This window comes from Sphingobium sp. LF-16, from assembly GCF_003711185.1.
GTDB lineage: Bacteria > Pseudomonadota > Alphaproteobacteria > Sphingomonadales > Sphingomonadaceae > Sphingobium > Sphingobium yanoikuyae_A.
The window spans coordinates 3285868-3340144 of the sequence record NZ_CP029335.1 but is presented as its reverse complement, the minus strand read 5'-3'; the positions used below and the strand labels follow the sequence as shown (position 1 = coordinate 3340144).

The window sequence follows — 54277 nt, the reverse complement described above, 5'->3', positions numbered from 1 at the left end:
TTCTCGATGAAGCTCTGGCCGCCGAAACCGGGATTGACGCTCATCACCAGGATCAGGTCAATATCGTCGATCAGATAGTCCAGCATCTTGGCCGGGGTGCCGGGGTTCAGCACCACGCCGGCCTTCACGCCCAGCGACTTGATATGCTGCACGGTGCGGTGGATGTGTGGGCCGGCCTCGGGGTGGACGGTGATGATGTCGGCGCCGGCCTGGGCGAAGGCGTCGAGATACTGGTCCACCGGCGAGATCATCAGATGCACGTCGAACGGTTTTTTCGTGTGCGGGCGCAGCGCCTTCACCACGGCCGGACCGATGGTGATGTTGGGCACGAAATGGCCGTCCATCACGTCGATATGGATCCAGTCGCAACCGGCTTCGTCGATGGCGCGGACTTCCTCGCCCAGCCGTGCGAAATCGGCGGACAGGATGGACGGAGAGATGAGAATGGGATGGATCATTTGACCGCTCGCATTAGCCCTCCCTTGGGGCGAGGGCAACGCATGATTTGCGCGGTGCGGCGATGAGTCGCGTCAGGGGATGAAGAAGGTCGTGGGTTCCAGTCGGACCGGCGCGCCGACATCCTTCGGCAGCCATTGCTTGACCCCGTGCAGCGCCACCGTCTCGCCGTCCAGTAGCACCGGCGCGGCGATCAGCCGCATCGCGCAGTCGCTGCCGTCCGGGCGGCGAATGTCGACGTCCAGCGTGAAGCCGCGCTGGTGGCGGATGGCATAGGCGCGCAGCCGTTCCATCGCTTCGCGGCTGTCATGCGCATAGAGCGACACCGACAGTGGCCGGGGCACGATGCTGCCCGGCTCCAGCCCGAATATGTCATAGACGCCCTGGGTCCAGCTGATGCTGTTGTCGGCCAGATTGCAATGCCACAGGCCCAGCCCCCGGTCCGCCAGCGCCGCCTCATTCCCCGCAATATCCTGGTCCAGAACCACCGGCGCGAGATGCTCGCGCAGGTCGTAGAGTGGCCAGCTATGATGCAGGGGCAGGGGTTCGGTCGGACGCAAGACGGGCCTTTCCAGCGAAGGGCCTCACCTTAAGCCCCTCATGGTTAAGCCTTAGTTCCCGATGCGCACGATCCTTGCAACGAAAAAGCCGTCGGTGCCGCCCTGCTCCGCCAGCGTGTCGGGCAGGGTGCGCAGCCAGCCGTCGGCGCTGGGCGCCATGCCGTCGGGCAGTTCGCCTGCCTGCACTGGCCGGAGCTGAAAATCGGGGCGCACCGCCAGGAAGCGCGCCAGCTGCGCCTCGCCCTCGGCCTGTTCCAGCGAGCAGGTGGCGTAGATCAGCGTCCCGCCCGGCTTCACCCAGTCGGCGACACGGGCCAGCAGTTCGCCCTGCAGTTCGGCCAGTTCCGCGATCTGGCGCGGGCCGATGCGGTGCAGCACGTCGGGATGACGGCGATAGATGCCGGTGGCGGTGCAGGGCGCGTCGAGCAGCAGCGCATCGACCGGCGCCTCGGGTGCCCATTGGCGCAAATCCGCCTGCACGACATCGGCCGACAGGCCGGTGCGGGCCAGATTTTCGCTGAGCCGCTCCAGCCGCTTTTTCGACTGGTCGACCGCGGTCACGGTCCAGCCGGCGGCCGCCAGTTGCATCGTCTTGCCGCCCGGCGCTGCGCACAGGTCCAGCACGGTCCGGCCTTCGCCCGCACCGAGCAGTCGGGCCGGGCAGGAGGCGGCCAGATCCTGCACCCACCAGGCGCCCTCGGCAAAGCCGGGCAGGTCGGGCACGACCGCCCCCTCGGGCAGACGGACATGGCCGGGCGCAAAGCTGCTGCCGCCCAGCGCCTCGACCCATTTGCCGGTCTCGGCCGGATCGTGCAGGCTGACATCGACCGGCGGGCGCACGGCATAGGCATGGGCGGCGGCCAGCGGCATCGCCTCGCCCCATTGCCCGGTCCAGCGTTCGGCGACGTCGGCGGGCAGGGTGGGCGGCACGGGCAGGCTCGGCTCGGCGCGGGTCACCGTGCCGAACACGCCATGGACCAGTTTGCGCGGCCCGCCATCGACCAGCGGCAGTGCGGTGGCGATCGCCGCATGGGGCGCGGTGCCCAGCGCCAGCACCTGGATCAGCGCGATGCGCAGCACCATGCGCGCCTTGGCATCGTCGGGCAGGGGCTGCTTGGTGGCGCCGTCGATCAGCGCGTCGAGATCGGGCAAATGGCGCAGCGTCTCGGCGACGATGGCATGAACCAGTGCGCGGTCGGCCCGGTCGGCCAGCCCCTGGGTCGCGCCATGCAGCGCGATTTCCAGCGGATCGCCCCGACGCAAGACGGCGTCCAGCAGCTTCAGGGCCGCGCGGCGCGCGGGCAGGCCGGGGACATCATCGGCGCGCGGGGCACCGGAACGGGCGTTGGGACGACGGGACATCAGCGGCCCCTACGCGCTTTTGGCCCTGGGGTCATCTTCAAACGAAGCAGACGGCCGTGTAGATCGCTGCCGCAACCAGGGCGATGCTGGTGGCGACGCCGACCCACAGCGCCAACCAGTCCGACCGGCGCGGGCGCGGCACCATCCGCTTCGGTACGACCCGCAAGGAAGAGGGGATGCGTTTGCGACCCAGCGTAGCGATCGCGATCGTCCGCCGGCCGATCGCATGGAACAGGCGCGGCGTGTGGCGGGAAAAGATATAGTCGACGGCGATGTCGACGACCAGTCCGGCCGCCTCGCGCGCCACGAACCCGGCGGCGCGGAAGGCGATCTCGCCAATCTCGTCGACCGGCATCAGCGCCCGTGTGGATCAAGGGCGCTGCGCCGACGCTTGGGCGCTGCCACTGGCGACGCCACCGGAGAAAGGGCCGATGCGCGCGTCGAAGTTTGCGACGGCATAGTCATGGGCGGCGGGCCGTCCTTCTGCCCCATATCCTGCGCGATTTCCTCCAGCGCGGCGATACGCTTCTCGGTCGCCGGGTGGGTCGAGAACAACTCGCTCACATGCACCGGTACGATATAGAGCTGCGCAGCGGCGGGATTGCGCTCGGCCACCGGGTTGGGGATCAGCTCGGCCCGGCCGGAAATCTTGGCCAGGGCGGAGGCAAGTGCGCGCGGATTGCCGCTGATCTCCGCCCCTGCCTGGTCGGCGCCATATTCGCGGGTGCGGCTGATCGCCATCTGCACGATCATCGCGGCAAAGGGGGCGACGATCACCGCCAGCAAGGTCGCGATCATGTTGCTATGGCCATTCTCCTCATTGCCGCCGCGGAAGAAGAGGCCGAAATTGGCCAGCATCGAAATGGCACCGGCAATGGTCGCCACCATCGTCATGATGAGGGTATCGCGATTCTTCACATGGCCCAGTTCATGCGCCATCACGCCGGCCACCTCATCGCGGGTCAGCATGTTGAGCAGGCCGGTGGTCGCCGCGACGGCGGCATTTTCAGGATTGCGGCCGGTGGCAAAGGCGTTGGGCGCATCCTGGTCGATCACATAGACGCGCGGCATCGGCAGGCCGGCGCGCTGGCTCAGCGCCTGGACCAGGCCGTAAAATTCGGGCGCGCTCCGGGCATCCACCTCGCGCGCATTGTGCATGGACAGCACGATCTTGTCGGCATTCCAGAAGGTGAACAGGTTCATGCCCGCCGCCACCAGCAGGGCGATCACCGCGCCGCCGCTGCCGCCCAGCGTATAACCCAGCGCCATGAACAGCGCCGTCAGCGCCGACAACAGCATCACCGTGCGAAAACCACTCACTTGCACATCGCTCCTTTGCGGCCCAGATAGCGGGCCTTCTACTGAATATGGGGTTGCCGCGCGCGCTCCGCAATCGAAAGGCCCGACATGGGACATTTCAACGGCAAGCGCCCGGCGCATGTGAAGGCCCCCGAGCATCTCTCCAAGAGCCCGCCCGTGCCCCAGCCCGATCCGGTCGACCAGCAGCCGGTGCTGGACGAGGAACTCAGCCCGGTCCGCTATGGCGACTGGGAGCGCAAGGGCATCGCCATAGATTTCTGATTTGGCGACTTCCGATCGGCCACCGCTGAACGCAACTTGTTCGGCTTGCCGACGTTTCAGCACATATTCCGCTGGCCCGTGCCCGGCTAGCGGGCGAGCGCGACCCCATGCTCTGGCCTTTCCGGCCGGGTCTGCGCAGATTCAGGGGCATGAGGAGTATGCGGGGCGTGAGCGCGGAATTGGCGCAGGACGACAAGGTGACGAAGCCGGTTGCGGCCTATGCGCCGGAAGATGCGGCATTATTGTGCGGCATCGGACGATTGGTTTGTGCCTGGACGATGTTGGAGCACAGTCTGGAGGCGCGGCTGGCCGAATTGCGGGAAACCATGGGCGACGTGCGTACCGTGGGCGCCCGCACGCGGCCGACCATGACGAAGCTGATGACCGAGTTACGCACCACCGTCGCGATGCGGGATCGTCGCAATGCGGCCGCATTGACCGAGATTGCAGAGGTCGAACGCGATCTCCAGCGTATCGACCGGTTTCGCTCCTTGATCATCGGCGGCTTTCAGCAACCGGCGCCCGACGGCTTTCTCTGCCGCGACCTACGTAATAATGCTCAGCATGTCAGTCTGGAACATTTGGACGAAGAAATCGCTGCGCTTGAACAAGTGGCGCAGCGTCTGCTGAATATCTGACAGATAAAAGACAAGTAGTCGCACCACTTGACCTTTTCCTCCCGGTTCGCGATCCCCAGCGGACCGGTATCCATCGAGAACGGAGTCCCATGTCGAACAAGCCGATTCGCAAAGCCGTCTTTCCTGTCGCCGGACTTGGCACGCGCTTTCTGCCCGCCACCAAGTCGGTGCCCAAGGAATTGCTGCCCGTGGTCGACCGTCCGTTGATCCAATATGCCGTGGATGAAGCGCGCGAGGCCGGGATCGAGCAGATGATCTTCGTCACCGGACGCGGCAAGGGCGCGATCGAGGATTATTTCGACATCGCCTTCGAATGCGAGATCACCCAGCGCGAGCGCGGCAAGGATCTTTCGGCGCTCGAAGGGACGCGCCTAGCGCCCGGCGACGCGGTGTTCCTGCGCCAGCAGGAGCCGCTGGGCCTGGGCCACGCCATCTGGTGTGCCCGCGACATCGTCGGCGACGAGCCGTTCGCCATCATCCTGCCCGACGAGTTCATGAAGGGTGCGCCCGGCAATGGCTGCATGAAGCAGATGGTCGAGGCCTATGAAAAGGTCGATGGCAATCTGGTCTGCGCGCTCGAAATCCCGATGGACCAGACGCCCAGCTATGGCGTGATCGATCCGGGCGCGCGCGACGGTGCCCTGACCGAAGTGAAGGGTCTGGTGGAAAAGCCCAAGCTCGGCACCGCCCCCTCCAACCTCATCCTGCCCGGCCGCTATATCCTGCAGCCCGACGTCATGACGATCCTGGAAACCCAGGAAAAGGGCGCGGGCGGCGAGATCCAGCTGACCGATGCCATGGCCTCGCTGATCGGCAAGCAGCCCTTCCACGGTGTCACCTTCGACGGTCGCCGTTTCGACTGCGGCTCCAAGGCCGGCTATATCGAGGCGAACCTCGCCCTGGCGCTGGAGCGCGAGGATATCGGCGCCCATATTCGCGACTTCGCGAAGGCCGAACTGGCCAACTAAGTTTCGATCCGCAGGGGTGGCCGCTGGTCGCCCCTGTTGCCCGTCAGAGCAGGCGGACGGCCTGCGCCAGCAAAATCCCGATGCCCGACAGGGTGATGGCGCCACCGATTGCCAGCTGCAGCGGGTGGACTATCTGTCGGATTGGCACACCGATGGCAGCTTCAATTTTGCTCATGCAAATCATTATCGCATAATGCGAGCGGAGAGTCACATCCATCTCTCCACTCACACTGATGCAGCGGATCGATCATCATTCGTGATTAAAAGTAACGAATGATCGGAATGGCCGCTCTAAAATCAGTAACGCAATAATGGGCTCAAACTGTCAGCTTCGCTGTCAACTTTGCACGGCTGGCGACACATAACCGGCGTCGTGAACGAACGGCATCGCCGCATCGTTCACCAGCGCCGTCAGGATCGCGGCAAAGTCCGTCGCGCAGCGAAACCCCATCTGGCGCTGCGCCAATCCCGCGTCATAGACCCGGCCGATCGACGCTGGCAGTTGCCAGCCACGTCGGGCATATAGCTCTGCAGCTTCGGGAAAATGGCGCGCGATCACTGCCGCCGCATCGCGCTTCAGTTCCTTGGCTTCCGCCCGAACGAACGGCGTTGGCGCGGAAACCAGATAGGTTTCGCAACGCGCTGGCGGCGTCCGTTCCAGCGCAACCAGATGCGCCCGCGCCGCATCCTCGACCGTCAGCCGGCGATGGAGAAATTCATTGGCCTTCAGATTCAGCCCCGACAGGCTGGCGTCCGTGTCGTCATCCTCCGGGAAGAAGCGGGCGGTGCGCAGGATGGTACAGCCGATGCCGCACTCCAGTTGCTGCACCCGGCACAGCCCCTCGGCCGCCAGCTTGGTCACGCCATAGATGTTGCGCGGCTCCAACGGACCGCTCTGCTCGTCGAGCCACACTGCCGCATCGCCAGCTTCGTCGCGCACCGCCTGGCTGATCATCAGCGATGTGGTGGATGTCATGACGAAGCGGTCATGCCCCGCCGCGACCGCTGCTTCCAGCAGGTTGCGCGTGCCGGTGACATTGACGTCGATGAAGGCCTGGGCGGGGTAGCGGGCGATGTCCGGCTTGTGCAGCGCGCCGCCATGGATCACCGCCTCGATCCCGCGTTCGGCAAAGACGCGCTCGATCAGCGCCCGGTCGGCGACCGATCCGATGATGTCGGTGCCCCGGCCTGACGCGACGTCCAGGCCGGTCACTGCATGTCCCGCCGCGCGCAGCATCGGCGCCAAGAAACGGCCCAGCCAGCCCGACGATCCGGTCAGCAGGACATGCATGTCAGGTCAATCCCTGTGGAAAGGACCGATCAGAACGGGACTTCGTCGTCCAGGTCGTTGTCGAAGTTCGGGCCGCCCTGACCGCCGCCCGAGGCGCGTCCGCCGCCGAAGCCGCCACCCTGGTTGCCGCCGCCCGACGAGCGCCCGCCACCAAAGCCGCCGCCACTGTTGCCGCCGCCGAAATCGTCATAATCGCCGCCGCCAAAGCCGCCGCTGCTCGCGCCCCAATCGCTGACGCCCTGGTTGCCGCCGCCCGAGGAGCGCCCACCGCCATAGCCACCGCCCTGGCCGCCACCGCCGCCAGGCGCGCCGTCCAGCATGGTCAGCACCGCGCCGGGGCCCGACAGGGCGACCTCGGTGGTGTAGCGGTCATTGCCATTATTGTCCTGCCACTTGCGGGTGCGCAGCTGGCCCTCGATGTAGATCTTCGATCCCTTGCGCAGGAAGCGCTCGGCGACGCCCACCAGGCCTTCGGAATTGATGACGACGCTATGCCATTCGGTGCGCTCCTTGCGCTCCCCCGACATGCGGTCCTTCCAGCTTTCCGAGGTCGCGATCCGCAGGTTGCAGATCTTGCCGCCATTCTGGAAGCTCTTCACTTCCGGGTCGGCCCCCAGATTCCCAATGAGAATGACCTTGTTGACCGAGCCTGCCATGATTCCTCCGAAAGCACTAAAGGCGCCGTTATAGAAGCCTCGAAGAACAAAGCTAGGCCAAAGGCCAGCTTGGGATCATCCGAGTCCCATCGCGACCGCCGCCCAATATGTCACGCCCGCCGCGGCGTAGGCCAGCACGAACAGGTAACCAATCATGAACAATGGCCATTTCCAGCCATTGGTCTCGCGCCTTGTGACAGCGATGGTCGAAATGCACTGCGGCGCGAACACGAACCAGGCCAGGAAGGCGAGGGCTGTGGCCAGGCTCCAGCGGCCGGCCAGCCGGTCGCCCAGTCCCTGTTCCAGCGCCTCGGCATCATCCTCGGCATCGATCGCATAGACGGTGGCGATGGCGGAGACGGCGACTTCGCGCGCCGCCATGCTGGGCAGCAGGGCCAGCGAAATGTCGCGGTTGAAGCCGATCGGCTCGACCAGCACGTTGATGCCGCCCGCGATCCGCCCGGCGATCGAATATTCGCTCTGCTTCACGCCCTCGGGCGCATGAGGGAAGCTGGCCAGCACCCACAGCACGATATTGGTGGCCAGGATGATGGTGCCGGCGCGCTTCAGGAAGATGACGCCGCGCTGCCACAGGCCGATCAGGATATCCTGCGGCCGGGGCCACTGATATTTCGGCATTTCCATCAGGAACCCGCCGCTGCGGCCCTTGGCCACGGTCAGGCGCAGTGCCCAGGCGGCCAGCATGGCACCGACGATGCCGGCGACATAGAGCAGGAACAGCACCAGCCCCTGGAGGCCGATGCCCGGCCCCACGCTGCGCGCCGGAATGAAGGCGGCGATGATCAGGCCATAGACCGGCAGTCGCGCCGAACAGGTCATCAGCGGCGCGATCAGGATCGTGGTCAGCCGGTCCTTGGGGTCGCTGATCGTGCGCGTCGCCATGATTCCCGGCACGGCGCAGGCGAAGGAGGAGAGGAGGGGGATGAAGGCCCGGCCCGACAGGCCGACCTTGGCCATGATGCCGTCCATCAGGAAGGCGGCACGGGCCATATAGCCGGTCGCCTCCAGCATCAGGATGAAGAAGAAGAGGATCAGGATCTGCGGCAGGAACACGATCACCGCGCCGACGCCGCCGACCACGCCCTGCAGCAGGAAGTCGTGGATGATGCCAGGCGGCAAAGTGTTGGTCACCGCCTCACCCAGCGCCGTGACCCAGCCTTCCAGCATGTCGGCGGGCACCGATGCCCAGGAAAAGACCGCCTGGAACATCACGAACAACAGACCCAGCAGCAGGGCGAGGCCCAGGACCGGGTGCAACGCGACCCGGTCGACCGCCGCCGTCAGCCGGCGCGACGGGGTTTCGCGCACGATCGCAGCGCGGGCGATGCGCCGGGCCTCGCGGCGCACGGCGTCGAAATCGGGTTCACCGGCGGAGGCGCGCAACATGCCCGTCTGCGCGCCGAGCAGCGTTTCCAGCTCGGTCTTGAGATGATCCAGGCCGCGCTTGCGCACCGCCACGGTGGACACCACCGGCACGCCCAGTTCGCGCGCCAGCACATTGGCGTCCAGTTCCAGCCCGTCGCGGGTGGCCAGATCGACCATGTTGAGTGCGACGACGGTGGGCAGGCCCAGCGCGATCAGCTCCAGCGCAAAGCGCAGATGATTGTCGAGGTTTGACGCGTCGACCACGATCACCAGCGCGTCGGGCAGCTTCTCGCCAGCCTGCTTGCCCAGCACGAAGTCGCGCGTCACCTGTTCGTCGGGGCTGGCCGGCGACAGGCTGTAGGTGCCGGGCAGGTCGACCAGTTCGACTGGCCGCCCGTCGGCCAGTGACAGCCGGCCCGCCTTGCGCTCCACCGTGACGCCCGGATAATTGCCCAGCTTCTGCCGCGCGCCGGTCAGCGCGTTGAACAGGGCGCTCTTGCCCGCATTGGGATTGCCGACCAGCGCGACAAGGGGAAGGCCGCTCATGCCTGCGCCTCCTGCGGGCCGGTGCTGACCTCCACGGCGGCGGCATGGTTGCGGCGCATCGCCACCGTCATGCGCCCGATCTTCACCGCCAGCGGTCCACGACCCAGCAGGCCGCCATGATGCAGCGCCTCGACGCTGGCGCCTTCGCACAGGCCGAACTCGCGCAGGCGCTGTCCTTCCACGGACGACAGCGATTCCCAGTCGATGGTTTCAACAAAAGCGGGTTGGCGCAGGGGCAGATCGGTCAGGCGCAAGGAGGATGGACTCTTAACCAGAAATCAGATTTGCGACTGACTATCAATTACGTCTGGTGAAGGCCAGCCCGAACTTCACACCGCCGGGTAGCGCAGCCGGCCGATGAAGCGCGACAGGCTGAGATGCTCGCCATCGCCCACGCCCTTGAACCGGGCCTTCATCTTCTCGAAGCGCATGATCCCCTCGATCCGTCGCGTCAGGAATGCGCGGCTGTCGGCATGATCCTCGCTCTCGTCATTGACGAAGGTCAGCAGCGTCGCGGCATAGATGCTGCCGAGCGTCGCGCGCTTGCTATAATGGTTGAGGTCGGTGGCGGTGTCGCCCGCTGCCCGCCACATGATATCGGCGGCGTGCCAGCCCAGCTTGGCGGCGCGCACGGCATTGGTCGGCATCGCCAGAATCGCCTGCGCCCGGCGCAGCGCTTCGCGGTCGGGCGCCAACAGGGCCAGGCGGGTCTCGATCAGCGCGCTGATCTTCTTGCGGATCGACATGGCGGCCAGCTTTTCGGGGGGGGACGCCTCCAGCATCCGCGTGTCGATGCTGGCGAACCAGGCTTCGATCATGCCCATGGCGCCGCCGTCGAAGGCCAGCGCGGCAACATCGGCATCGATGCCCTTTTCCGCCGCCGCCATCGCCACCGCTTCGGGCCGCCAGCCGTCAAAGGCGGCGTGGCGCGGCAGGATCGGCGCCAGCAGCGCGCGGATTTCGTCCAGGGTCAGGTCTTGGTTCTGGTCGCTCATGGTCGTAACCTAGGCCCGTCGGGGCAGGCGCACAAGCACCAGTGCGACCGCCACGGCCACGCCGCCGACAATGTCGGTCGCGCTCAATGTTTCGCCGAACAGCAGCCACCCGGCCAGCGCGGCGACGGCAGGTTGCAGCAACAGGCTCAGCCCCAGCACCAGCGGTGAAAAGCAACCGAGCGCATAGGTGAGCAGCCCCTGGCCGACGATCTGGCTGGACAGGGCGAGGATGATGAGCGGCGTCCAGTCCTGCGGCATCACCGCTTCGCCCATCGCATTGGCGGCGAGCAGCAGCGGCAAGGCCCCGGCTGCGCTGACGACCGCCAGCACCGACCAGCTGTCCAGCCGCTTGCGCGCGCCCTGGATCAGCAGAAGATAGGTGGTGTAGAGCAGCCCGGCGAGCAGGCAGAACAGGTCTCCCTTCAGGTTTGCGGGGGACAGCTCATAGCTGCTGCCCATCAATATGGCCGCGCCGATCGCGGCCAGGATCAGCGCGCCGATCTGCAGCTTCGATACATGTTCGCGCAGCACGATGAGGCCCCAGAGCGGTAGCATCAGCGCGCTCATATTGCCGAACAGCGTCGCGTTGGCGACCTTGGTATGGCCGATGCCCAGATGCCAGGCGGCCAGATCGGCGGCAAAGCAGACGCCGGCCAGAATCACGATCGTCCACTGGCCGCGCGACAAGCGGCTCTTGCGCAGCTTCGGCAATGCCAGGATGAACAGGAAGGGCATGGCGATCGCCAGTCGCCAGAAGGCGGCGGCCACCGGCCCGACATCGGCCAGCCGCACCAGCACCGGTCCCAGCGCCAGAATGATATTGGCCAGGATCAGCGCCGGAAAAGCGAGTCTGGGCGTCGCGATATGCGCCATGGGGGTTGAAGCGGCCATGGCGGCTCCCTAGCTGGCTTTCTGCATCAAGTCCCGTTGCAAATTGCAACGTTCATGAGGGAGGTTTCATGACCACTATTTTCGATCCGATACAGCTCGGCGCCGATACCGCCGCCAACCGCGCCATCATGGCGCCGCTCACCCGTGGCCGCGCCACCCGCGATCATGTCCCGACCCCGATCATGGTCGATTATTATGCGCAGCGCGCCTCGGCCGGCCTCATCATCAGCGAGGCGACCGGCATTTCGCACCAGGGCCTGGGCTGGCCCTATGCGCCGGGCCTCTGGTCCGACGAACAGGTTGCGGCCTGGAAGCCGGTCACCCAGGCCGTGCATGACAAGGGCGGGCTGATCGTCGCCCAGCTCTGGCATATGGGCCGCGCCGTTCATTCGGCTGTCACCGGCGAGCAGCCGGTTTCCTCCAGTGCCACCGCGACGCCGGGCGATGCCCATACCTATGAAGGCAAGAAGCCCTATGAGGTCGCCCGTCCACTGGCGATCGACGAAATTCCCGGCATCATCGCCGACTATGTGAAGGCGGCCAACAATGCGATCGCCGCCGGCTTCGACGGGGTCCAGATCCACGCCGCGAACGGCTATCTGATCGACCAGTTCCTGCGCGACAACAGCAATTTCCGCGATGATATCTATGGCGGCAGCATCGAAAATCGCGTCCGCCTGCTGCGTGAAGTGACTCAGGCGGTGGTCGATGCGATCGGCGCCGATCGCGTGTCCGTGCGCCTGTCGCCCAATGGCGATACCCAGGGCGTCAATGACAGCAATCCCGAGCCGCTGTTTGCCGCCGCCGCCGATGTGCTGAACCAGATCGGCATCGCCTTCCTCGAACTGCGCGAGCCTGGCCCGGACGGCACCTTCGGCGCCACCGACGTGCCGCGCCTGTCGCCGCTGATCCGCCAGCATTTCAAGGGACCGCTGGTTCTCAACAGCGATTATGGGCTGGATCGTGCGCAGGCCGATCTCGCCTCTGGCCTGGCCGACGCGATCAGCTTTGGCCGCCCCTTCCTCGCCAATCCCGATCTGGTCGATCGCCTGCGCGAAGGCGCGCCGCTGACCCAGGCGCAGATGGCGACCTTCTACAGCCAGGGCGCGGAAGGCTATACCGACTATCCGACCCTGGCCGAGGAAAAGGCGGCCGCCTGATTCTTCGGCAGCAATGAATAAGGGCGCGTTCCTCGCGGAGCGCGCCCTTCCTTGTGTCTGCCAAAAGGCCGCGGATCAGACCGCGAAACGCTCGCGCAGGCCCAGCATGGCGATCGCCGCCTTGGCCGCTTCGCCGCCCTTGTCCTTCTGGTCGGGACGGGCGCGGACCAGGGCCTGCTCCTCATTCTCGACGGTCAGGATGCCGTTGCCGATTGCGATAGCGTCCATGCTCAGCGCCATCAGGCCGCGCGCGCTTTCGTTCGACACCACTTCGAAATGATAGGTTTCGCCGCGGATCACCACGCCGATCGCGACGAAGCCGTCATAGCGGCCGGTCTCGGCTGCCAGTGCGATCGCGCCGGGGATTTCCAGCGCGCCCGGAACGGTCACCACCTCATATTTGTGGCCGGCTTCATCCAGCGCAGCCTTCGCGCCTTCGATCAGCAGGTCGTTGAGATGGTCGTAGAAGCGGGCTTCGACGATGAGAAACTTGGCCATGCGAATATCCTTCAGAGCTCGATCGGACGCTGCCCAACCACGGCCAGGTCATAGCCGTCAAGGGCGATCAGGCTGTGCTGGGTGTTGCTGAGCAGGATCATGTCATGCACGCCCAGTTCCGCCAGGATCTGCGCGCCTACGCCATAGTCGCGCAGTTCGTCCATGCCGCCCGGCTGCTTGCCGGCATGGGCCTGGATCATGCGGGTCAGCATGTCGGGTTCGCCGTCACGCAACAGCACGACCACGCCGGCGCCTTCCTTATTGATGATTTCCATCGATCGGGCCAGCATGTCGCCACGCGGGCCTTCGGCACCGAAAATGTCGCTCAGTGGTGCCAGCTGGTGCATGCGCACCAGGGTCGGCTGGTCGGGGTCGACCTTGCCCTTCTGCAGCACCAACTGTTCCGACTTGGTCGCCTTGTTGAAGAAGGTGATCGCCTTCCATTCGCCGCCCCACTTGCTGTCAAAGACGGTTTCGGCGCGGCGCTCGACCACATGGTCATGACGGCGACGATAGGCGATCAGGTCGCGGATCGTGCCGATCTTCATCTTGTGCTTGGCAGCGAAGGGGATGAGGTCGTCGAGGCGCGCCATCGTGCCGTCATCCTTCATCACCTCGCAGATGACGCCGGACGGGTTCAGGCCAGCCAGGCGGGCGACATCGACGGCGGCCTCGGTATGGCCGGTGCGCACCAGCACCCCGCCGTCCTTGGCGATCAGCGGGAAGATATGGCCCGGTGTGACGATGTCCCGCTTGCTCTTGCCGGAATCGATCGCGACCGAGACGGTGCGGGCGCGGTCGGCGGCGCTGATGCCCGTGGTGACGCCTTCGCGCGCCTCGATCGACACGGTGAAGGCGGTCTCATGGCGGGTGCCGTTGTTGCGGCTCATCAGGTCCAGGCCCAGTTCCTCGACCCGGCCCTTGGTCAGCGCCAGGCAGATGAGGCCGCGGCCATGGGTGGCCATGAAGTTGATCGCGTCCGGGGTCGCCATTTGGGCGGGGATGACCAGATCGCCCTCATTTTCGCGATCCTCGTCATCGACCAGGATGAACATGCGGCCGTTGCGGGCCTCGTTGATGATTTCCTCGGGGCTGGCAAGTGCGGTGCCGCCCTCGCGCTTGAGCAGATAGGCTTCCAGCTTGCCCAGCGTCTCGGCCGTCGGGTTCCAGTCGCCTTCGCCCAGCTTGCGCAGGCTGTTGGCGTGCAGGCCGGCGGCGCGCGCCAGACCCGATCGGGACATGCCACCATCGGTAACGAGGGCGCGGACGGAATCGATAAGCGAGGACGACATAAACACTCCTTCCCGGATCGGGTATGGGAGTTATATCACATTGCAATGTGATTTCTTCAAGGGTGAAATCACATCATTTGCTGCGAAGGCTCTGCATCCGGTCGAGATAGCGGGCCAGCACATCGATCTCCAGGTTGAACGCCCGGCCGTCGGGCAGGCTGTCCAGCGTGGTGGCGATCGCGGTGTGCGGGATGATGTTGAGGCCGAAATGGACGCTGCCGTCGGGCTGGTCTTCGACGCTGTTCACGGTTAGCGAGATGCCGTCCAATGTGATCGACCCCTTGGCGGCCAGCGCGGCGGCCAGTTCGGCCGGTGCGCTGATGACCAGGCGGATCGAATCGCCCTCGCGGCTGGCCGACACCAGATGGCCGATGCCGTCGACATGGCCGGTGACGATATGGCCGCCCAGCTCGTCGCCGACCTTCAACGCGCGTTCCAGGTTGAGCTTGCCGCCCTGCGCCCACAGGCCCGGCGCGGTGCGGGCGACGGTCTCGGCCGACAGGTCGACCGCGAACCAGCCCGACCCCTTTTCCACCACCGTCAGGCAGGCGCCCGAACAGGCGATCGATGCGCCGATCGCGACCGTATCCATGTCATAGCCGCTTTCGATGACCAGGCGCAGGTCGCCGCGCTGCTCATGGGTGCGGATGGTGCCGATGTCGGTGATGATGCCGGTGAACATGGTGCCCAGATCCTTGGGAAAGAAATTTGCGCTGATCTAGGCGCTGCGCGTGCGCGCGTAAACCTCCAGCCGGTCCGGGTCGAACCGGCGCTCCTCGGTCTGGCGCCAGCGCCCATGGGCATCAGCCAGGTCGGTCAGGCCGATATCGCCGATCCCGGCCAGGCCCGACCCGATCAGGATCGGCGCGCGATAGAGTAGCAGCCGGTCGACCAGATCGGCACGCAGGAAGGCGGCGGCGGTCTCGGCGCCGCCCTCGATCATCAGATGATCGACCCGGTCGAGCGTCGCGATATCCTCCGGATCGGCAATCGCGCTCCAGCCTTCGGGCGCCGGGCCACGGCTCAGCAGCAGCCGGCGCGGCGATCGCTCCTCCAGCCCCGGCAGGCGCACATCCAGACTGGGCGCATCGGCGCGCAGCGTGCCGCCGCCGACCAGGATGGCGTCATGCCGTGCCCGCTCCAGATGGGCATGGGCACGGGCATCCGGCCCGGTGATCCAGCGACTCGACCCGTCAGCCAGCGCGATCCGCCCGTCGAGCGTGAGGCCCAGCTTCAGCGTCACTGCCGGGCGCCCCAGAGTCTGGCGCAGCACGAAGCCGCGCATCGCCTCGGCGGCCTCGGCCGCCATCAGCCCCATCTCGACCACAACGCCACGCTCGCGCAGCCAGGCGGCGCCTTGGCCATCGGTGCGCGGATCGGGATCGCGCAGGGCAATCACGACTCGGGCGACGCCGGCGCGCGCCATCAGGTCGGCGCAGCGCGGCCCGCGCGGGCTGAGGTGAAAACAGGGCTCGAGCGTGACATAGGCGGTGGCACCTTCGGCCCGGTCCATCGCCTCGTCCAGCGCCTGCGCCTCGGCATGAGGGCGGCCGCCCTTCTGGGTCCAGCCGCGACCGACGACATGGCCACCGCGCACGATCAGGCAGCCGACATTGGGGTTGGGGGTCGACAGGCCCCGGCCACGTTCTGACAGGGCAATCGCCGCCGCCATGTAGCGACGGTCAGCGGCGACGTCTGTGGTCATGGTCAGGGTTTGGCGGTCGCCGCGTCGACCTTCTGTTCGGCCTCCGCCTTGGCCAGCCGCTGGTCCAGCAAGCCATTGATCTGGCGGACGGCCTCCTTGCGCCGTGCGGTGTTGCGGGCCTCTTCGTCGCGCCATTCGATGCCGAATGCGTCGGCATAGCCCTGCATCTTCTTCTGCTGCTTGACGAGGGCCGCCTCGCGCTTGGCGAAGTCGATCTTCTGCTGCAGGATCACCGCCGCGTCGGATCGGTTCGCATCCCAGCTCTGGACATAGATGATCTTGTTGCGGGTCGGCATCGTGTTGGTGTTCGCATCGACGATGAACGCCCATACGATTACATAGGTGAAGGCCGCGGACACGCCGAGCAGCGGCCATTTATGCTGGCGCTGCTGCCGGAAATAGCTCCAGAAATCACCAAAGGCGCTCTTGGGAGAAACGGGACGGGGAAATATCGCCATGCCGCGCTTATAGGGCAGGGCGGGCGCGGATGCAAAATGATCCATCGAACATCCCTCCATGAAGGAACGGGCGGGCTATGCCCGCCCGTCCTCTGCTCAGCGATCGGTCAGGGTGAAGCGCACGGTCAGCGTCTTGACGCTGCTCACAGCAACACCGTCGCGCGTTGCCGGCCGGAAGCGCCATTTGCGCAGCGCATGCTTCTGGGTCGCGAGCCAGAAACTCTCGTCGGTCGCCGAAATCTTGACGATGTCGCTGACGCGGCCTTCCGGACTGATGGTGACGCGCACGGTGACGTTGCCTTCCAGCCCCTGGCGGATCATCGCGCCGGGATAATCGGGCTGGAAAGAACCCAGGGCGTTTGGCGCTATCGTCGCATCGATCAGGACCGGGATATGTGGCGGGGGCAGGGGCGGATCGATGACCGTCCCGGTTCCGGAGCCGTCAAAGGACGAGGATGGGCCGGTTTCGACCGTCGGGCCGGCCGGAACGGGCATCGGTATGATCGGATCGGTGGTGGTCGGCTTTTGCGGCAGCGGGTTGGTCTGGACCGTCTGGGTGGTCGGTTCCGGTGGTGCCGGTTCAGGCGGCGGGGGCAGCGGTACGGGATAGCCGGTGATCGGCGGCGTCGGCCGTACCCAGTCGATGACCTCCTTGGGCATCAGCAGGAAGGCGCCGACGACCACGGCATGGACCGCGATTGCCCCGCCGATCCCGATCGGTGATTTGCGCCGCGCGGCATAGCCCGACCGGGTCGCATCCTGTGTCGGTTGCATCGTCATATACATGGACTGCACCCTCCTCTCGTGGCGCCAACTCTCTGGCGCCCATGGAATGATACAACATCAAAATATGTTATGTTGCAACATCAATTTTCAGGAGGGCGGTGCGCCTGAAATATTCGCGCTGCCTCGGGACATATCGGGGCAATGCGGCGATGCGAGACACTGCGGCAACGCAAATTCAGGAACTCCGATGCGCCTTCCCACGATGCTGCTATTGTCGACCTTGTTGCTGCCGGTGCCACTGTTCGCCCAGCAGCCAGCCGATCTGTCTGCGCGGACGGAAGGTCCGCATGACGGCGGGGCACGACCCGATGGGCCCTGGGCTGCCGATGCCGACGGTGATGGCCGGATCACGCGGGACGAGATGCAGGCCTGGCTCGACCGCCGTTTTTCGGCGATGGATTCGGACGGCGATGGGGCGATTTCAACTGACGCCATGCAGCAGATGCTGGGCCATCAGCGCGGCCCGCGCCAGGAAGGGCAGGGCGAACGCCGGCATGGCCGTGGTGGTCCTGGCGGCGGCCCCGGTGGCGCCGGCGGCCCTCCGCCCGGTGGTCCGCCATCCGGCCCGCGGCCGGGCGGCCAGGGTGGCGAGACCGCTCCACCCCCACCTCCGGGCCGCGCCATGCCCTATCCCGAGGATGGCAATGAGGATGGCGTGATCGATCGCGCCGAATTTTCCGCCCCATCGCTCGCCATGTTCCATGATCTAGACCGCAATGGCGACGGCGTGTTGAGCGCCGATGAGCTGCCGCCATCGCCGCCGCCACCGGGGGGAGAGGGCGGTCCCGAAGACTGATGTTCAGCTAGGAACCGGAAGCCGTCTCCTCTGTGCGACCGGTTCCGGTCGGGGCGCGTCGTTTTTGGCCCGATGCGCCCCGACCATTTCTCAGAAGAATGTGTCGATGGCGTGGATCGCCAGCCCCACCAGTCCGCCGACCAGCGTGCCGTTGATGCGGATATATTGCAGGTCGCGGCCGACCGCGTTCTCCAGCCGGCTGGTGACCGTGCCGGCGTCCCATCCGCGCACCGTCTCGCTCACCAGCTTGACGATCGAATCGCCATAGGTCGCCGTCGCCCCGACCGCGCCGCGCCGCACGAAGCGATTGATCACCAGTTTCAGCCGCGCATCCTCCTGCAGGGTGCCGCCCAGTTGCTGCAACGCCTCGCCCAGTCGCCCGGCCATCGCCTTGCCGGGATCGCGCACCGCACGCAGCAGGCCGGTGCGGGCCTGTTCCCACATCCCCTCGATCCAGCGCTGCATCGCCGGATTGTCGAGTATCTCGTCGCGGATCTTGGCCGCCTTCGCCTGCATCTCGATGTCGAACTGCAGGTCGAAGGCAAGCTTGGCCATGCCTTCCTCGGCCTTGAGGCGCAGGCTGTGGCCAGGATCGGCGGCCATGTCCGCCAACAACTTGCGCAGGCCGCCGAGAATCGCATTGGCCAGATTTTCGTCCAGCCCGGTCCAGCGCAGCACCGTGCCCGCGCGCTCATGCACCATCTGGCGGATCAGATGGTCATTCGCCTCCAGCGCCCTGTCTGCCCACTGGATGATGCCATCCATCACCGGCGCATGGCGGCCGTCGCGCATTGCGGCCTCGATTGCTTGCCCCACCAGCGGGCCGACATTGATCGCGCGCAGCCGCTGGCCGATCGCACCCTTCACCATGCCGCCCAACCGTTCCTGGTCCAGCGCCTCCAGCATGTCGGCCAGCAGCCGGGATGCGCCCATGCGCAGTCGGCCGTCGCCGGCGGACGGGCTGGCGAGGAAACGGCCGGCCGCACCGGCCACGTCCATGCCGCGCATCCGCCGCGCGACGACGGCCGGGGTCAGGAAATTGTCGCGCAGGAACACCGCCAGCGTGTCGCCGATCCGGTCCTTGTTGCGCGGAATGATCGCCGTATGCGGGATCGGCAGGCCAAGCGGATGGCGGAACAGGGCGGTGACCGCGAACCAGTCGGCCAGGCCGCCGACCATCGCCGCCTCGGCAAAGGCCTGGACGAAGCCGATAGCGGGATGGAGATGCACGGTGGCGCGCGCCGCGATGAAGATCGCCGCCATCGCCAGCAACATCCCCGTCGCCACCAGCCGCATGCGCCGCGCGGGATGGGCGGCGGCGTCGAGGGGCGAACGGGGCATGCGCAGCAGCTTCATGGCGGTGAAACGGTTACGCGCCCGTTTCGTTCAGGCAAGCCCCATATTTTGCCATGGGGCTGCCCGCGCGATCCCGGCCCCTTATTCCGCCGGCTGGGCATGGCTGCCCGAATGGTCGTCATGCGACTTGTGGGTCAGGAAGCGGCGGCTGAGCCGTGGCCCGGCCCATTGCTCGACGCCCAGTGCCAGGCTGAACACGGCCGGCACGATCACCAGCGTCAGCACCGTCGACAGCAGCAGGCCGCCGATCACCGTGATGCCCATCGGCGCGCGCCAGGCGGCGTCACCCGACAGCGAAAGGGCGGTCGGCACCATGCCCGCGACCATGGCGACCGTGGTCATCACGATCGGCTGCGCACGCTTGTGACCGGCGTCGAGAATCGCCTCCTGCTTGGGCACGCCCTTCTCCATCTCCTCCAGCGCGAAGTCGATCACCAGGATCGAGTTCTTGGCGACGATGCCCAGCAGCATCAGCAGGCCGATGAACACCGGCAGCGACATGGGCTGGCCGGCAATGTGCAGCGCGATCGCCCCGCCCAGCGGCGCGAGCAGCAGCGACCCCAGATTCACGAAGGGCGGCATGATCCGCTTGTAGAGCAGCACCAGCACCGCCAGCACCAGCATGATGCCGGAGAAGACGGCGATCACGAAGTTGGTCAGCATTTCCGCCTGGAACTTGCTGTCGCCCGCCTCGATCTTCTGCACGCCCTGGATGCGGCCTTCCTTGATGGCCTTCATCGTCGGCAGCTCGTTGATCTTCTGATTGGCCTGGCTGGTGACGATGCCGGGCGCCAGGTCCGCGCCGACGACGACGCGGCGGATCTGGTTATAGCGGCGAATCTGCGTCGGGCCTGCGCCAAAGCTGATGTCGGCGACCACCTTGAGCGGGACCGAACCACCCGACACGGTCGGCACCGGCATATTCTCGATCGTGGCGATATCCTTGCGGCTATCCTCGGCCAGGGCGACACGGATCGGGATCTGGCGATCAGACAGCGAGAATTTGGCGACATTCTGGTCGATGTCGCCGATCGTGGCGATGCGGATCGACTGGCTGAGCGCAGCGGTCGTCACGCCCATGCTGGCGGCCAGGTCGAGGCGCGGCTTGATGATGATTTCGGGCCGCTGCATGTCGCCCTGTACGCGCGGCGCGCGCAGTTCGCGGATGCCGGCCATTTCATGCACCAACTGGTTGGCGGTCTTTTCCAGCAGCTCCGGATCGTCCGAACCATACATCATGATGATGTCGCGGCCGAAGCCGCCGCCCGACTGCGACTGGAAATTGACCCGTGCATCGGCGATCGTCTGGAACTTGGGCGCGATCTTGCGTTCCCAATCCACCGACGACATCGGCCGGGTCTTCTTGAGAGTCAGGAAGATGTCGGCGCTGGTCGGCTCGATATCGGCAAAGGCGGCCTCGACCACATCCGTGTCGGCGGCCAGCATGTCGGCCACCTTGCGGGTGATGGCGGTGGTCTGCTCCAGCGTGCTGCCCGGCACGGTCTCGATCTTCACCTGGCTGAAATCGGTGTTGATCGTCGGCTGGAAGGTCATGGGCAAAGTGCCAAATGCGAACAGGGTCGCCACGAAGGCGAGCATGCCGATGCCCAGAGTCCACACGCGATGGTCGACGAAGAAGGCGACGAAGCGGTTGCGGAAACCGCCGCGCGCGCGGCGGGCCTTCGCCCTGCGCTGGTCCAGCGACCAGTGGAGCACGCTCATATAGCGGTCCATCAGCCAGCCCTCGCCATGGCTCGCCTCGCCATGGGCCTTCAGGAAATAGGCTGCGATCATCGGCGTGATCAGGCGCGCCACGGCCAGGCTCATCAGCACCGACACGACCACGGTCATGCCGAACTGGATGAAGAACTGACCCGAAATGCCCGGCATCAGTGCGACCGGCAGGAACACCGCGACGATCGCCATGGTGGTCGCCAGCACGGCCAGGCCGATTTCGTCGGCCGCGTCGATCGATGCCTGATAGGCCGATTTGCCCATGCGCATGTGGCGCACGATATTCTCGATCTCCACGATGGCGTCATCGACCAGCACGCCCGCCACCAGGCTCAATGCCAGCAGCGAAATGCCGTTCAGCGTAAAGCCCAGCATGTCCATGAACCAGAAGGACGGGATCGCCGACAGCGGGATGGCGAGGGCGGAGATCATCGTCGCGCGCCAGTCGCGCAGGAACAGGAAGACGATGACGACCGCCAGCACCGCGCCCTCGATCATCGCCGACATGGCACTGTGATACTGGCCGCGTGTATATTCGACGCTCGAATAGAGCTGCTTGAACTGGACCTTGGGATTTTCCTTCTTCAGCTTGTCCAGCACCTTCATGGCATCGTCATAGACGGTGACGTCGGACGATCCCTTGGCCTTTTCCAGGCTGAAACTGGTCACCTGCCGGCCGTTCATCAACGCCAGGCTGCGCTGTTCGGCATACATGTCGCGAACATCGGCAATATCGGCCAGCTTGACCGTGCGACCGCCGGAAATGGCGATCTGGGTCTGGCCCAGATCATGGGCGTTGCGGGCATTGCCCAGCACGCGGATCGATTGTTCGGCACCGGCAATTTCGGTGCGTCCGCCGGCCGCGTTGATGTTGACCTGGCTCAGCTGCGCATTCACCTGGGCGGCGGTGACGCCATAGGCCTGCAGGCGGGCAGGATCCAGAATGACGCGGATCTCGCGGCTGACGCCGCCGCCGCGCCGCACCGCTGCCATGCCGCTGACAGACAGCAATCGCTTGGCGACCGTATTGTCGACATACCAGGATAGTTCCTCCAGCGTCATGTCGGTCGCTTCGGCGCTGAAATAGGCGATCGGGCCACCATCCACGTCGATGCGCTGGACCTGCGGTTCCAAAATGCCGTCGGGCAGGTCGCTACGAATCTGGTCGACGGCATTCTTGACGTCGTTGACCGCGCGATCGACCGGCGTGCCGATCTTGAACTGGACATTGGTCAGCGACTGTCCTTCGGACGCGAAGGAGGTGATGTCCTCGACCCCGCTGATGCCGCGCACAGCGGCCTCGACCCGCTGGGTCACCTGGGTTTCCAGTTCGGTCGGCGCGGCGCCCGGCTGGGACACGGTGACGCTGACCATGGGGAAGCTGATGTCGGGATTCTGGTTGATGTCCATCCGCAGGAAGCTGACGACACCGGCCAGCATCAGCGCGGCGAACAGGACCAGCGGCGGCACCGGATTGCGGATCGCCCATGCGGAGATATTGCGAAAACTCATGACGGGCTTCCCTCACCGGACGCCACCGCGCCCGCTTCCAATATTGTCAGTCCTGCCGGTCCGGGCATGGTGACCCGGCCGGGACCATTGCGTCAGCGCGCCTTGAGCGCTTCCGGCTTCACCTTCTGCCCCACGGTCAGGAAGGCGCCGGCCGACGTCACGATGCGCTCGGCGCCGGTGATGCCGCTGGTGATGGCGACGCCCGTGTCGGACACCTGGCCCACCTTCACGTCGCGCCGTTCGACCTGGTTCTTGCCGTTGACGATATAGACATAGCTGCCCTTGGCGTCGCTCTGCACCGCCGATTCCGGCAGCAGCGGGGCATTGCCCGAGCCGCTGGTGATCGTCGCCGACGCGAAGCCGCCGGGGCGGATCGCGTCATTATAGGCGACCGCGATGCGGGCGATGCCCTGACGGGTCTGCGGATCGACGACCGGTGATACCTGCCAGACGCGGCCGCTGAAATGCTGGTTGCTGCCGACCGGGGTCACGGTCGCGCTGTTGCCGGCGCGCAGCGTTGCCAGATCGGCTTCGGCCACCTGCGCCTGCATTTCCATCTCGCCATCCTTGGCCATGCGGAACAATGTGCCGCCGCCGGCCTGGACGATCTGGCCGGGCTCGACCGTGCGGGTCAGCACCAGGCCGGATGCCGGCGCGCGGATGTCCAGGCGGCCGGTGCGGGCGCGCTGCTCGGCCAGTTGCGCTTCGGCTACGCGGACCTGGGCGACGGCCTGGTCGCGGGTGGCGGTGCGCTGGTCGATGTCAGCGGCGCTGATGAAGCCGCGGCCGACCAGCGCCTTGGCGCGTTCCAACTGGGCCTGGGCCAGCTTGGCATTGGCACGCTGTACTTCGACCTGGGCGGCCAGCGAATTGACCTGCTCGCTCTGGACCGATCGTTCGACGGTGGCCAGCACCTGGCCGGCGCGGACCCAGTCGCCCGGCTGCACCAGCACGCGGGTCACCATGCCGCCTTCGCCGACCACGCCGACTGGCATGTCGACACGGGCGGCCAGCGATCCGGTGCTGCTCACGGTGCGGGCGACCATCGTCTGGCCGGGGGTCAGCACGGTCACGACCGGCGCCTGCGGTGCGGCGTCGGGTGCGGCGGCATCCTTGCCACGCATCGACAGCGCGGCAGCCGCCGCCACCAGCGCAACCGCAACAACGCCACCGATGATCAGCAGACGCCGGCGACGGCGAATCCGGTCTTCGTCATCGATCAGGATCGCGGACGATTCGCCCGTCAGCGTAGTTTCGTAATTCATGCCGTTTCCATCTCTCCGGCGGGTTCCGCCCAAACTCGGAACTGTGTTATATGAATATATCACCGCCCTCAAGCCCCAATATCACGGTTGGACGGGCCTTCGCAAAGCCAATTGTGCCGATGCGAAGGGGCTGGCGGGCTCTTGCATCTTGTCCGTCTCTTGCCAAAGGGGCCGGACTATGTCGCTATGCCGCGCCTTGGGGCGGGTTGGCTAATATAAGAGGATGCGCACCATGGAATTGCTGGGATGGATCATGACGGGCCTGCTCGCGGGAGCATTGGCGCGGCTGGTCATGCCGGGCCGCGATCCGGGGGGCTGCGTCGTCACCATCCTGTTGGGCATGGCCGGGGCCTTGCTGGCGGCCTTTGTCGGTCAGATCATGGGCTTCTACGCGCCGGGCGAGCATGCCAGTTTCATCGCCGCCGTGCTGGGCGCGATCGCGGTGCTGGCGCTCTATCGCTGGTTCAGCGTCCGGCGCTGACGCAAAAAGGCCGCGTCCTTCCTGGGAAGGCCGCGGCCTTTGAGATGGAATTCCGGGTCGTTAGCGGACCGATCCGCGCCGTACCAGGTTGACGATCGCCAGCAGGATGACCGCACCCAATAGCGAAACGAGGAAGCTGTAGAGCGTCAGTCCGGCATTGTTGATCGAGCCGCCGCTGAAGATCAGGCCGCCGATGAAGGCGCCGACAATGCCGACGACGATGTTCAGCAAAATGCCCTGCTGCGCGTCCGTGCGCATGATCATGCTGGCAAGCCAGCCAATGATGCCGCCGACGATAAGCCACAAGATGATGCCCATGTTACTCTCCTTGACCACACCCCCAACGGGTTGCTGGCTATTCAACCCGGAACATGGCTTCGCGTTCCCGCAGAAAATGATTCCGCCTTGGAAACTATCCCCAAGGCGCAATGCAAAAGGGGCCACCGGACGGTCTGTCCGGCGGCCCCTGCATCATCCTCTCCGGCGCGCGCCTGTCGGCGGCACCCGATCCCTCAATATTTCTGCTGCCGCTCGTAGAGCGACTTATAATATTGGATGCGCGTCACGCGCAGGCCATGCATGCCCGAACGGTCCACCGCCCGTTGCCAGCTGGCAAATTCTTCCAGCGTCAGGCTGTAGCGGGCGCATGCCTCGTCCACGGTCAGCAGGCCCCCATTGACGGCAGCGACGACTTCTGCCTTGCGACGCACGACCCAGCGGGTGGTGTTCACGGGCGGCAGATTTTCCAGCGTCAGGGGTTCGCCGAGCGGTCCTACGACCTGTGCAGGCCTGATTTTCTGGTTCTCTATCATCTTTACCCTCAATTAGCGGCATTGGCGTTGCCGAATTCAGCAGCGAAACCTCGTTGTCACATCAGCCCTGAAGATCGGCTAAAGCCCCAAGGTAAACACAGGCTTCATCATCCTTGCCCCACCCCTAAATGGCTCGCGATCAGCGGGTTAAAGCTTCCTGCGAGACGAACGGCTTCGATCTTGCCGTCGGAACGTGGCGCGAAAATCTCGGCCAGTTCCTGAATCCAGTCCTCCATCCCGTCCTGCCCCCGCAGGACGCCCGCGACCGCCAGGGCCGTGGGACTGGCCGCCTGCGCCGCAGCCGAAGCTGCCCGCAGGAAAGGCCAGGCCGGGACGCGTGCCCGGCCTGTCGGCCTTGTCAGAGCGGGTTTCAGCCCGCCTGTCCGGAGAAAACTCAGATCCATGACCAAGCTTCTACCGGGCTAATCGATAAGGTCCGGTAAATGCCGGACACATTTTCGTCATCGAAACGATACGCTTGTGGGGGAAGATGCTGGAACGCAGCGCCGCCTGCGACTATATGGGCGGCCATGCAGCCCGAATTTCAGCTCCCAGAGCCGCTCTCGCAGCGGCGCATTGTCGTTGCCATGTCCGGAGGCGTGGACAGCAGCGTCGTCGCTGCGCTGGCCGCCAAGACCGGAGCGGAAGTGATCGGCGTGACGCTCCAGCTCTATGATCATGGCGCCGCCGTCGGCCGCACCGGCAGCTGCTGCGCGGGGCAGGATATCCGCGATGCGCGCGCCGTCGCCGACCGCATTGGCATTGCGCATTATGTCTTTGATTATGAAAGCCAGTTTCGCGATTCGGTGATCGCAGACTTTGCCGATGAATATATGGCCGGCCGCACCCCCATCCCGTGCGTCAAATGCAATATGGGGGTGAAGTTCACCGATCTTTTCCAGATCGCGCGCGACCTGGGTGCCGACTGTCTGGCGACCGGTCATTATGTCCGCCGGGTTGAAGGGCCGCAGGGTGCCGAACTGCACCGCGCCGCCGATCCTGCGCGCGACCAGAGCTATTTTCTGTTCGCTACGACTCAGGCCCAGCTCGACTATCTGCGTTTCCCGTTGGGTGGTTTGCCCAAGCCGCAGGTGCGCGAAATCGCCGCCGAACTTGGCCTGTCGGTGGCGTTGAAGCCTGACAGTCAGGACATCTGCTTCGTGCCCGATGGCGATTATGCCAAGATCGTGCGCAAGCTGCGCCCCGATGCGGATGAGGGGGGCGATATCGTCCATGTCGATGGCCGGGTGCTGGGCCGGCACAAGGGGTTGATCCATTATACCGTCGGCCAGCGCAAGGGGCTGGAAATTGGTGGCCAGGCCGAACCGCTCTATGTCGTGCGGCTTGATGCCGAAGGACGGCGGGTGATCGTTGGGCCGAAGGTCGCGCTGGCCGTGTCGGGCGCGCGCCTCAGCGACATCAACTGGCTCGGTCGCGATTTTACCGGGCCTCTGACCGCCAAGGTCCGTTCCATGGCAAAGCCGGTTCCCGCGCGCCTCGAAGGCGATCGGCTGATCTTCGACGCGCCCGAATATGGCGTCGCGCCAGGGCAGGCCGCAGTCCTCTATGCCGGCGATCAGGTCCTGGGCGGCGGCTGGATCGCCGCGACCGAGGCTGCGCTGGCCGAGGCCGCCTGAGCCGGCGCCACGGTCAATTGTGACAATTATATTTCCTTTCGTGCCCGATTCGATCTAGCGTCCCCGCCCCGGGGCACCGCTCGCAACAAGGGGCGCACGGATGGACAACCGCGAAGTCGAGCTGAAGCTGGAATTTGACCCGGCCGATCGCGCTCTGCTGGCCGATGCACCGCTGTTCGCGGGGCAGAAGGGGCAGGCGGCCCATCTGGTTGCGACCTATTTCGACACCCCCGCGCTCGATCTGCACCGTGCCGGTTTTTCGCTGCGCGTCCGGCGCAAGGGGCGGGCCCATGTTCAGACGATCAAGGCCGATGGCGGCAGGGCGGCTGGCCTCTTTGCCCGCTCGGAATGGGAAAAGCCGGTCGACGGCAATGTCCCGCTGTTCGATTCGATTCCCGATCCGCTCGATCGGGCCGTCGGCGCCGCCACGGTCGCGACCGCCGACAAGATTTTCGTCACCGACATCGAACGCACCGTGCATCGGCTCGATCGGGACGGGCAGGGGGTCGAATGCGCGATCGACATTGGCCGGGTTCGGGTCGGCCGTCGTGCCACCCCGCTGGCAGAGGTGGAACTGGAATTATTGTCGGGTGAACCGGCCCTGCTTTTTTCGATGGCCCGCCAGCTCAACGATCTGGTGCCGCTGCGTCTGGGCATGCGCTCCAAGTCGGATCGCGGCTATGCCCTGCTCGCGAAGGAACGGCGCAAGCCGGCCAAGGCCGAACCCATTGCGATCGCACCAGACGCAACCGTCGAGCAGGCCTTTCGTCCCATCGCCCAGGGCTGCATCCGCCAATTCCGCCTGAACGAGGATCTGCTGCTCACCACCGGTACGCCGGGCGCCCTGCATCAGGCGCGGGTGGGGCTGCGGCGGCTGCGCTCGGCGCTGTCGATTTTTGCGCCTGTGCTCGCAGGCGATCCCGCGCTCGCGCCGCTCAAGGATGGTCTGCGAGCACTTGCCGCCACACTCGGCCGGGTCCGCAATATCGACGTGCTGCTGCCCAACCTGCCTGATGATGCCGCCGCCCGCCTCGCGCTTGTTCGTGCGGAAGCGCTGGCAGATGCCGAGCTTCGCCTGCAGGCGCGCGAGACCCGCATCCTGATGCTGGATCTCGCCGAATGGCTGGCGCTGGGTGACTGGTGTAGCCGACCGGCCGATGCCGCTTTGCTGCATGCGCCTGTCAGGCCCTTTGCTGCCGAAATCCTGTCGGATCGACGCAAGCGGCTGAAGCGCAAGGGGAAGAATCTTGCCAGGCGCAGCGACGAGCGGCGCCACCAGGCTCGCATCGCCGCCAAGAAACTCCGCTACACCAGCGAATTTTTCGCGCCGCTTTTCTCGAAGAACAAGCAGCAGCGGCGCCATGCTAATTTCTCGGCCATGCTGGAAAAGCTGCAGGATGATCTGGGCGCGCTCAACGATCTGGCGACCGCGCCCGCCACCCTCGCGGCGGCCGGTATCGACTTCGATTGGCCCGCGCCGGATGACAAGGCGCAGCGCCGCCTGCTGCGCCGCGCCGAAAAGGCCTATGCCGCTCTGCTCGACACCAGGCGCTTCTGGGGCTGAGCTTCCCGTCCTTCCTGGCCCGAAAATCTTGTGCTTTGGCGCATCGATGGCTAAGGCCCGCGGGTCATGACTCGCCCGATCACCTTCGCCATCCCCAAGGGCCGCATCCTCGAAGAGGCGCTGCCCCTGCTCGCCAAAGCCGGTATCGAACCGGAGGCGGAATTTCATGACAAGAAGAGCCGGGCGCTGCGCTTCGCCACCAACCGGCCCGACGTGTCGATCATCCGCGTGCGCGCCTTCGACGTGGCGACCTTCGTCGCCCATGGCGCAGCACAGATCGGCATTGTCGGTTCCGACGTGGTCGATGAGTTCGATTATTCCGAACTTTACGCGCCGGTGGACCTCAATATCGGCCATTGCCGCCTGTCGGTCGCCGAGCCGGCGGATGCCGGGGATGAAGATCAGGCGGCGATGAGCCATGTCCGCGTCGCCACCAAATATCCCCATCTCACCCGCAAATATTATGAGGCGCGCGGGCTTCAGGCCGAATGCGTGAAGCTCAATGGCGCGATGGAACTGGCCCCCTCGCTCGGCCTGTCGCGTCGCATCGTCGACCTTGTGTCCTCGGGCGCCACGCTCAAGGCCAATGGCCTGGTTGAAACCGCGATCATCATGCCGGTCTCGGCGCGGCTGATCGTCAATCGCGCCGCCTACAAGATGCGTTCGGCCGATCTCACCACGCTGGTGGAGGCGTTCCGCAAGGCCGTGGAGGTGCGCGATGCCGCTTAGGCTCGACAGCAAGGCCGCCGGCTTCGCCGCCGATTTCACCGCCCTGGTCGATGCCCGGCGCGAGGCGGATGAGGATGTGTCGCGCGACGTCAGCGCCATATTGACGGCCGTGCGCGCCCATGGCGACACCGCACTGGCCGATTATACCAGCCGCTTCGACCATCATGATCTGGACGTCAGCGGCTGGGCGGTCGACCCGGCCGATTGCCGCGCCGCGCTCGATGGCCTGTCGACGCCGCTGCGCGATGCGCTCGAACTCGCGGCCGCGCGCATCACTGCCTATCATGAAAAGCAAAGGCCGGTGGATAGTGACGGTATCGACGCCGCCGGCGTGCGCCTCGGCGCGCGCTGGACCGCGGTGGATGCTGCTGGCCTCTATGTGCCGGGTGGCCGCGCCGCCTATCCCAGCTCGCTGCTGATGAACGTCATCCCGGCCAAGGTCGCGGGCGTGCAGCGCATCGCCATGGTGACACCGACGCCGAAAGGCGAGATCAACCCGCTGGTGCTGGCCGCTGCCCAGATTGCGGGGATCGAGGAGATCTGGCGCGTCGGTGGCGCGCAGGCCGTCGCCGCGCTGGCCTATGGCACCGAACGGATCAAGCCGGTCGACGTCATCACCGGTCCCGGCAATGCCTGGGTCGCCGAAGCCAAGCGCCAGCTTTATGGCGTGGTCGGCATCGACATGGTCGCCGGTCCGTCCGAAATCGTCGTCGTCGCCGATGGCCGGAACGACGCCGACTGGATCGCTGCCGATCTCCTGAGCCAGTCGGAACATGACCCGACCAGCCAGTCGATCCTCTTCACCGACGATGCCGCCTTTGCCGATGCCGTCGAACAGGCCGTCATGCGCCGCTTGCCGCTGCTGTCGACGCAGGCCGTCGCCACCACCAGCTGGGCCGCCAATGGCGCGATCATCCTGGTGCGCGACCTGGATGAAGCGATGCCGCTGGTCGATCGACTCGCGCCCGAACATCTGGAACTGGCGGTGGACGATCCCGACCGCTATTTCGCGCAGGTCCGTCATGCCGGCTCGGTCTTCCTTGGCCGCATGACGCCCGAGGCGGTGGGCGATTATGTCGCTGGCCCCAACCATGTGCTGCCGACCGGTCGCCGGGCGCGCTTTTCCTCGGGCCTTTCGGTGCTCGATTTCATGAAGCGCACCAGTTTCCTTGGCCTTACCCCCGACGCGATCCAGGCGATCGGCCCCGCGGCCGTCGCTCTTGCGGAGGCGGAGGGGCTGCCCGCTCACGCCGCATCGGTCGCGCTGCGGCTCTGATTTCTTCCCGTTCGGTTCGAGCCTGTCGAGAACCGGTTATGCGGGCTTCTCGACAGGCATGATATTCACGGATTAGAAAGCCGCATGAACGACCGCTCCAAATCCCGCTCCGCCGCGCGCCTCGCCGCGGTCCAGGCGCTCTACCAGCTCGAAATGGAGGGCACGCCGCTCCATCTGCTGCTGCACGAATTCCACGAACATCGCCTGGGCGCGACGATCGAGGACGTGACCTATGCCGAAGCCGAACAGAATTTCTTTGATGACGTCGTGTCGGGCGTCGATCGCCGTCGCGCCGAGATTGACGGGCTGATCAGCGCGCGCCTGTCGAGCGGCTGGACCCTCGACCGCCTCGACAAGCCGATGCGCCAGATTCTGCGCGCGGGCACCTATGAACTGCTCGCTCGTCAGGACGTCGCCACCGGCACCGTCATCAGCGAATATGTCGACGTCGCCCACGCCTTCTACGACAAGCGCGAAGCCGGCTTCGTCAACGGCCTGCTCGACGGCGTGTCGAAGGACGTGCGGAAATAAGGTTGCACGGACGCGTTCTGTAATGGACGTCATCCCGGACTTGATCCGGGATTCATTCAGCGCTTCCTCGCCAACATAGCGCGCAATGGATCCCCGCGTCCGCGGGGATGACGGGTGATTTCTGTAGAAGCGGGTGCTGGGATAGAGATTATATCATGTCCGCCGAATCCCGCTTCCTCACCCTGCTGCGCCTGCTCGCCCATGATCCTGCCGCGCAGGGTTTGCAGGACGATGTCGCGGTGCTGCCGGTCGGTGGCACGCGCCTCATCCTCACCAGCGACACGATGGTGGAGGGCGTTCATTATCTCCCCACCGATCCGCCGGCCGATATCGGCTGGAAACTGGCGGCGGTGAATCTGTCGGACCTCGCCGCCAAGGGCGCGAAGCCCGTGGGCTGCCTGCTCAACTACAGCCTGTCGGGCGACGATGGCTGGGACGCTGCGTTCCTCGAAGGTCTGGGCGAGGCGCTGGAGCGCCATGCCATGCCGCTGCTCGGCGGCGATACGGTCAGCATGCCGGCTGGCGCGCCGCGCAGCTACAGCCTGACCGCGATCGGAGAAGCGACCAGCATGCCGGTCCCCAGCCGCGCCGGCGCGCAGGCGGGCGATCGTCTCTATGTCACCGGGCCGGTCGGCGATGCCGGCATTGGTCTCGACCTTGCCCGCGCCGATCCTGCCGCATCCGGCCCGCTGGTCGCCGCCTATCGCCGACCGCGCCCGCGCCTCGCCGAAGGAACATTGCTCGCCCGCCTCGCGACCGCGATGATGGACCTGTCCGACGGCCTGTTGATCGATGCCGCGCGCATGGGCGCGGCCAGCAACCTCGCCGTCACCATCGACCATATCCCGCTATCCCCGGCGCTCGAAAGCGTGCGCGGCGCCAGCACCGCGATCCAGCTCGCCGCCGCCCGTGCCGGCGATGATTATGAACTGCTTTTCGCGCTGCCGCCCGGTGTGTCGCCGCCGGTGCGCGCGATCCCGATCGGCCGTTTCGCAGAAGGGGCAGGCCTGACCCTGCTGATCGACGGCGCGGTCATTCCGCTGCCCGACCGGCTCGGCTGGGAACATGGCTGATCTGGATCATTGCGCTACCGGCTTGACGCGCGGCGCCTGACCTGTAGCTTCCTATCACCCTATTCTCAGCCGGTTGGAGCGCCCGATGCGCATCGTCCTGTTGCTGATTGACGCGGTGCCCGATGCCGGCGTTTCTCCGTCCGGCCGCCCGCTGTTGCGCCCTTCGCCCGCCCGTCATTCCCTGCGGAGCGATCGATGACAGCAACAATAGGGGGAGAGGAACAAGCATGCAGATAGTCCATATCGCCATAGGGTGCGGCCTGCTGGCCGTGCTCTACGGGCTTTTCACCAGTCGCCAGGTGCTTGCCGCACCGGCGGGCAACGATACGATGCAGGCGATCGCGGGGGCGATCCAGGAGGGGGCAAAAGCCTATCTTGGCCGTCAATATACCACCATCGCCGTGGTCGGCATCGTTGTCGCCGTCCTTGTCTTCCTCTTCCTCGGGATCACCTCTGCGGTGGGATTCTTGATCGGCGCGATCCTGTCGGGTGCGGCCGGCTTCATCGGCATGAACATCTCGGTGCGTGCCAATGTGCGCACGGCAGAGGCGTCGCGCGGCACGCTGCAGAGCGGTCTCACCGTCGCCTTTCGGGCCGGTGCGATCACCGGCATGCTGGTGGCGGGCCTCGCCTTGCTCGCGATCAGCACCTTCTTCTGGTATCTGACCGGCCCGGCCGGCCATGCCCCCGATGACCGGCTGGTGATCGACAGCCTGGTCGCGCTGGCCTTCGGCGCCAGCCTCATTTCCATCTTCGCCCGGCTGGGTGGCGGCATCTTCACCAAGGCGGCCGATGTCGGCGCCGACTTGGTCGGCAAGGTGGAGGCTGGCATTCCGGAGGATGATCCGCGCAACCCGGCGGTGATCGCGGACAATGTCGGCGACAATGTCGGCGACTGTGCCGGCATGGCGGCCGACCTGTTCGAAACCTATGTCGTCACCGTCGGCGCCACCATGGTGCTGACCGCATTGCTGGTAACCGGCGTCGACAACGCCTTCCTGATGCGTCTGATGGCCTTGCCGCTGATCGTCGGCGGCGTATGCATCATCACCTCGATCATCGGCACCTATATGGTCCGCCTGGGCGCCAGCCAGTCGATCATGGGGGCGCTCTACAAGGGTTTCTGGACCACCGCGATCCTGTCGATCCCGGCGCTCTGGTTCGTTACCCACTATACGCTAGGTGATCTCAACACGCCGTTCGGCACTGACCTGGATGGCGTTGGCGGCTATACCGGCATGGCACTGTTCTGGTCGATGATGGTGGGTCTCACCGTCACCGGGCTGCTGGTCGTAATCACCGAATATTATACCGGCACCAATTATCGCCCGGTTCGCTCGATCGCCAAGGCATCGGAAACCGGCCATGGCACCAACGTCATCCAGGGCCTCGCCATCAGCCTGGAATCGACGGCGCTGCCGACGATCGTGATCGTGGTCGGCATCATCGTCGCCTATCAGCTGGCGGGCCTGATCGGCATCGCCTTTGCCGCCACCGCGATGCTGGCGCTGGCCGGCATGGTGGTCGCGCTCGACGCCTATGGCCCGGTCACCGACAATGCCGGCGGTATCGCCGAAATGGCCCATCTCGATGACAGCGTCAGGGTGAAGACCGATGCGCTCGACGCGGTCGGCAACACCACCAAGGCGGTGACCAAGGGCTATGCCATCGGCTCAGCCGGCCTGGCGGCGCTGGTGCTGTTCGGCGCCTATACGGAGGATCTCAAATTCTACAATTCGGCCCTCGGCCTCACCGAGCCGGTCGATTTCAGCCTGTCCAACCCCTATGTCATCGTCGGCCTGCTGCTGGGGGCGCTGCTGCCCTATCTGTTCGGCGCGATGGGTATGACGGCGGTCGGCCGCGCGGCCGGCGACGTGGTCAAGGATGTGCGCGACCAGTTCGCCACCAACAAGGGCATCATGGAAGGGACGTCGCGCCCCAATTATGCCCGTACCGTCGACCTCGTCACCCGCGCCGCGATCAAGGAGATGATCATCCCGTCGCTGCTGCCGGTGCTGGCGCCGATCGCGGTCTATTTCATCATTGCGGCGGTCGCGGGCGTACCCAACGGCTTTGCCGCGCTGGGCGCCCTGCTGTTGGGCGTCATCGTCTCGGGGCTGTTCGTCGCCCTGTCGATGACGTCCGGTGGTGGCGCCTGGGACAATGCGAAGAAATATATCGAGGATGGCCATCATGGCGGCAAGGGCAGCGAGGCGCACAAGGCTGCGGTGACCGGCGACACGGTGGGGGATCCCTACAAGGACACAGCCGGCCCGGCGGTCAACCCGATGATCAAGATCACCAACATCGTCGCGCTCTTGCTGCTCGCGGCGCTTGCGCACGGCGCTTAACCCGGTTTTAAATCGCCGGACTGACGATGACCCCGCCCGGCAACGGGCGGGGTCATGTTTGACTGGGGGGTATGTTTGAAACCGATTCTATCCGCCGCAGCCTGCGCGCTCGCGGCTTTTGCACCTGCTGTCTCTGCGCAAACCGATGCGACCAAGGCCGACGCTGCCAAGGTGCCGGCGACCGTCGCCAAGACCTGGCCGATCGAGGCCTTCGCCGAACTGCCGGCAATGGATTCACCCGAACTCTCGCCTGATGGCGCGCGCGTCGCCGCGCGGATCGCGATCAAGGGCGTGCAGCAATTGGTGATCGCCGAAGTGAAAGGCGGCAATGTTCGCACCATGGGCCTGGGCGAAAATGACCTCAACTGGTGGCGCTGGGTCAATAATGACTGGCTGATCGTCGGCATCGGCGCAGAAACCAATGTGCAGGGCATGCCCTGGTCGATCAGCCGCGTCGCCAGCATCAAGGCGGACGGCACCAAGGCCAGCATCCTTGCCAAGGCTGTCGCCGCGCAAAATGGCGACGATGTCATCTGGGTCGCCCGTGATGGCAGCCCGCGCATCCTGCTCTCCTACCAGACCTCCATCTATTATGATGATCTTGGTTTCTGGCCGCAGGTCAGCGAGGTGGACGTCAGCACCGGCAAGATGCGCACCGTCGTTGCGTCGCGCCAATATGTGCGCAGCTGGTATGCCGATGCGACTGGCGCGGTGCGCATGGGGGTGGGCTATAATGACACGACCCGTTCCTCGAAACTGCTCTACCGCCCCGATGGTCGCGGCAGCTTCCGCGTGGTCGACAAGGCTAATCGGCGCCGCCATGAATCGCTGATCGTGCCGATGCTGTTCACTGCCGATCCGGGCAAGGCGATCGCCAGCGACGATCGCGACGGCACCGATGCCTTCTATGAACTGGACCTAGGCACGCTTGAATTGGGTAAAAAGCTCTATGAAGCGCCCGGCTTCGATCTTGGCGGGCTGGAGGTTGATGCCGCTGGCACCGGCATGGCGGGCGTGCGCTACACGGCCGACGCGCCAGCCGTTCACTGGTTCGACCCGACTTTGGCGAAGATTCAGGCGGATATCGACAAGGCCGTGGGCGATCGCCGCGCGCGCATCATCTCGACCAGTCAGGATTTGAAGAAACTGATCGTGCATGTCGGCGCCGCCAGTCAGCCGGGCGCCTATTATTATTACGACACCGACTATGGCGCCATGTCGCTGCTGTCGAAGGTCAGCGAGACGCTGGGTGTCCGGCCTCAACTCTCGCCGGTCAAGACGATCCGTTACAAGGCGCGTGACGGTCTGGAGATCGCGGCGGTGCTGACCCTGCCTTATGGCAAGGCGGCGAAGGATCTTCCTTTAATTCTGATGCCCCATGGCGGCCCCTTCGCCCGCGACGCGGAGACCTGGGATTGGTGGGTGCAGTTCCTGGCCAATCGTGGCTATGCGGTGATCCAGCCCAATTATCGTGGCTCGTCGGGCTATGGTACGGAATTCGCGGCCAAGGGCGAGGGCCAATGGGGCCGTGCCATGCAGGATGACCTCAATGATGCGGTCGATTGGGCAGTGAAGCAGGGCATTGCGGACGCCAAGCGGGTATGCGTCGTCGGCGCCTCCTATGGTGGCTATGCCGCGATGCGCGCGGCCCAGCGCGATGGCGGTAAATATCGCTGCGCCGTCTCCTATGCCGGCGTGTCGGATCTGGGCGCGATGATGCGCTATGACCGGCGATTCCTGAATTCCGGTGCCAGTGGCGACTGGCTGAAGGAGCAGGCGCCCGATTTTGCTGTCGTCTCGCCTATCAATTATGCGGCCGGCTTCTCGACGCCGATCCTGCTGATGCATGGCAAGAAGGACCGGCGCGTGCCGGTCGGCCAGTCCCGCGAGATGGCGGAAAAGCTCAAGGCTGCCGGCAAGATGGACGGCCGCGACTATATCTATGTCGAACAGCCGCTGGCCGACCATTTCTTCTCGCGCCAGGCCGACCGGCTGGAATTTCTCCAGCAGCTCGAATCCTTCCTGAAAGCGCATAACCCCGCCTGATCGGGGCGCGGCGCGACCGTCAGAAGTCGCGCCGCAATTCCAGGAAGACGGTGCGCGGCCGGCCGACAAAGGCGCCCTTGCGCGCGTCGAAGGTGGCGACGGCATAGGTCTTGTCGAAGATATTCTCGACCCGGATCATCGCTTCGGCAAAGCCCAGATCCTGGGTGATGCTGCCGTCGAACACGGTAAAGCCGGGAATATGCGCGCCGCGCCGGTCGATCTGCCCCGACACATATTGGCCGCCCAGCGCCAGCGCCGTGCCCCAGGCAGGGATCTGATAGCGGGACCATAGCCCGGCCTGATGATGCGGGGCGTTGGGGAAGCGGCCGCCGACGGCATTGTCGATCGTCGCGCCGTCTGCACTGTCGGTGATGCGCGCATCATTATAGGCGTAATTGGCGGTCAGCACCCAATTCTTGCTGAGGTCCGCCGCCAGCGTCAGTTCGATCCCCTTGCTGGTGACTTCGCCGACCGGCGACAGCTGGTCCAGGCCATTGACCGGTGCCAGATCGGGATCGACCTGCACGATGCCGTTGCGCACGATGTGATAGAGCGCGATCGTCGGCTGCAATTTGCCCTGCATCAGCTCGCCCTTGGCGCCGACCTCAAACTGGCGGCTGGCGATCGGGGCGAAGGGGCCGCCGACGGCCGGATTCTGGTTGCCGGGGCTTTGCGGCTCGAAGCTCTGGGCATAGCTGCCATAGAGGGACACGGACTGGACCGGCTTGTAGATGCCGCCGACACGCCAGCTCCAGCGACCGCCATCGGCATAGGCGCCGCCAATCTCGTCCTTGTCGTCGAACCAGTCATGGCGCACGCCGCCGATCAGGATGACATGCTCGCCAATATCGGCCTGCTCCTGGGCATAGACGCCGTAGCGATGGGCGCGCGACGCATTCACTTCCGGCGTCAGGCCGGCCAGGTCCGCCTCGGTCGGGTTGCTCAGGCCATAGACGGGATTGCTGAGCGACAGGCCCGGCAAGCCCTTGATCGTCACGCCGCTGAAATCCTGGGTCTCGCGATACCAGTCGGCGCCGACCAGCAATGTATGCTTGATCCCGCCGGTCTCCAGCCTGGCGATCATGTTGCTCGCCAGGCTAGCGCCCTCGATCGTGCGATGCTGCGAGCGAAATTCGCGTGGCTGGGTATCGACCACGCCATCGCCGTCGGTGTCGATCGGCCCCAGCGGCTCATGATAGCGCTGATATTCGGTATAGCGGAACCAGCGACCCGATGCATTGATGCTGACCGCATCCGACAGCCGGCTGTCGAGCCGTGCCTGCAGCACCGTGCCTTTCAGGTCCAGTCTGTCGTTTTTCTCATTATGGGTCCAGTTGCGATCGGCCAGGAAATTCCCGTCTGCATCGATCGCCACGCCGCGCAGCCGGTTGCCCGGCAGATCCTGGTCATAACGGGTCGCCTGCACCGTCAGGCTGGTGTCGGGCGCCAGCTTGAACTTCAGCCCGCCGTCCGCGACCAGGCTGCGACTGCCGGAAAAGCGCTGCACCGTGTCGAAACTTTCATAGAACAGGCCGGCGCGCCCGGCGACCACGCCATTTGCGTCGATCGGCCCGGTCACTTCGCCCGACGCGCCATAGCGATCATAATTGCCGACCACCGCGCGCACGGATGCGGCGAATTTGTCTTGCGGCTTCTTGGTGACATAATTGACCATGCCGCCGGGCGAACTGGCGCCATAAAGCATGCCGACCGGTCCTTTGAGAAACTCGACCCGGTCGATGCTGAACAGGTTCGGCACGGCGAAGCCCTGGAACGGGTCGCCGCGCAGCCCGTCATAGAACATCGATTCCTGCCGGAAACCGCGATAGGTAACGGTCGCATATTGGTTGGCGCTGACGCCGGCGACATTGCGATAAAGGTCGGTGATGTCGCGTGCGCCCTGGTCGCGGATCAGCTCGCTGGTGATGACCTGGACCGACTGGGGAATGTCCATCGGATCGGCCGGGATCTTGCCGATCTCGCTATCCTCGGCGCGATAGAGTTTCTGCGCGCGGGCGGTGACCAGGATGTCGCTGTCGCCGGCGGCTGCATCAAGCGGGGCCTGCGCCAGCACGGGCAGCGGTGCAAACAGGAAGGGGAGGGCGCAAAGGCGCGCGAGGCGGAGGCTGGGCAAGGCGACGATCCCGTTGAAATGGATAAGGAATGGAGCCGGTTCGCTCCTTCTGGCCTCTCCCCAATGTCGCTCGGCTAATGATATTGCGACGATATTGCAATATGTAACAGGCTGATTTGGCGTGACATGTTCCGGCCTGCCGAATGCCTGACGGAGGATGTGCGCATCAGCAATCGTCCGGACTGCCATTGTCACAAAATGGCAATCAAACTGACGCTGTCATGTAATCTAATCGTCATAGAGGCCCGCCAACCCTGTTGGAGAGCAATGCCCGATGCGCCGCCTGTCCCTCTGCCTTTTTGCCCTGATGGCGCTGCCCGCGACCGCCCATGCCAGCGAGGATGAGCAACTCTGGACCACCACCAGCGCGACGGTGAAGCTGTCCGATCATTGGCGCCTCCAGCAGGAGATCGTCGCCCGCTTTAGCAATGATCGGGATGGCCTGTACGAGATCGAGAGCAACACGCTGGTCGGCTACAAGCTCGACAAGCAAGTGACGGTCTGGGCGGGTTACACCCATGACCCGCAATATGATGGCGGCGATTTCACCGTGATGGAGCATCGCGCCCGCGAACAGGTGACGGTCGACAATATCCTAAAGCTTGGTCCGGTGTCGGTCAGCGCGCGGATGCGGATGGAGCAGCGCTGGCGCGAAGGAGTTGACGGCACCGCCTGGCGCCTGCGTCCCTATGTGAAGCTGACCATGCCCTTCAAGGAAGGCGGCAAGGCCGCGCTGATCCTCAGTCATGAAAGCTTCATCGATCTCAACAAGACCAATTTCCAGCGTGTCCAGGGCGAGGAGAGGATGCGCAACCTGATCGCGATCACCACGCCGCTCGCCAAGAATGTGAATGCGGAGATCGGCTATCTCCACCAGCATGGCTTCCGCCCCGATGCCGACGACAGCAACGACAATGTCGCCTCGCTCTCGCTCAGCTTCAGTTTCTGATCGCTGGATTGATTGGGGGAGTCCTGCGGCGAGTGCTGAAATAATCAACGCCGCCCCTTGGCAGGACGAAATTTGCGATGCTTTGGGAAATGGTGCCGGGGACCGAGCATTTGTCATGACAAACCTTTCCGATCTTCCGATCACATTTCACAAAAGCAACAATTTAATACAAGTTATACTACCAGTATCCGAAAATTGTAATTCAGGTTCGATCTCGAAGTCAATTATTTTATCAAATCATCTATAGATTATCTAATCGCCGTCAGGATCGTCCAGCAGTTCGCGTGTCGTGCCATTTGGCCAGCTCGACTTGGCATCGAGAGCTGTGTCAAAGAAGGGCCGACGGCGGCGGTGCGCCCCTTGGCCCACATGGCCAGTAGGCGACCGTCCGGATTAGAGCCGGGTTGCGGGGATAGCTGACGCTCTCTCGGACTCAATCACCGACCAAAGTGCGTCGCCCCCCGATCGGGCTTTGAACGGCAGCTTTCGCCAGGACAAGCGACCCGCTCAGCACGAAGCCGCCTGGCAGGTATGCGCCTCATGAGCGGTCATTCGCCGAACCAGCCGCAAATCCTGAAAGCGGACGTTCCTTCAAGCTGGGCCATCGGGCGAGATGGCAGCGCTCGAGCGTTAACCATGGTAAATGAACGCTCAATTGATTGGTCACGTTCTGCGCGGGAAAGATGCTCCTGCGACATCGTTCTGAACGCTGGCCCGCCAAGCCTCATCCCAGCCCGTGACTGCCGATGGGTCGAGACGCTCGACCATTCGGGCAAGTCGCTTCGGATTTGTTACTAGGCCGCCCACCGGCACGGAATGATGGCCCAGGCGAAGATGGACGTTCACCAACGCGCCGATGCCGGGCACGAGCAACACCTCAAGGTTCGCGGGCAGATGCCCTTGAGGAAGAAGGTAGCCGCGCTCGAAAAGCCTGCGATGTTGGGATCTCACGGTCCGGTGGGTCGACCTCGGCATCGCCTGGACGGTTCTGAGTTCGGACCGTCCGGCATTCCGCGCGGCGGCTCGGAACTGATGAAGCGCTTCGGCCATGCATATAACGCCGATCGCCGGATCGCCCCGTCGTGAGAGTCCTTCGATGAGGGTCTCCTCTCTTGCCAGCCGTTGCAACAGTGTGAGCACCGTTGCGACCTCCGCATCGTTCCAAATGTCGCGTCGCATATTTTTGTCCTGCTCATCCGAGTTCGGAAGCTCGGCGGTAGGCGCAGCGTGTCCTCCGCCGAAAGGTAGGAATGGAAATGCTGCACGACCTGACCGCCCAGATCGTAAAGCAGGTCGGCATTGTCGTCATAGGATACGTCGGGGAAGTCGATCAGGCCGCTGACGACATAATCTTCCGGGCGATTTTCGAGAAAATTGCCCTGCGACATGCCGATGGAATGCCCCTCATTTCGCCCCAGATACTGCGCCCAGAGTGTTTCATCGGGTGCCACATAGGTCATGCTGCTAAGATCAAGCGTGAAGGGCCTGAACCCCGCTTTGATCTCTCCTTTGGGTGACACCGAAATGCGAGGAATGTTGATCGTGCGGTCAACCACGAGCGCGGCGGTTTTCGCGATCACCGTAGCAAAATCGGGTGCCGGCGGCGCAACGCCTTCCAGTTCCATTTGTTGCGGTCGATACTGGCTCTGGACCTCTCGCACGAGCTGAGCCTGCACCTCCGGCCGCGAGATATAACTGATGTCTGGAACTGTCCCAGGCGAACGGGACAGCTTCCGTATCGCCTCATAGGCAAGCTGAGCCACCTTCTCGGCTTCGGGATTGTCGAAGGCTCGCGCGGGTGGCGGCCCCGCATATTTCGCGCCTTCCTCGCTCTGTCCCGTTGTGATGCCGAGGCTCCCCAAGATCGTGGGCGCGGCCACCACTGTAACGCTTCTCCGCTCCAAGACCTCGTCGTCCAACACAAGTGCCTTTAAGCGATGCGGATGTGCTCGCGAAGCGTGATGTCGCGGTTCAATGGTGCCAGTGGGCAAGCGAACATGCTCGGCAGAGTGGCGGAAAGCCTTGGCGTTACGCGCTCATCCCGCATGATCAGATTGCGGATAATATGGGACTGGACTTCCTTCTTAAATCTTATGCTTGCAGTTGAGCATCGACGATCGTGAGGCGAGGCGCAGTAAATTTTTTGAGCGATAGTTGGTAGCAGAACGCGAACCAGTCATGCTCGCAACAGCTGGAAAGACACTTTGTAGCGGAAGAAACTGACGCTCGGCACCATCGCCAGTGCTCGGCGGATTCGGTGATCGTCATCCAGCGCGATGACCGCACCTTCGACGGTTTGCCCATCCTCCGCTAGTTCATCCTGCACATAGCCCATGTAGCGGAGGATTTGACCCACGACGGCATCGCTTGCGCGGCCCTTTTTCAGTTCCACGACGAGCAGGCGCTTGCGATCTTTACTTATCGCCAGAATGTCCAGGGCACCCGTATCTGTCGGATACTGCTGACCGACAATCTCACCCTCATCGGTGAAAATGTCAAAGTCGCGGCCCAGTTCGGTTTGAACCCAGTTGACGGTCATGCGGCGGAGCGACCGGCGCCCGCGCCGCAGGAAGACGCGCAGGGGAAGCTTGTCGGTCATGCCGCTGCCCCTCTGGCCAGGAGATAATCGGCCGCCTTGCTGGCCGCGCTTGCCGCCTTGAAGATCGCCCGCTCATCCTCGCGCAGGACGGCAAGCCAGGAGCCGATATAGTCGCTATGCCGGACGGTGGGCACGATCCCCAGCGACGCGCAGGTAAAAGCGCTGGCCATCTCGGCGACCAGTTCCTCTTTTGCATAGAGCGCCGTACCGAACCCGCCCGACTGATCGCGCGCCAACCGGCTGCGATGGCCCGACCAATGACCCATCTCGTGAAGTGCCGTGCGAAACCAATTGATGGGCTCATGAAAGGCCGCCTGAGGCGGCACCGCGACATAATCACCGGACGGGGAATAATAGGCTTCGCCCCCGCCGATGCGAAAGTCCGCGCCGCTGTTTCGGATCAGGCTGTCGGCCTGGGCGATCGACACCAGTGGCCCTGGTAGTTCAGGCACATGGGACAGGTCTTCGGGTAGCCCCTCGCACTGGTCGACGTTGAAGACGGTAAAGCGCTTGAGGAACGCAATCGACCGTGCCTCGCGATCCTCTTGGCCCGCGCGCTCTTCCTCGGCCTTGGGAGTGAACCGATCCGCATAGCAGATGACGCTGCCCTTCTCGCCCTTGCGGACATGGCCGCCAGCCGCCTCGGCCTGCCTATAGGTGAGCCAGCGCTGCCCGGTAAAGCCACGCTCGATCACGGTCGCCCACAGGATCAGGATGTTGATGCCCGAGTAGCGCCGCCCGGTGACGGCATTTTGCGGTATGGTGCAGGGACAGGCGCTGCTGTCCCATGGTTTCACCCAGGGAAGATGCCCTGCTTCCAGTTCCGCGATGATCCGGGAGGTGACTTCGCCATAGATGCTCTGGCGCTCAATGTTACCCATGCCCTTTCTCCTGCCTCTCCAGCACCGGCCGCCGGAATGGCGGGGGCGGGCGGCAAGGAGGCGCACGGCAGGCCCGTGCCCATGAGGCGGGCTGCACCCGCAGGGCCGTAACGCGAGAGGAGGAGCCGGCGCAGCCGGCTTGCGGCCCGCCGGCACGGGCCTAGAGAAAGCCGACGCCCACCCCCGTCATTCTGGCGGCCCCAGACAAACCGGCGTCAGCGTGGCGCAGCCGCGCTGGCCGCAGCAAGCAGTCCAAAAGGCTGCGATGCGTCAGCGATCATCGCCCGACAGGGACGAGACAAGCGCAGCGCCGACTCGGTGGAGCGAAGCGGAGCAGAGCGCAGTCCGCCACAGGCGGAGACGCCCGTTCCCATCTCCTGTTCTACGCCAGCTTACGCCAGATCATGACATAGCCCGCCAGACAGGGCTCAGTCCCTTGCCTCCGACCCAGCTCGTACCGAGGCTCATCGCAAAGGGGATCAGACTTATCCACAGCAGCAAGGACCAGCCATGACCACGACCCCGATCGACCGCATCCTTCGGCTCAACACCGTCCTCGACCGGACCGGCCTCAGCCGCGCGACCCTCTATCGCAAGGTTCAGGCCGGCACCTTTCCCAAACAGATCAGGATTGCCACCCGCTGCATGGGCTGGCGCGAATCCGCCATCAACGACTGGGTGCGCAATCCCATGTTCTGGACGGTCGAGGATGCCGACAAGCGGCAAAGGACATCGTCATTGTAAAGTCATCGACACGCACCATATCCAGTCTGTCGCTCCTTCCCCCCTTGGGGCGGCACCTCCCTGAACTATGGCCCCGCCGTGGAGATGTCTCCGGCGGGGCTGCTTTTATCGACGCCGCCTCATCTTGCCCCTGCCTGGCGCCTGTCTCCAGTCTTGCCATGAGCATGCAGAAATCCGATCGGTGCATGCTTGATGGGGGACAGGGGCAAAGCAGCATGAGAGCGATATTCACCGAGGCGGCATCATTGCTGGGTCGCCATGTGGAAAGCGTCACGCGCGTTGCAGGCGGCGATCTTTCCTTCGTTGCGCGCCTTTCCCTGTCAGGCGGTGATAATGTCATCGCCAAGCGGAGCGACAGGGTTGTCGAGGAAGCCCGCATGCTCGCAGCGATCGCGGCGACCGGCACGGCGGTCCCGCAGATATTGGCAGTCCAGGATGATCTTCTGCTGCTTGAAGACCTGCCCTCGAGCGGTCGGCTCGCCCGGAACTGGGCGCATCTTGCCGAACTGCTCGATCATCTCCATGCCCCGAGCCAGGCGGCCTATGGTTGGGATCGCGATTACGGCTTTGGCGATGTGCCGATCCTCAATGGCCGATCCGACAACTGGGTCACCTTCTGGGCGGAGAAACGCCTGCGCTGCCATGTCCCGCATCTCAGTGCCCAGCTGGCCCATCGCGTCGAGCGGCTCGCCGATCGCCTTGGCGAGCACATACCCAATCGCCCGCCCTCAGCCCTCCTCCATGGCGATCTATGGGGTGGCAATATCCTTGTCGGCCACGACCAGATCAGCGGGCTGATCGACCCTGCATGCTATCATGGCGACCGCGAGGTCGATCTTGCAATGCTGGGGCTGTTCGACCAGCCGCCACAGATATTCTACGATGCCTGCGGCCTAGCTCAGGGCTGGGAAGAGCGCCAGCCCGTCTATCGGCTGTGGCCGCTGCTCGTCCATGTCCGGCTCTTTGGCGGCACATATCATCAGCAGGCTGGGGCATGCCTCGAGCAGCTGGGCCTCTGACAGGCCCGCATCCTCCTCAATTGCGTAAGGCGCAATCGCACTCCAGCCTTTGTCAATTGGCAGGACAGCGCTACCCAACCATAGAGGCCCTGCCTTTCAGGCATCCTCTCCTAAAACTCATCGGCCGGTCTTCTGATCGGCCTTTTTTTGTCTGGCTCAGCGTTGACGAGAGGCGCTTTCGTGATCGTCATGTAAAGATCGAAACGCGCGCCCGCGTCCTGGCGATGTGGTCTGGGCGACCGCAAAAATATGCAACACGCGCGAGCAGTTGGCTTCGGGCGGTTGCTTGGAGTGGTCCGCCCGGCTGCTAACGGCAAGGGATGGGACTTTCCCGACCGTCCGGTCCTGAGGGCCGGATCGTTGATTCCGGACATACGGAGATCGCAAACGAGCCTTCCACGGCGCCAACCATACGGGCACTTCAACTGCCGCTTTTTGACCATCCAAAACTGGCCGCGCTGAGCATGAGTGCAAAAATGGTCACCAAATTGAACGGAGATGCGAACTATTAGAAACGCGTCGACCACACTTTCGCACGTGGCTATAAAATAACGCATATAACTCATATTTATATATAAAAATCGATAATATTAGAGGTTGTAATTTCATTTTTAGCAAAAATTTCATTTCGCTTATATGTAGCGAAATTGATTTTTAGTATTGACATTTTTCAATTATACCGTATTTGCGTTGATGCTTAACGTCGCCTGCGACGGAGCTTTCCCCCATTTGGGTGCCGCTTCCTTTCTTGCGCTATCAGCTTCGCCTGCAATTTCGCGGGTGGATTCTCTGTTTTCGTGAAAGGAAACACTCATGCCTATCGGCACCGTAAAATTCTTCAATGCTGACAAGGGCTATGGCTTCCTAGCGCCCGAAGATGGCGGACCGGACAGCTTCGTCCATATTTCTGCTGTCGAGCGCGCGGGAATGATAACGCTGCATAAGGATCAGCGCCTGAGTTACGAAGTCGAAGCAGATCGGAGGGGTAAACAGTCTGCTGTGAACCTTGAGACTGCTTAAGATAGTCGTCGAGGCAAAGCGCCCCCTATAATGCGTTAGCGGCGCGGCATCCCGTCGCGCCGGTTTGCCTGATCATTGGATGGCAAGACCGTACCGCGCAAGCGCTCGAAATGTGACCACTTGGCCCCGCCCAAGCTGTGGCGGGTTATGCTCCGGCTGTTCTTGTGCGCCTTATGCGCCGACACAAGGCGCCGTTTAGCGAGACTTTTTCATTACATCACACGCCAAGATGCGTGTTTCAGGAATATCATGAATCTCAGTATCCGTTCGAATATGGCTCATGCCAAATTATCGCCCGCGACTGGCAAAACGCCGCGTTCATTTTACCAAAACGTCCCTTTGGGCACTCTGCCCGTGCGCGAATTGCGCAGGGCTGTCGCTGAAATGATCGATTGACGTCCGTCGCAACGACATCCAACTCGCAGGAGATCGACATGCCCGCCACGATCGACTTCTACCTGGCCCGCGTCGCACAATGTGACAAAGAGGCGCAGGAAACCAATCTGGCGAATGTGAAAGAGCGCTGCCTGCGGTCAAAAGCTGCATGGCAGATCATGTCTGATCGCGCTTTGCTGGTCCAGATCGACCGCAAAAGACAAGCGCTGGACAAGATGCGAAAAAAGGATGAGCATCTTGATTAAGCGGGCTGGAAGACGGTTCGACGGTCCATATCTATCTTCGGATCAGATCGAGCGCCAAGGGCATATTCTTGAACTTGCCATAGCCCGATTGGGCTCTCAGGGCGCCATCGCATTTCTGAACGGCGAAGAGCCCGGCCTCGGCGGCCGACCACTAGATATCGCGGTAAAAAGCTCTTCGGGGCTTGAGGCGGTAAAGCGAATTCTCGAAGAACTCTGATAGATATTGTCAGATTTATCATTGATGCTTTTGCGCTTAAGCATCCGCGCATCGTTGCCCGATGGCCAAGGGCTGGGTCACGAACAGCGCAAGGTCGCGCTGATGAATATGCGGAACCCCGACCATAAGCCAACAAGCTTGGGATGCAGTCCAGCACCGTCATCTCCACTGTCAAGGCGATGGGTATGAAGGCAGTTCCATTGGGCCGGCGGCAAAGCAGGCGTGGATGGGCAGGGGAAGGCAGCCCGCCAGGCCATCCATGGTCATGAGCGGGCGCTGCATTTGCTATCAGCGCCAGGTGAGCGAGCGCATTTCTTGGTTGCCAACCAATTATGCCGAATTCTCGAACAGAGTGGAGGAGCGGCATATTGGATGGCTGGGACGATCTGAAGATCGATGAATTATGAAAATCTATAAAACTTGTTATGATGTTAAATAGATATCAAAGTGAATATGGTATAATATAATTTTTTTAAAATAATTAATGGTGACATACATATTTGATCTCAAATATCATGCATTATATTTTATGAAATATCGTTGCTATGTCGATCCAATAATTTTTAACGTTTTTCGTGTGATTTATAAATTGAATCATGGACTTTGAGAATATTGTTTGATAAACACAATCATTGCGCGAAATTTGCTGCAAGCATTCGCCGTGACAGAGAGACCAACGTGCTCCCGCTTGCCAGCTGAGGGAGCCCATCCGTGGAAGATCTAAATTATTTGCTCAAGCGCGAGCAGGAAGAGTTGCTGCGTGCCCAAAGCGCGCATTGCCGCGCTGCCTCCCATGCGCATCAGCGTTTGGCCAATCGTTATGCGCAGCGCATTCGAGAACATGTGCACCCCTATCGATCGGAGCGTCCCGATGGTTCAGCCCCTTTCGCTTTAAACGACCAGCGGGATTGTCGGATATGAGCAGGGCCATAAACATCATGGAATCAGCCGACGCCGTGCGGCTGGTCTGTCAAAAAAACGGCTTCAGGATTTCAGTTCTCGAGGCGCTTGACTCCGGTGGCGTGCGGATCGTTCTGCTTGACCCACGGGATGCCGATGCGCTTCGCGCTTTGATGAAGGGTAAGCTGATCGAAGGATCTGTCACACGCTCCCGATCGCATGTGGCCCGTCACCATCCGCCGTCAGCACGATGAATATGGCCATGGGTCGGTTCGACTATCTTAACCGCCGGAGATTGGCCGAGTTAAAGCATGCTGAGCTTGCGGAGAATCCTGCGATCAGAGCAAGGCACGAGGATTTGGCTCGTGCCTATGCGAAGATCATTTCCGTGTTGCAACGCGAAGAGGCTTCAACGCCTCTACAGCAGTGGCAATTCTGAACTAACCCGGCCAAGTGCCATCACGACAAATCAAATGTGAGTCTCCGGTTTACTGACCTGAGAACGACGATGCCTGCCAAGCCCGGTCGCGCGCTGTCGCGAATGGAAGCCTGGCAGGCTTGGTCTCATGCTTGCAAGGCTGGTACGGACTGTCAGGCCCCGGCCTTGGCGGCGAACCAGATATTGTGCCAGCGTTCGGCGCTGCCGCTAAAGGCTGGCAGCAAAATCTCATCCAGACAGAATCCGGCCTGCTCCAGCCTTTCGGCAAATGCGTCATCGCTGTAGGCTGACCATATCGACAGTAGGCCGCCCGGTTTCAGTGCCGCATAGGCCATTTCCAAGCCTTCGGTCGAATAAAGCCTGTCGTTGCTTTTTCTGATGAAACCGTCTGGACCATTATCGACGTCGAGCAGAATGGCATCGAAGCGATCCTTCTCATGGGTAATGACATCAAACACGTCGGCCAATTGAATTTTGACGCGCGGATCTGTCAGGTTGGCACCGAACAAGTGCATCAAGGGGCCGTTGGCCCAGCTTATGATTTTGGGCACAAGCTCGGCAACCGTGATGATCGCGTTTTGCGACCAGGCGTCGAGCGCAGCCCCAAGCGTGAAGCCCATGCCGAGGCCGCCAATCAAAATATTGCCATCGCGCTGAACAAGACGCTCTTGGGTCAGCCTTGCGAGAGCCTTTTCGGATTCATGATCGCGGCTTCCCATCAACTCATCATCGCCAAACTGGATCGAGAACTCTGTCCCACACTGGAGGAGGTGAAGCTGGCCACCGCCCGGAATATCGGCAATATCGACCGTAATTATCGGGAGGCTTTTGTCCGATCCTGCCCCGTTTTCCTGTACTCCTTTCCTTTCTGGGGATGCGTCTTTGCCATTCCAGGCGTCATTGCAGGCAGGGGGCGACGACCGCGCAATGCGCGTTCCGCTATAGTTCATGGAATTCCTGTCGCGTTCTGGATCAAGCGCGCCGTAAACCGAAGTGGCGTCGATTACGCGGTGACACCGAACCATGCCTGCCTTTTGAAGGCATGGCAAGGAAGGCTATATCGCACTGTGTAGCCTTGGAGGCTGCGATTTGGCGGGAAATACGGCAATGCCCCTCGACCAACAATATAGGGGCACCACGATTAGTCGCTGAAATATCAAATGAATTTGGGAACTTAATCCATATCAATCCGCTTACAGTCTATCGGTGACATGTGTGGCGCGTCACCGGCTGAGAGACCTCGTGCTCCCGCTTCTAGGGAGGACATATGCTGTCAGGATTGTGCGTGCTGGTCGTCGAGGACGATCCGCTGATTGCGATGGTGATTTGTGATAATGTGGAGAGTGTAGGCGGCACAGTCGCCGGGCCGTTTTCAACGGTCGGTGAGGCTCTAACTTTCCTGACTCAGGCCAAGATTGACGCTGCCATCGTAGACGCAAATCTCCGGGATGGCGACGTCACGCCTCTCGCACTTTTCCTGATGGAAACCGCAATACCCTTCATAGTGTACAGCGCTGCGGGCCTTCCTCCAGAACTGCACGCGCGGCATCCCGACTTGCCGCTGGTCATGAAGCCAGGAAAACCGTTGGAAAGGCTTTTTGCGCTCCTTCGGAACGGCACTACTGACGCATTATGACGGTGATCCCTTTCATCATCATTCGAGTCAAAAGCCGGGAGCCGAACTAATTCTTGAAAAGCAATCTGGCAGAGTAAGTAAATTTTTGGAGAAACTCTGCATCGCGCGAATTTTCGTCGAGGGATGCATTGCGTCATTTCCGAGGTTCAAGCGGGCTCGCCCATTTATTCTGCCATTCATCCAAAGCCTCGTTCAGCTTTTGGATGTCGGCATTGGAGAGATTCGTGCCGCGAGCCAGTTTCTCCCGTGCTGCACCGAGAAGCGCGGTCAAACGTTCAAGGCATTGGGACGGATTACCGCCTACCCTGTCTTTCGCGCGGATAAGCATATCGGCAAGATCGATGGCGGAAGTGGACGGGCACATATGCGTCTCTCCTGTATTTTCGGGAGCGCATGTGTCTCTCAGCCACTGCGATTTGCGCAGCGATTAGCTGCCATACCATAGTCACAGCGACACAACTAATCCGATTGACGTTCCGCAGCTTCGAAGATCGCTCCCGAACCCCTGATTTAAGGGGCGTGGATTAATTCGGCGCGCTGAATGAGCGGGATGGATGGATTACTGTCATGCTCCTCCCGTAAACGGGAGAGGAAACAAGCTCCTTTCTGGTCGACAGCCATTTGGCAGCTATTTCCGCCCGCAACCATTTTCCCAGCTCGGGAAAAGGACAGACAGCTATCTGCCACTATCTCGCATCCAAAATCGGCAGGCGGACCGGTCACACTTTTGGATGGAAAACCGGCGGCTGAACCGGTTACCAGGGGCGGAGCCGACAAGCCGAGGTGCCGGGGTGTCCCAGGCCTGTCGCTCTTCATTTATTCTGTTCCAGGACATTGGCCGTATCGGCGACATACATCATTCTTCAGACAGCCGAATTGATGCAAGGACTATCGGGAGATGTGCTAGGATGACGCATCACCCATATAATGCCGCAGGCATTTCGTGACAGAGAGACCATCGTGCTCCCGCCTGCTTTCGGGAGAGAGTGATGACTCTGCAACATCAATGCACGCCCTTGGATAAAACCTGCTGGCTACGTCCATGACGAAGCGTTCGAGCAGCACATCCGTGACATTCAGGGCGCCTTTCCAGTTACCAGGACTTGGGTTCCTGCCTGCAGGTACCTATGCACTCGATACCGATGAAGAGGCATTTGAAAGCAATACAGGGACGGTCTATCAGTGGATTGCGACGACGCTCCACATTCCAACAGGTAGCGGATTCGAGAGCCATCGGATCGAGCCCGAGGACTTGGAGCAGGCGCAAAAGCGGGACGAACAGGCTAAAGTCCAGGCCCGGATCGGAGGAATGGCGGCGGATGGTTCCGATCTCCTTGCCCCCCCTTCTTCGATGAACTTGTGGCGCTGGGTGCCTTTGTGGGTGCGCCACGCGCGTTCGGACGGGCGACCATGACCATCGCACTCAATAGTGCTTTGATGTGCAGGCAGCAAGAAGCCCTGCACAGCCAGAGGGCGGCCGAGACGCCGCTCGCCCATGTTCGCGCCGCTGCCCTGCGCGCGGCTGCGGCCTGGGGCCGTCAGGCGGTAGAGGCGGCCGACATCGAAGCCGGCGTGCGCCGTGTGCTCAGCGCAGAGGATGCAGCGATCGCGCTAGAATTCCTAATCGAAGATGCGGCCGAGCCTGCAGAACCAGCCAATCATGTCGTGTCAGAGGGCGCGGCGGAGGCAACCTCAATAAGACAAAGTCCGCTTAATTGCGGGACAGGAGCGCCTTGATGATCCTTCACAATCTACTGCGCCGGCATCGGCCCGATCCGGTCGAGGAGCATGTGGAAAATGGCTTGCTTATGTCGGCATGTCTGCTGTGTGGTCGCCCCATGGTCAAACCTTCGAAACGGGGCTGGCAACTGGCTGGACGGGTCAGGCCATGACGGATAGCGAAGCGATCGAACAGGCCCCATTTGAGGGCATTGCCTTTGGCACCTGGCTGATCGGCCAGCACGGCCGAGACGGCTGGATCGGCGATCTGGCAAGGGCGGCCAAGGCGGATCGGGGATTTCCGCGGCATGGCGACCCGGACGCCGTGCGTCTTCACCTCAATAAGATGCAGGCTGAAAGCGACATGTTTGAAGCGGTCGATGACGCCGAACGATTATGGGCACCATTTTGATGCGCCTCCGACGTTGTGTCTTATAATGTGCCGCCGCGATCCCTATATTGACTGGTGATCAGCGGTATCGAGCATGTCCGGTGCCGCTTCTCCAAAAAATCGAACGCCGGTCTAGAGTTTCGACCGAATTTCCAGAGGCTGGAAACACCTGCGTTGCGTTGGGCTGGCCCCTCGCGCGCCCGATGGAGTACGACCCATGATCGCTTATCTCATCCTCGTGCATCGCTTTCCCGAGCAATTCAAACGCATGTTCCGCGCAATCTATGCTCCAGGCAATCATTATCTGATTCATGTCGACGCCAATTCAGGGCGGAAAATGGCAACTGACATCGCCGACTTCATCGCGCCCTATCGGGGCAGCGCCATCCTGGAATCGCGTAAGGCGGTTTGGGGCGGTTACAGCCTGGTCGATGCCGAATTGAGGGGCATGGCCCAATTGCTCGAAATGGGCGCGACCTGGCGATATTTTATTAATCTGAGCGGTCAGGATTTTCCGCTCAAATCCCAAACTTACATCGCGGATTATCTCGCCAAGCATGACGGCACGCAGTTCATTCGGGCGATCGACCAGCAACTTACCCGTCCTGACACGATGAACCGTATCAGCCATTATTTCCTGGAAGCCTTCAGCCGCATCTACCGCACCGGCCTGCCTCGCACATATCTGTCGGGCGTGACGCCCTTCATCGGCACCCAATGGAAAGCGGTGACTCGCGATTTCTGTCATTTTGTCTGCCATGACCGTCGCGCCATCCGGTACAAGCGCTTCTATCGCGGGACGTTTATCGCGGACGAAGCGTTTTTCCAGACTGTCATGAAGAACGAGTTTCCTGATGCCCCCGTCGCTAACGACGATCTTAGGACGATCGATTGGATACCCGATGGCGACATCAAACTCCGCCCGCGCACTTTCACGATCCATGACCAGATGCGGCTGACGCTCAGCAAAGATCTGTTCGCGCGCAAATTCGACAGTAACGAAGATAGCGAGATACTCGATCTGCTCGAGGTTCACCTCAACTCGACACAGGCGCGTAGTCTTGATCATGGCGCCTATCGTGAGCCGATCAAGGTCGATGGGCCAGAACGAGAAGGCCGGATAGCGAACCCTGCAGCCTAGGCCCCGCACCGAAGATACGGCCTTTCCGTTCCCAAAGATCGGAGATGGCCCCTAAACGGCAAAATGGGTCTGCACTCCTGTGGAGCGTTGTTCCTATGGCCATTGCGGCCATAGGAGATGTGTCATGGGATTATCAGAATTTGATCCCGCCGCTCGCGAGCGGGTGTCGTGGAACGCCGGACGCAAGGTTGGTGCGAAGCGAGCGCTCAAGCCCCGTCAGATATGGGCGATCCGCTTCTTTCTCGACCAGCATGGGCGGGTCCGGGACAGGGCCCTTTTTGACCTTGCCATCGATAGTAAGTTACGCGGGTGTGATCTGGTCAAGATCAGGATCAGCGACATCGTTTGTGACCGAAAAATAAGGACGAGGGCTACGGTCGTACAGCAAAAGACCGGCCGGCCAGTCCAATTCGAACTGATGGATGACGTTCGCGCGAGTCTGTTGAAATGGCTCGAACTGCGGTGCGGATCCTTGGATGATTTTGCGTTCCCTAGCCGCACCGATCACGCAACCCACATAAGCACAAGGCAATATGCCCGCCTTGTCGATGAGTGGGTTACAGGAATTGGATTGCCCAGCGAGGATTATGGTACCCACTCTCTACGGCGGACCAAGGCATCGATCATCTACAAGGCAACCGGGAATCTCCGCGCGGTCCAGATTTTGCTTGGGCACACAAAGATTGAAAGCACGGTGCGTTACCTCGGTGTTGACGTGGAAGACGCGTTAACTCTCGCAGAAGGCACAGAAATCTGAGCTCGCCTGGCTCCTTGTCACTGCAAGGAGCCAGGATCCAGACTGCGGCGGTCACCCGTCAATCGTGAACATCACGAATGCAAAAGCGGCAGGTGTCCTGGCGGAGAAGGAAAATTGGTGGATGAGCGTCCGGCAAGGATCGCGGCCGGAGATGGTAGGGATGGCAGCTGCCACTGCAATTCTCGACGGATCCGGGCGATCATGTCAGGATGGCTCAAATCTGAGCGGTCGGAGATTCTCGGATGCAGACGAATGGACAAAGTGAAGCGTTCCGCGATTGGCTGATGAAGCAGACCGGCCGGGATGACTGGATCGGCACGCTGGCCAATCAGGCTAAAGCGGGTCTCCAGTTTCGCGCGGCGTCGATGACTGAAGATCTTGGTAAACGTCTTCAGAAATTCAGTGCCGAGGGCGACAGCTTTGAAGTGCTGGCTGACGCAGAAACCGAATGGCAGAACGCGTGACCGGGATCGCTAATGCTGTATGCGTTGATGATACTCCACAGGCGGTAAAACAACGATGCCGTGAAGAAGGAATTCATTACTCGTTACTTTCCGAAGGGCTGATATTTGGCACAATATTGGTTTGTCGGACGGCGGAAGATGCCGCTCATGTTTTGCGGGTGTATGGCGACCTTGCGCATAAGCGGTTGAAAGGCGATCACTGCTGACTGATCGGAAATGACACGGGCTCGCTGA

At 63.0% G+C, this 54277-nt stretch carries 60 protein-coding genes (1 of these 60 cut by a window edge); 30 read left to right on the top strand and 30 right to left on the bottom strand.

What is annotated here, in order from left to right; genetic code table 11:
• The 5 genes from rpe to htpX form a co-directional block, all read right to left on the bottom strand.
• Positions 1–458, bottom strand: the 5' portion of a protein-coding gene (gene rpe, locus DIZ22_RS15630; protein ID WP_122928390.1) for a ribulose-phosphate 3-epimerase. The gene continues 205 nt to the left of window position 1, outside the view; 458 of the gene's 663 nt are visible here — the first part of the coding sequence; the start codon lies at positions 456–458; its stop codon lies off the left edge, out of view.
• Positions 459–530: 72 nt separating this feature from the next.
• Positions 531–1016 (bottom strand): hypothetical protein, encoded by a 486-nt coding sequence (locus tag DIZ22_RS15625; protein WP_004208871.1) that lies wholly within the window; start codon positions 1014–1016, stop codon positions 531–533.
• Positions 1017–1067: 51 nt separating this feature from the next.
• Positions 1068–2378 carry a transcription antitermination factor NusB gene (locus tag DIZ22_RS15620; protein ID WP_048938128.1) on the bottom strand — a complete coding sequence of 437 codons (1311 nt, stop codon included), beginning with the start codon at positions 2376–2378 and terminating at the stop codon, positions 1068–1070.
• A gap of 37 nt (positions 2379–2415) precedes the next feature.
• Positions 2416–2733 (bottom strand): hypothetical protein, encoded by a 318-nt coding sequence (locus tag DIZ22_RS15615; protein ID WP_048938127.1) that lies wholly within the window; start codon positions 2731–2733, stop codon positions 2416–2418.
• Positions 2733–3698 carry a zinc metalloprotease HtpX gene (htpX, locus tag DIZ22_RS15610; protein ID WP_170978380.1) on the bottom strand — a complete coding sequence of 322 codons (966 nt, stop codon included), beginning with the start codon at positions 3696–3698 and terminating at the stop codon, positions 2733–2735. Before htpX ends, DIZ22_RS15615 begins: the two co-directional genes overlap by 1 nt.
• Before the next feature lie 87 nt (positions 3699–3785).
• On the opposite strand from htpX, the gene DIZ22_RS15605 reads away from it, so the two are divergent.
• From DIZ22_RS15605 to DIZ22_RS15595, 3 genes are all read left to right on the top strand, one after another.
• On the top strand, positions 3786–3959 hold the full coding sequence (locus DIZ22_RS15605) for a DUF1674 domain-containing protein (protein ID WP_010338697.1): 174 nt from the start codon (positions 3786–3788) through the stop codon (positions 3957–3959).
• A gap of 158 nt (positions 3960–4117) precedes the next feature.
• Positions 4118–4597, top strand: coding sequence for a hypothetical protein (locus tag DIZ22_RS15600; protein ID WP_048938125.1), 480 nt, complete (start codon positions 4118–4120; stop codon positions 4595–4597).
• 89 nt (positions 4598–4686) lie between these two features.
• Positions 4687–5565 carry a UTP--glucose-1-phosphate uridylyltransferase gene (locus DIZ22_RS15595; protein WP_048938124.1) on the top strand — a complete coding sequence of 293 codons (879 nt, stop codon included), beginning with the start codon at positions 4687–4689 and terminating at the stop codon, positions 5563–5565.
• A gap of 43 nt (positions 5566–5608) precedes the next feature.
• Here DIZ22_RS15595 and DIZ22_RS22405 read toward each other — a convergent pair whose 3' ends face one another.
• The 7 genes from DIZ22_RS22405 to DIZ22_RS15565 all read right to left on the bottom strand — a co-directional run bounded on the left by DIZ22_RS22405 (position 5609) and on the right by DIZ22_RS15565 (position 11330).
• Positions 5609–5740 carry a hypothetical protein gene (locus DIZ22_RS22405; RefSeq protein ID WP_268934311.1) on the bottom strand — a complete coding sequence of 44 codons (132 nt, stop codon included), beginning with the start codon at positions 5738–5740 and terminating at the stop codon, positions 5609–5611.
• 162 nt (positions 5741–5902) lie between these two features.
• Positions 5903–6856 carry an NAD(P)-dependent oxidoreductase gene (locus DIZ22_RS15590; RefSeq protein ID WP_048938123.1) on the bottom strand — a complete coding sequence of 318 codons (954 nt, stop codon included), beginning with the start codon at positions 6854–6856 and terminating at the stop codon, positions 5903–5905.
• A 29-nt stretch (positions 6857–6885) separates the two neighbouring features.
• On the bottom strand, positions 6886–7512 hold the full coding sequence (gene ssb, locus DIZ22_RS15585; protein WP_048938122.1) for a single-stranded DNA-binding protein: 627 nt from the start codon (positions 7510–7512) through the stop codon (positions 6886–6888).
• A 75-nt stretch (positions 7513–7587) separates the two neighbouring features.
• Positions 7588–9444: a ferrous iron transporter B gene (locus tag DIZ22_RS15580; protein WP_048938121.1), complete on the bottom strand. Its 1857-nt coding sequence runs from the start codon at positions 9442–9444 to the stop codon at positions 7588–7590.
• Positions 9441–9698, bottom strand: a complete 258-nt coding sequence (locus DIZ22_RS15575) for a FeoA family protein (RefSeq protein WP_017501101.1) — start codon at positions 9696–9698, stop codon at positions 9441–9443. The genes DIZ22_RS15580 and DIZ22_RS15575 overlap by 4 nt, the downstream gene beginning before the upstream one ends.
• A gap of 75 nt (positions 9699–9773) precedes the next feature.
• A complete protein-coding gene (locus DIZ22_RS15570; protein ID WP_048938120.1) occupies positions 9774–10439 on the bottom strand; it encodes a COQ9 family protein in 666 nt (221 codons plus the stop codon).
• 9 nt (positions 10440–10448) lie between these two features.
• Positions 10449–11330: a DMT family transporter gene (locus tag DIZ22_RS15565; RefSeq protein WP_048938119.1), complete on the bottom strand. Its 882-nt coding sequence runs from the start codon at positions 11328–11330 to the stop codon at positions 10449–10451.
• Between the two features lie 68 nt (positions 11331–11398).
• On the opposite strand from DIZ22_RS15565, the gene DIZ22_RS15560 reads away from it, so the two are divergent.
• Positions 11399–12490 carry an alkene reductase gene (locus tag DIZ22_RS15560; RefSeq protein WP_048938118.1) on the top strand — a complete coding sequence of 364 codons (1092 nt, stop codon included), beginning with the start codon at positions 11399–11401 and terminating at the stop codon, positions 12488–12490.
• A gap of 75 nt (positions 12491–12565) precedes the next feature.
• Here DIZ22_RS15560 and ribH read toward each other — a convergent pair whose 3' ends face one another.
• The 6 genes from ribH to DIZ22_RS15530 form a co-directional block, all read right to left on the bottom strand.
• Positions 12566–12988 carry a 6,7-dimethyl-8-ribityllumazine synthase gene (gene ribH / locus DIZ22_RS15555; protein ID WP_048938117.1) on the bottom strand — a complete coding sequence of 141 codons (423 nt, stop codon included), beginning with the start codon at positions 12986–12988 and terminating at the stop codon, positions 12566–12568.
• An 11-nt stretch (positions 12989–12999) separates the two neighbouring features.
• Positions 13000–14280, bottom strand: a complete 1281-nt coding sequence (ribB, locus tag DIZ22_RS15550; protein WP_048938116.1) for a 3,4-dihydroxy-2-butanone-4-phosphate synthase — start codon at positions 14278–14280, stop codon at positions 13000–13002.
• 73 nt (positions 14281–14353) lie between these two features.
• Positions 14354–14962 carry a riboflavin synthase gene (locus tag DIZ22_RS15545; RefSeq protein ID WP_048938115.1) on the bottom strand — a complete coding sequence of 203 codons (609 nt, stop codon included), beginning with the start codon at positions 14960–14962 and terminating at the stop codon, positions 14354–14356.
• Between the two features lie 36 nt (positions 14963–14998).
• Entirely contained in the window at positions 14999–15952 is a 954-nt protein-coding gene (gene ribD / locus DIZ22_RS15540; RefSeq protein WP_048938114.1) for a bifunctional diaminohydroxyphosphoribosylaminopyrimidine deaminase/5-amino-6-(5-phosphoribosylamino)uracil reductase RibD, read from the bottom strand.
• Between the two features lie 35 nt (positions 15953–15987).
• A complete protein-coding gene (locus DIZ22_RS15535; RefSeq protein WP_048938113.1) occupies positions 15988–16488 on the bottom strand; it encodes a hypothetical protein in 501 nt (166 codons plus the stop codon).
• A gap of 51 nt (positions 16489–16539) precedes the next feature.
• A complete protein-coding gene (locus DIZ22_RS15530) occupies positions 16540–17229 on the bottom strand; it encodes an energy transducer TonB (protein ID WP_122928389.1) in 690 nt (229 codons plus the stop codon).
• A 187-nt stretch (positions 17230–17416) separates the two neighbouring features.
• Between DIZ22_RS15530 and DIZ22_RS15525 the strand changes: the two genes are divergently transcribed.
• Positions 17417–18025, top strand: a complete 609-nt coding sequence (locus DIZ22_RS15525) for a hypothetical protein (protein WP_048938111.1) — start codon at positions 17417–17419, stop codon at positions 18023–18025.
• A gap of 90 nt (positions 18026–18115) precedes the next feature.
• Here the strand turns inward: DIZ22_RS15525 and DIZ22_RS15520 are convergent, their stop codons facing one another.
• The 3 genes from DIZ22_RS15520 to DIZ22_RS15510 all read right to left on the bottom strand — a co-directional run bounded on the left by DIZ22_RS15520 (position 18116) and on the right by DIZ22_RS15510 (position 23892).
• Entirely contained in the window at positions 18116–19381 is a 1266-nt protein-coding gene (locus tag DIZ22_RS15520; RefSeq protein ID WP_048938110.1) for a DUF445 domain-containing protein, read from the bottom strand.
• A gap of 81 nt (positions 19382–19462) precedes the next feature.
• Positions 19463–22627: an efflux RND transporter permease subunit gene (locus tag DIZ22_RS15515; RefSeq protein WP_048938109.1), complete on the bottom strand. Its 3165-nt coding sequence runs from the start codon at positions 22625–22627 to the stop codon at positions 19463–19465.
• Positions 22628–22719: 92 nt separating this feature from the next.
• The gene (locus DIZ22_RS15510) at positions 22720–23892 is read right to left on the bottom strand and encodes an efflux RND transporter periplasmic adaptor subunit (protein WP_048938108.1); all 1173 of its coding nucleotides are present in this window, start codon (positions 23890–23892) and stop codon (positions 22720–22722) included.
• A gap of 232 nt (positions 23893–24124) precedes the next feature.
• On the opposite strand from DIZ22_RS15510, the gene DIZ22_RS15505 reads away from it, so the two are divergent.
• The gene (locus DIZ22_RS15505; protein WP_026109172.1) at positions 24125–24373 is read left to right on the top strand and encodes a GlsB/YeaQ/YmgE family stress response membrane protein; all 249 of its coding nucleotides are present in this window, start codon (positions 24125–24127) and stop codon (positions 24371–24373) included.
• Positions 24374–24433: 60 nt separating this feature from the next.
• Here the strand turns inward: DIZ22_RS15505 and DIZ22_RS15500 are convergent, their stop codons facing one another.
• The 3 genes from DIZ22_RS15500 to DIZ22_RS15490 all read right to left on the bottom strand — a co-directional run bounded on the left by DIZ22_RS15500 (position 24434) and on the right by DIZ22_RS15490 (position 25589).
• Positions 24434–24691 carry a GlsB/YeaQ/YmgE family stress response membrane protein gene (locus DIZ22_RS15500; protein WP_004208845.1) on the bottom strand — a complete coding sequence of 86 codons (258 nt, stop codon included), beginning with the start codon at positions 24689–24691 and terminating at the stop codon, positions 24434–24436.
• A 194-nt stretch (positions 24692–24885) separates the two neighbouring features.
• Positions 24886–25185 (bottom strand): DUF1153 domain-containing protein, encoded by a 300-nt coding sequence (locus DIZ22_RS15495; RefSeq protein WP_004208844.1) that lies wholly within the window; start codon positions 25183–25185, stop codon positions 24886–24888.
• 107 nt (positions 25186–25292) lie between these two features.
• Positions 25293–25589 carry a hypothetical protein gene (locus DIZ22_RS15490; protein ID WP_010339876.1) on the bottom strand — a complete coding sequence of 99 codons (297 nt, stop codon included), beginning with the start codon at positions 25587–25589 and terminating at the stop codon, positions 25293–25295.
• A gap of 126 nt (positions 25590–25715) precedes the next feature.
• On the opposite strand from DIZ22_RS15490, the gene mnmA reads away from it, so the two are divergent.
• The 8 genes from mnmA to DIZ22_RS15450 all read left to right on the top strand — a co-directional run bounded on the left by mnmA (position 25716) and on the right by DIZ22_RS15450 (position 36392).
• On the top strand, positions 25716–26822 hold the full coding sequence (gene mnmA / locus DIZ22_RS15485; RefSeq protein WP_010336936.1) for a tRNA 2-thiouridine(34) synthase MnmA: 1107 nt from the start codon (positions 25716–25718) through the stop codon (positions 26820–26822).
• A 100-nt stretch (positions 26823–26922) separates the two neighbouring features.
• Positions 26923–28386, top strand: coding sequence for a CYTH and CHAD domain-containing protein (locus DIZ22_RS15480; protein ID WP_048938107.1), 1464 nt, complete (start codon positions 26923–26925; stop codon positions 28384–28386).
• 66 nt (positions 28387–28452) lie between these two features.
• Complete coding sequence (gene hisG, locus DIZ22_RS15475; RefSeq protein ID WP_004208839.1) at positions 28453–29115, top strand: ATP phosphoribosyltransferase; 663 nt, start codon at positions 28453–28455, stop codon at positions 29113–29115.
• Positions 29105–30391, top strand: a complete 1287-nt coding sequence (hisD, locus tag DIZ22_RS15470) for a histidinol dehydrogenase (RefSeq protein ID WP_048938106.1) — start codon at positions 29105–29107, stop codon at positions 30389–30391. Before hisG ends, hisD begins: the two co-directional genes overlap by 11 nt.
• 84 nt (positions 30392–30475) lie before the next feature.
• Positions 30476–30922 carry a transcription antitermination factor NusB gene (nusB, locus tag DIZ22_RS15465; protein WP_004208836.1) on the top strand — a complete coding sequence of 149 codons (447 nt, stop codon included), beginning with the start codon at positions 30476–30478 and terminating at the stop codon, positions 30920–30922.
• Positions 30923–31077: 155 nt separating this feature from the next.
• On the top strand, positions 31078–31995 hold the full coding sequence (thiL, locus tag DIZ22_RS15460; RefSeq protein ID WP_122928388.1) for a thiamine-phosphate kinase: 918 nt from the start codon (positions 31078–31080) through the stop codon (positions 31993–31995).
• A gap of 227 nt (positions 31996–32222) precedes the next feature.
• Positions 32223–34346 (top strand): sodium-translocating pyrophosphatase, encoded by a 2124-nt coding sequence (locus DIZ22_RS15455; RefSeq protein WP_048938104.1) that lies wholly within the window; start codon positions 32223–32225, stop codon positions 34344–34346.
• Positions 34347–34400: 54 nt separating this feature from the next.
• Positions 34401–36392 carry an alpha/beta fold hydrolase gene (locus DIZ22_RS15450; RefSeq protein ID WP_107917543.1) on the top strand — a complete coding sequence of 664 codons (1992 nt, stop codon included), beginning with the start codon at positions 34401–34403 and terminating at the stop codon, positions 36390–36392.
• Positions 36393–36411: 19 nt separating this feature from the next.
• Here the strand turns inward: DIZ22_RS15450 and DIZ22_RS15445 are convergent, their stop codons facing one another.
• Positions 36412–38526, bottom strand: a complete 2115-nt coding sequence (locus DIZ22_RS15445) for a TonB-dependent siderophore receptor (RefSeq protein ID WP_048938103.1) — start codon at positions 38524–38526, stop codon at positions 36412–36414.
• A 274-nt stretch (positions 38527–38800) separates the two neighbouring features.
• Between DIZ22_RS15445 and DIZ22_RS15440 the strand changes: the two genes are divergently transcribed.
• Positions 38801–39475, top strand: a complete 675-nt coding sequence (locus DIZ22_RS15440) for a DUF2490 domain-containing protein (protein ID WP_048938102.1) — start codon at positions 38801–38803, stop codon at positions 39473–39475.
• A 947-nt stretch (positions 39476–40422) separates the two neighbouring features.
• Here the strand turns inward: DIZ22_RS15440 and DIZ22_RS21875 are convergent.
• The 3 genes from DIZ22_RS21875 to DIZ22_RS15420 form a co-directional block, all read right to left on the bottom strand.
• Complete coding sequence (locus tag DIZ22_RS21875) at positions 40423–41394, bottom strand: hypothetical protein (RefSeq protein ID WP_164488900.1); 972 nt, start codon at positions 41392–41394, stop codon at positions 40423–40425.
• 257 nt (positions 41395–41651) lie between these two features.
• A complete protein-coding gene (locus DIZ22_RS15425; RefSeq protein WP_122928385.1) occupies positions 41652–42074 on the bottom strand; it encodes an endonuclease NucS domain-containing protein in 423 nt (140 codons plus the stop codon).
• Complete coding sequence (locus DIZ22_RS15420; protein WP_048938926.1) at positions 42071–42955, bottom strand: zincin-like metallopeptidase domain-containing protein; 885 nt, start codon at positions 42953–42955, stop codon at positions 42071–42073. The genes DIZ22_RS15425 and DIZ22_RS15420 overlap by 4 nt, the downstream gene beginning before the upstream one ends.
• Before the next feature lie 510 nt (positions 42956–43465).
• On the opposite strand from DIZ22_RS15420, the gene DIZ22_RS15415 reads away from it, so the two are divergent.
• The 7 genes from DIZ22_RS15415 to DIZ22_RS15385 all read left to right on the top strand — a co-directional run bounded on the left by DIZ22_RS15415 (position 43466) and on the right by DIZ22_RS15385 (position 47935).
• A complete protein-coding gene (locus tag DIZ22_RS15415; RefSeq protein ID WP_048938927.1) occupies positions 43466–43699 on the top strand; it encodes an AlpA family phage regulatory protein in 234 nt (77 codons plus the stop codon).
• A gap of 215 nt (positions 43700–43914) precedes the next feature.
• Positions 43915–44718, top strand: coding sequence for a fructosamine kinase family protein (locus DIZ22_RS15410; protein ID WP_048938970.1), 804 nt, complete (start codon positions 43915–43917; stop codon positions 44716–44718).
• Between the two features lie 813 nt (positions 44719–45531).
• Positions 45532–45738, top strand: a complete 207-nt coding sequence (locus tag DIZ22_RS15405) for a cold shock domain-containing protein (RefSeq protein WP_010335983.1) — start codon at positions 45532–45534, stop codon at positions 45736–45738.
• A gap of 434 nt (positions 45739–46172) precedes the next feature.
• Positions 46173–46379 carry a hypothetical protein gene (locus DIZ22_RS15400; protein WP_004209707.1) on the top strand — a complete coding sequence of 69 codons (207 nt, stop codon included), beginning with the start codon at positions 46173–46175 and terminating at the stop codon, positions 46377–46379.
• Positions 46372–46596, top strand: a complete 225-nt coding sequence (locus DIZ22_RS21870) for a hypothetical protein (RefSeq protein WP_155738057.1) — start codon at positions 46372–46374, stop codon at positions 46594–46596. The genes DIZ22_RS15400 and DIZ22_RS21870 overlap by 8 nt, the downstream gene beginning before the upstream one ends.
• A 711-nt stretch (positions 46597–47307) precedes the next feature.
• Positions 47308–47517 carry a hypothetical protein gene (locus DIZ22_RS15395; protein ID WP_081215332.1) on the top strand — a complete coding sequence of 70 codons (210 nt, stop codon included), beginning with the start codon at positions 47308–47310 and terminating at the stop codon, positions 47515–47517.
• A 241-nt stretch (positions 47518–47758) separates the two neighbouring features.
• Positions 47759–47935 carry a hypothetical protein gene (locus DIZ22_RS15385; RefSeq protein WP_234415664.1) on the top strand — a complete coding sequence of 59 codons (177 nt, stop codon included), beginning with the start codon at positions 47759–47761 and terminating at the stop codon, positions 47933–47935.
• A 152-nt stretch (positions 47936–48087) separates the two neighbouring features.
• Here the strand turns inward: DIZ22_RS15385 and DIZ22_RS15380 are convergent, their stop codons facing one another.
• Complete coding sequence (locus tag DIZ22_RS15380; RefSeq protein WP_240626744.1) at positions 48088–48885, bottom strand: spermidine synthase; 798 nt, start codon at positions 48883–48885, stop codon at positions 48088–48090.
• Positions 48886–49202: 317 nt separating this feature from the next.
• Here DIZ22_RS15380 and DIZ22_RS15375 point away from each other — a divergent pair, with 317 nt between their 5' ends.
• Positions 49203–49571, top strand: a complete 369-nt coding sequence (locus tag DIZ22_RS15375; RefSeq protein WP_221416978.1) for a response regulator — start codon at positions 49203–49205, stop codon at positions 49569–49571.
• 133 nt (positions 49572–49704) lie between these two features.
• Here DIZ22_RS15375 and DIZ22_RS21865 read toward each other — a convergent pair whose 3' ends face one another.
• Positions 49705–49935, bottom strand: a complete 231-nt coding sequence (locus DIZ22_RS21865; protein ID WP_125999339.1) for a hypothetical protein — start codon at positions 49933–49935, stop codon at positions 49705–49707.
• Between the two features lie 678 nt (positions 49936–50613).
• Between DIZ22_RS21865 and DIZ22_RS21860 the strand changes: the two genes are divergently transcribed.
• The 7 genes from DIZ22_RS21860 to DIZ22_RS21855 all read left to right on the top strand — a co-directional run bounded on the left by DIZ22_RS21860 (position 50614) and on the right by DIZ22_RS21855 (position 54249).
• Positions 50614–50985 (top strand): hypothetical protein, encoded by a 372-nt coding sequence (locus DIZ22_RS21860; protein WP_164488899.1) that lies wholly within the window; start codon positions 50614–50616, stop codon positions 50983–50985.
• Positions 50982–51308: a hypothetical protein gene (locus DIZ22_RS15370; RefSeq protein ID WP_240626743.1), complete on the top strand. Its 327-nt coding sequence runs from the start codon at positions 50982–50984 to the stop codon at positions 51306–51308. Before DIZ22_RS21860 ends, DIZ22_RS15370 begins: the two co-directional genes overlap by 4 nt.
• Before the next feature lie 151 nt (positions 51309–51459).
• A complete protein-coding gene (locus DIZ22_RS15365; RefSeq protein WP_122928840.1) occupies positions 51460–51702 on the top strand; it encodes a hypothetical protein in 243 nt (80 codons plus the stop codon).
• A 196-nt stretch (positions 51703–51898) separates the two neighbouring features.
• The gene (locus DIZ22_RS15360; protein ID WP_122928383.1) at positions 51899–52822 is read left to right on the top strand and encodes a beta-1,6-N-acetylglucosaminyltransferase; all 924 of its coding nucleotides are present in this window, start codon (positions 51899–51901) and stop codon (positions 52820–52822) included.
• Positions 52823–52946: 124 nt separating this feature from the next.
• Positions 52947–53579, top strand: a complete 633-nt coding sequence (locus DIZ22_RS15355; protein ID WP_122928382.1) for a tyrosine-type recombinase/integrase — start codon at positions 52947–52949, stop codon at positions 53577–53579.
• Positions 53580–53821: 242 nt separating this feature from the next.
• Positions 53822–54043, top strand: coding sequence for a hypothetical protein (locus DIZ22_RS15350; protein ID WP_122928381.1), 222 nt, complete (start codon positions 53822–53824; stop codon positions 54041–54043).
• Positions 54028–54249, top strand: coding sequence for a hypothetical protein (locus tag DIZ22_RS21855; RefSeq protein WP_164488898.1), 222 nt, complete (start codon positions 54028–54030; stop codon positions 54247–54249). Before DIZ22_RS15350 ends, DIZ22_RS21855 begins: the two co-directional genes overlap by 16 nt.
• The last annotated feature ends 28 nt before the right edge of the window (positions 54250–54277 follow it).

What these genes read in the sequence shown, in the direction of transcription:
- DIZ22_RS15600 (WP_048938125.1), top strand. Translation starts at nt 4,118, where the DNA reads ATGCGGGGCGTGAGCGCGGAATTGGCGCAGGACGACAAGGTGACGAAG.
- thiL (WP_122928388.1), top strand. Translation starts at nt 31,078, where the DNA reads ATGTCCGCCGAATCCCGCTTCCTCACCCTGCTGCGCCTGCTCGCCCAT.
- ssb (WP_048938122.1), bottom strand. Translation starts at nt 7,512, where the DNA reads ATGGCAGGCTCGGTCAACAAGGTCATTCTCATTGGGAATCTGGGGGCC.
- DIZ22_RS15510 (WP_048938108.1), bottom strand. Translation starts at nt 23,892, where the DNA reads ATGAATTACGAAACTACGCTGACGGGCGAATCGTCCGCGATCCTGATC.
- DIZ22_RS15505 (WP_026109172.1), top strand. Translation starts at nt 24,125, where the DNA reads ATGGAATTGCTGGGATGGATCATGACGGGCCTGCTCGCGGGAGCATTG.
- DIZ22_RS15535 (WP_048938113.1), bottom strand. Translation starts at nt 16,488, where the DNA reads ATGGATCATTTTGCATCCGCGCCCGCCCTGCCCTATAAGCGCGGCATG.
- hisD (WP_048938106.1), top strand. Translation starts at nt 29,105, where the DNA reads ATGCCGCTTAGGCTCGACAGCAAGGCCGCCGGCTTCGCCGCCGATTTC.
- DIZ22_RS15590 (WP_048938123.1), bottom strand. Translation starts at nt 6,856, where the DNA reads ATGCATGTCCTGCTGACCGGATCGTCGGGCTGGCTGGGCCGTTTCTTG.
- DIZ22_RS15570 (WP_048938120.1), bottom strand. Translation starts at nt 10,439, where the DNA reads ATGAGCGACCAGAACCAAGACCTGACCCTGGACGAAATCCGCGCGCTG.
- DIZ22_RS15490 (WP_010339876.1), bottom strand. Translation starts at nt 25,589, where the DNA reads ATGGATCTGAGTTTTCTCCGGACAGGCGGGCTGAAACCCGCTCTGACA.
- DIZ22_RS15520 (WP_048938110.1), bottom strand. Translation starts at nt 19,381, where the DNA reads ATGAAGCTGCTGCGCATGCCCCGTTCGCCCCTCGACGCCGCCGCCCAT.
- DIZ22_RS21855 (WP_164488898.1), top strand. Translation starts at nt 54,028, where the DNA reads ATGGCAGAACGCGTGACCGGGATCGCTAATGCTGTATGCGTTGATGAT.
- DIZ22_RS15350 (WP_122928381.1), top strand. Translation starts at nt 53,822, where the DNA reads ATGCAGACGAATGGACAAAGTGAAGCGTTCCGCGATTGGCTGATGAAG.
- DIZ22_RS15495 (WP_004208844.1), bottom strand. Translation starts at nt 25,185, where the DNA reads ATGATAGAGAACCAGAAAATCAGGCCTGCACAGGTCGTAGGACCGCTC.
- DIZ22_RS15560 (WP_048938118.1), top strand. Translation starts at nt 11,399, where the DNA reads ATGACCACTATTTTCGATCCGATACAGCTCGGCGCCGATACCGCCGCC.
- DIZ22_RS15370 (WP_240626743.1), top strand. Translation starts at nt 50,982, where the DNA reads ATGACCATCGCACTCAATAGTGCTTTGATGTGCAGGCAGCAAGAAGCC.
- DIZ22_RS15500 (WP_004208845.1), bottom strand. Translation starts at nt 24,691, where the DNA reads ATGGGCATCATCTTGTGGCTTATCGTCGGCGGCATCATTGGCTGGCTT.
- DIZ22_RS15410 (WP_048938970.1), top strand. Translation starts at nt 43,915, where the DNA reads ATGAGAGCGATATTCACCGAGGCGGCATCATTGCTGGGTCGCCATGTG.
- DIZ22_RS15425 (WP_122928385.1), bottom strand. Translation starts at nt 42,074, where the DNA reads ATGACCGACAAGCTTCCCCTGCGCGTCTTCCTGCGGCGCGGGCGCCGG.
- DIZ22_RS21860 (WP_164488899.1), top strand. Translation starts at nt 50,614, where the DNA reads ATGACGAAGCGTTCGAGCAGCACATCCGTGACATTCAGGGCGCCTTTC.
- DIZ22_RS15385 (WP_234415664.1), top strand. Translation starts at nt 47,759, where the DNA reads ATGGGTCGGTTCGACTATCTTAACCGCCGGAGATTGGCCGAGTTAAAG.
- DIZ22_RS15400 (WP_004209707.1), top strand. Translation starts at nt 46,173, where the DNA reads ATGCCCGCCACGATCGACTTCTACCTGGCCCGCGTCGCACAATGTGAC.
- DIZ22_RS15580 (WP_048938121.1), bottom strand. Translation starts at nt 9,444, where the DNA reads ATGAGCGGCCTTCCCCTTGTCGCGCTGGTCGGCAATCCCAATGCGGGC.
- DIZ22_RS15515 (WP_048938109.1), bottom strand. Translation starts at nt 22,627, where the DNA reads ATGAGTTTTCGCAATATCTCCGCATGGGCGATCCGCAATCCGGTGCCG.
- DIZ22_RS15405 (WP_010335983.1), top strand. Translation starts at nt 45,532, where the DNA reads ATGCCTATCGGCACCGTAAAATTCTTCAATGCTGACAAGGGCTATGGC.
- DIZ22_RS15365 (WP_122928840.1), top strand. Translation starts at nt 51,460, where the DNA reads ATGACGGATAGCGAAGCGATCGAACAGGCCCCATTTGAGGGCATTGCC.
- DIZ22_RS15545 (WP_048938115.1), bottom strand. Translation starts at nt 14,962, where the DNA reads ATGTTCACCGGCATCATCACCGACATCGGCACCATCCGCACCCATGAG.
- DIZ22_RS15615 (WP_048938127.1), bottom strand. Translation starts at nt 2,733, where the DNA reads ATGCCGGTCGACGAGATTGGCGAGATCGCCTTCCGCGCCGCCGGGTTC.
- DIZ22_RS15440 (WP_048938102.1), top strand. Translation starts at nt 38,801, where the DNA reads ATGCGCCGCCTGTCCCTCTGCCTTTTTGCCCTGATGGCGCTGCCCGCG.
- DIZ22_RS15420 (WP_048938926.1), bottom strand. Translation starts at nt 42,955, where the DNA reads ATGGGTAACATTGAGCGCCAGAGCATCTATGGCGAAGTCACCTCCCGG.
- DIZ22_RS21865 (WP_125999339.1), bottom strand. Translation starts at nt 49,935, where the DNA reads ATGTGCCCGTCCACTTCCGCCATCGATCTTGCCGATATGCTTATCCGC.
- DIZ22_RS22405 (WP_268934311.1), bottom strand. Translation starts at nt 5,740, where the DNA reads ATGAGCAAAATTGAAGCTGCCATCGGTGTGCCAATCCGACAGATAGTC.
- ribH (WP_048938117.1), bottom strand. Translation starts at nt 12,988, where the DNA reads ATGGCCAAGTTTCTCATCGTCGAAGCCCGCTTCTACGACCATCTCAAC.
- ribD (WP_048938114.1), bottom strand. Translation starts at nt 15,952, where the DNA reads ATGGCGGCGGCGATTGCCCTGTCAGAACGTGGCCGGGGCCTGTCGACC.
- mnmA (WP_010336936.1), top strand. Translation starts at nt 25,716, where the DNA reads ATGCAGCCCGAATTTCAGCTCCCAGAGCCGCTCTCGCAGCGGCGCATT.
- DIZ22_RS15380 (WP_240626744.1), bottom strand. Translation starts at nt 48,885, where the DNA reads ATGAACTATAGCGGAACGCGCATTGCGCGGTCGTCGCCCCCTGCCTGC.
- DIZ22_RS15375 (WP_221416978.1), top strand. Translation starts at nt 49,203, where the DNA reads ATGCTGTCAGGATTGTGCGTGCTGGTCGTCGAGGACGATCCGCTGATT.
- DIZ22_RS15360 (WP_122928383.1), top strand. Translation starts at nt 51,899, where the DNA reads ATGATCGCTTATCTCATCCTCGTGCATCGCTTTCCCGAGCAATTCAAA.
- ribB (WP_048938116.1), bottom strand. Translation starts at nt 14,280, where the DNA reads ATGTCGTCCTCGCTTATCGATTCCGTCCGCGCCCTCGTTACCGATGGT.
- DIZ22_RS15525 (WP_048938111.1), top strand. Translation starts at nt 17,417, where the DNA reads ATGCGCCTTCCCACGATGCTGCTATTGTCGACCTTGTTGCTGCCGGTG.
- DIZ22_RS15450 (WP_107917543.1), top strand. Translation starts at nt 34,401, where the DNA reads ATGTTTGACTGGGGGGTATGTTTGAAACCGATTCTATCCGCCGCAGCC.
- DIZ22_RS15415 (WP_048938927.1), top strand. Translation starts at nt 43,466, where the DNA reads ATGACCACGACCCCGATCGACCGCATCCTTCGGCTCAACACCGTCCTC.
- DIZ22_RS15565 (WP_048938119.1), bottom strand. Translation starts at nt 11,330, where the DNA reads ATGGCCGCTTCAACCCCCATGGCGCATATCGCGACGCCCAGACTCGCT.
- DIZ22_RS15455 (WP_048938104.1), top strand. Translation starts at nt 32,223, where the DNA reads ATGCAGATAGTCCATATCGCCATAGGGTGCGGCCTGCTGGCCGTGCTC.
- DIZ22_RS15620 (WP_048938128.1), bottom strand. Translation starts at nt 2,378, where the DNA reads ATGTCCCGTCGTCCCAACGCCCGTTCCGGTGCCCCGCGCGCCGATGAT.
- hisG (WP_004208839.1), top strand. Translation starts at nt 28,453, where the DNA reads ATGACTCGCCCGATCACCTTCGCCATCCCCAAGGGCCGCATCCTCGAA.
- DIZ22_RS15355 (WP_122928382.1), top strand. Translation starts at nt 52,947, where the DNA reads ATGGGATTATCAGAATTTGATCCCGCCGCTCGCGAGCGGGTGTCGTGG.
- DIZ22_RS15530 (WP_122928389.1), bottom strand. Translation starts at nt 17,229, where the DNA reads ATGTATATGACGATGCAACCGACACAGGATGCGACCCGGTCGGGCTAT.
- nusB (WP_004208836.1), top strand. Translation starts at nt 30,476, where the DNA reads ATGAACGACCGCTCCAAATCCCGCTCCGCCGCGCGCCTCGCCGCGGTC.
- DIZ22_RS15605 (WP_010338697.1), top strand. Translation starts at nt 3,786, where the DNA reads ATGGGACATTTCAACGGCAAGCGCCCGGCGCATGTGAAGGCCCCCGAG.
- DIZ22_RS15480 (WP_048938107.1), top strand. Translation starts at nt 26,923, where the DNA reads ATGGACAACCGCGAAGTCGAGCTGAAGCTGGAATTTGACCCGGCCGAT.
- DIZ22_RS15595 (WP_048938124.1), top strand. Translation starts at nt 4,687, where the DNA reads ATGTCGAACAAGCCGATTCGCAAAGCCGTCTTTCCTGTCGCCGGACTT.